Here is a 57,671-nt window from a genome sequence, read left to right as displayed (position 1 = left end):
TCCATTGTTGGACAGATGCGAGACTTACATCAAACATATGGGCAATTCGTTGTTGGCTTTCTTTTCCATCCAGATATAGATTTACAGCATATATCTTATTCTCAACAGATACTTTTCTTTTAGACATAAAATATGCTCCCTCCTAAGTGACAAGTTTTTATTATTTCACTTGTCTACCTAGAAGGGAGCGGTTCAATCATTAATGCGACAGCCCCTTTTTATAATGATTTATTTTCTATCTAAAATTTTATTAAACCGACTAAAGACTCCATAGTTTGTGTGTTTGACTTACTGTTTATATCTATCTTCTCCTAAATATTTTTCTAGTCATTGCAATATAAAATTGCTTATACAGTCTCTCCCTTAAGAGTCCTGGTATTCTGGATAATATACAGAGCGACCGATATGGCCATCATTATAGCGCACAAACCAATCAACAGATCTGATACCATCGGTGTAATGTGGAACCATATAATATGCACCGCTGCAGTTCCATATAATAAAAAAGTTACTATCTTTCCATGCCAGTCTGCACCATGTACTTTTCCTGTCTTTCGTATCACAAGACATCCACTGACTACCATATACAGCTCCTTACCTGCCATTATTACGATTAAAAGAAGCACATGCGGAAAACGAGTAAACAGACAGATTAACGTCGCTGCCTGTGTCAGCTTATCAGCCACCGGATCAAGTATTTTTCCTAAATTACTAATCCTATGGAATCTTCTTGCGATATATCCATCAGCAAGATCCGTAAGACCAGACAGCAATAAGATTTCACCAGCTAACAGAGGATTTTTCTTTACACAATAACTCCATATAATTACCGGAATCAGACAAAGCCGAAAAAAAGAAAGAAGATTAGGAACCGTAATAATTCTATTCAAATTTTCTTCCTGATTCACTTCACTCTGCATGTACGGTCACCTCACTTTCCTTTTTTTTAGACATAAACCAATAAAATATAACACAAAATGCTAAAGCAAACACAACACCAAAAACATTTTGAATCACTCTAAGACTAACCGCTCCTTGTAGTCCATAAGTCTCTGCAGCAATGGCTAAAGCACCAAATGTGTTAAATACTGCCTGCCAGCCATATTGTGCTGAAAATCCTACACCGATTCCACCAAGAATTCCTATATATGCATAGATTGACGAAGGAAGCAGAAAATATAATACTGTAAAACATATAACACCTGCAATATTTCCGACAATCCTTTTACGGACTCTGTAGTGCATATCTTCCATAAACGGCAAAATCGCGGACATGGCCGCAATACCAGCCCACATTGCACGTGGCATATTACAAAGTTCTGCAATGCAAAGGACAATCGGTACGCATAAAATCTGACATATCTGCCATTTTGTTCTGGAAGAAGTGATATCAAATTCTTGTATTAGATCTTTCAGATTTCTTTTATAAGTTCTGTTTTTATGATTTCGATAAAATACGAAACAGGTAAGTGCTGCACCTAAAGCCATTCCGACTAATCGCATCTGATAGCTTTTTCCTGTAACATCATAACCATATAGCAGCAGATACCCAAGAACCAATGTAGATTGATTAAACATGAATGGATTATGGCATCCGAACAGAATCAACACAGCCAGTGCCGCAATATTTAACAGCATTCCCAATACCGGTGAAAACTGATTTGCTAAATGCGGACATACAGTCATAATTACAAAGAACAAAGCCAAAAGCATCATAGATTGTCCGGTGTGGATCCCCAGATCCGCATTTCTAAACACCATGAGACATAATAAGACTACTACACCTACAATGCTGTTCTCATTTCCAAATAGGATGCTGAAAATACTAACAAAGAAAAAACAAAATGCCATTGTAACAGCTACCTTCACCAGATATACCCATATATGATATAATTTTTCTTTTAGTGTTTCACTCTTTTTCAACAGGTTTTTAGAACCTGCCTGATTTAACTGCAACTCCTGATAAAATGTCATATAAATCCTCCCATCTTCTAATTTATCTTAAAACTATATAATCTCATCTTTCTGCTTTGGCAGCTCTATAACAAATCTGCATCCACCATATTCACGGTTTTCTGCTTTGATTGTTCCTCCGGCACTATCTACAATCCGTTTTACAAGTGCAAGACCTAGGCCATTTCCTTCTGCTTTATGAGATCCATCTACCTGATAGAACTTGTCAAATATTCTGGATTTTACATCATCCTCTATTCCTGGTCCTTCATCTTCCAGAATGAACTTAACAGAATCCTGTTCTTGTTTCAGAAACATCGTAATTGTCCCCTTTGAAGGGCTGAACTTAATCGCATTATCCAAAAGATTTATCCAGATATGCATAAAAAGTCCTTCATTCCCAGTATATTTAACTTCCTCCAATTCTACCTGAAAACCAATTTCTTTTTCTGTCCATTTTGTTTCCAATGAAAGAAATGCCTGGCGGATCTGTTCATCCAGACGATATTCTGTTTTTTTCATTGGTATATTCTGATTCTCTAACTTGGATAACAGCAAAATATTACCAACCAATCCGGAAAGTCTTTGGGTGTTAAATAAGATTTTTTCTACATATTCCTCTTGATCCGGAGACAGTTCTTCTCCCTGAAGCAGCATTGTATATCCTTCAATGGCATTAATCGGGGTCTTAAACTCATGAGAAACATTAGATACAAAATCCATCTGCAGCACCTCTGTTGCACGAAGTTCTTTTGTCATAACGTTAAAACTTTGATAAGATTCTCCAACTTCTGCTATACGGCTGTTCGTTTCCAAATGCTGTTCAAAATCTCCCTGAGAAACTTCCTTCATTGCTTTACTAAGTCTGGTAATTGGTTCCAGTAACTTTGCATTGATAAAGGAAGTGATCAGCCCTGCAATCAATGTATTGAAAATCAAAAGCCAGCCAAGCACAGGTATGCTGCCCGGCAGATTAAAAAAATGATTCAAAAAAGCAAATAATAAAGCAGATATGACTGTTGAAAATACAAGTGCCAGCCAGATTGCACCAGTCAGACAGGATCGGATCCGCAATCCTTTTTCTTTCTTTTGTTCCATTATTTTTTCACCACCTTGTATCCAATTCCACGCATTGTTACGATTTCAAAATCAGGGTTATCTTTAAAACGCTCTCTGATTCTTCCTATATGTACCTCTATCGTATGTGGGTCTGCCTCCGTCTCGTATCCCCATACTTCATCCATCAACTGTTGTTTTGTAAATGTTCTGCCTGGCGAAGCTGCAAGCTTATATAAAAGCAGGAATTCTTTTTTAGGCAAAACAAGACTTTCCTTATCAGTTGTAACCGTCATTGCATCATAATCAAACTCTGTTGAACCGATCACAATTTTGTGTTCATTCAGTATCTGTGCACGGCGAAGCAGTGCTCCGACTCTTAAAACCATTTCATTCACATTTACCGGTTTTACCATATAATCGTCACTTCCCGAAAGAAATCCCTGGCGCATATCATCAAAGGAACCTTTCGCAGTGATCATAAGCACTGGTATCTGATATCCTGCTGAACGAAGTTCTGACACCAGTTCATAGCCATCCATAACCGGCATCATAATATCAGAAATGATCAGATCAATATATTCCTTATCCAATACTTCTAATGCCTGTGCTCCATCCGATGCACTTTTGACTTGATATCCATTCTTCTCAAGCACTTTTTGGAATAGCTGGCTTAATTCTTTATCATCTTCTACAATCAATATTTGAAACACGTTTTCCTTCCTCCTTATTAAAACAGATACCTTGCCCATCCAAGCAGATGCTGTACCAAAAATATTTTTCTCTGACGTTTCTTTGTTAATTCGATTGGCTCTACATGATATGGATCATTATAAGTTCCGCCTTCTAATATCTGGCGGGACACTTTTTCATATTCCATCATGCCCTCTTCCAACTGTTTATTAATATCTTTACTGCGTATTACAAGCATCAGTTCCGTATCCAGATATGCACTTCTCATGTCCATATTAAAAAAACCGATTACAGACAGATCATCGTCAATCAGAATACTTTTTCCGTGGTATGAATAACCGCCTTCATATTCCCAGATATTAATTCCTGTACTTAAGATTCTATTTCTGTTTTTCGCATAATCGGCAGCCCCAAATGGATTCCCATTATTCGCAACTGAATTTGTCATGATAGAAAAATCTGAAACGTTCTCTGCAATCTCTTCCCATGTATTATACATCATATCATTACAGATAATATATGGCGTGTGGATCTTCACACGATTTTTTGCATTTTTCATCAATTCTCCCAACTGATACCACACTACTGGTTCTTTGGAACCTGTGTGAATAGGATTTGACACTAATGTAATCTTTTCTGTCTCAAAAGTTTCGTCCGTATAATTGGTCTGGCAGATTCTTTCCTTATTCTCTTCAAAATATTTCTGATAGCTGTTCTGCAGCTCTAAAACTGCGTTCTTTACAGATTTTCTATTTGCCAGTTTTTTATTGTTATGAAAATAACCACTGTCTTCCTGATTCCATATGGTTTCAAAATACTCTGACAACTGGTTAACTGAATTTTCTTTCTCAGGTTCATCGCAAACCACTAACACGTCTCTGTCATAGTTCTTATGTCCCGGAAAATCACCCAGGAAATAATTGTATGTATTTCTTCCCCCAAGAATATATCTCTTTCCATCTGCAATCAAATATTTATCATGCATTCTACCCATCATTTTCCACGGTTTCAACGGATTGGCCTTATTATACAGTTTAATTTCAACATTCTCATGGGAAGATAATCCATAGAAATACGGATTTCCTTCCATATCAATCCAGCTCTCCATTCCATCTACTAACAGACGAATATGTACACCTCTGTCTGCCGCATCATGCAGTGCTCCTAAAATCAATTTTCCACTTTCATCGGATTGAAATGCAAAAGTAGAAAGAATAATTTCCTTTTTTGCATTCTTGATCAAACGCACTCTTTGTAAAAGCGCTTCTGGATTCTTTTCTATGATTACTGCCCGTTCTGTATTTTCACTGCATTCGTTCCATGACCCATTTTTTGTTTCTTTTTTGGTTGTATTGGACACTTCCGGCTGCTTTTTATATGCAACGCAGATTCCGAGCAATTCATAAAAAGCCACACATAAAAAAATTGCCAGTATAACAAGAAGGATTTTACATATTTTATGCTTTTTCATTGTACATCACCTGATTCCTTTTTATTTCATACTTATACAATACAAAGTCAATCTCAATTTAACCTCAACAAAATTTATTTTTCATAAAAAAATATGACCGGCTTCTTTTTAAAGAAACAGTCATATTTTTATTCTAATATATGAAGGAGCTTTTCTTACTCCGTTGTATTAATCACTATTTTATTTCTTCCATAAGCTGTCGGATTTTTCTCAATGTACATCGTGTAACTGCCAGGTCCTCTTCTTGTATATTCGATATGATTTTTTCATAAGCTTCTATCATTTTTTCTTTCTGACAATTACTTAATTCAATTGCCTTGTTCGTCAAAACAAGGTATGTTCTTTCTTTTTTTTCATCTAATTTCCAGATAATATATCCTTTATTTTCAAGACTTTTTACCATCTTAGATGTTTCTGGAATCGATAATTTCATGTATTCTGCCACTTCTGAAAGATATACTCCTTCATGACAGTCTGATTTTTCAACACATTCCTTTATACTATAAAGGAACAAATAATCTGTTCTTTCAACAAATTCAAATATACTTTCAACATTGATGCTCTTTAAAAAAACTCCTCTGCACTGGTTCCTGCTCCCATATTATCGTTCCTCTCTTTCTATATATTCTTTTTTGCTGACTAGACTCTTATATGCCGGGCGAATGATCTTATCTGTAGTTATCAATTCTTCCAGGCGATGTGCACTCCAACCAGCAATTCTTGCTATCGCAAATAATGGCGTGTACAATTCTCTTGGAATATTCAACATGTCATACACAAAACCACTATAGAAATCTATATTAGGACTTACTCCTTTGAATATCTGACGCTGCTTTGCAATCAACTTAGGTGCAATCTTCTCAATATTGTTATAAAGGGTCATATCTTTCTCACGTCCTTTATCCCTTGCGAGTTGTTCTACAAAGCCTTTGAACACCCTTTCTCTCGGATCTGAAATAGAATATACAGCATGTCCCATTCCATAAATAAGTCCTTTCTGATCAAACGCCTCTTTCTTCATAATCTTACTCAGATATGATGCAATTTCCTCTTCGTCTTCATAATCTTTCACATGACTTTTAATATCATCCATCATATTCATTACCATCAGATTTGCACCGCCATGTTTTTTTCCTTTTAAGGATGACATTGCTGCTGAAATAACAGAATAAGTATCTGAACCTGAAGATGTTACTACCCGTGTAGTGAATGTAGAATTGTTACCACCACCATGTTCCATATGTAACAATAATGCTATATCCAGTACTCTTGCTTCCAGTTCTGTGAATTTTGTATCTGGTCTTAATAGGCGCAGGAAATTTTCAGCAATAGATAAATCTTTTTCAGGTCTATGAATATACATACTTTCGTTTTTTTCATAATGACAATAAGCATGGTATGCATATACTGCTAACATAGGAAATGCTGCGATCAACTGCATACTCTGCCTTAGCACATTCGGAATTTCAAGACTTTCTTTCTCCTTATCGTAAGAGCCCAATGTAAGAATACTTCGAGTCATAGAACCCATAATATCTGATGTAGGTGCTTTCATAATGACATCTCTGGTAAAGTTAGTCGGTAGTTCCATACAATCAGATAGTCTTCCCTGAAATTCCATTAACTGTGTATCAGTTGGCAATTCTCCGAATAAAAGAAGATATGCTCCTTCTTCAAAGACAAACCTTTTTCCTTTACTTCCTGTTACTAAATCTTTTATATTATAACCACGATAAGATAACTCGCCATCACATGGACTCTTTACTCCATCACGATATTCAAAAGCTTTTATATCAGAAATATTTGTAAGCCCCGTCAACACACCTTGGCCTTTTTCATCTCGTAAGCCTCTTTTTACACCATACTCTGAATACAGATTCTTACTAATGCTATCATTTTGTTCACAAAAAATTGCTTGCTGTTTCATATAATTTTCCAAATTGCTCATTTGAATCGCTCCTTTCATTCTGTTACGAACTTACATACTATACTCAGATATTCTTGTTTCCAGAGCATTCAGCATTGTCTGTTCTTTTTCTTATTCTTATTCATTAGCAATACAATACAATGGAAAACTCAATTTAACCTCAACAAGGTTTGTTTTTTCATCCATGCAAAATCTTCTTTGTACAACAGACTGTTAGATATAACAAAAACGGCCTTTCAAAAACAGTTAACTTCTAAAATCAACTGTTTTTGAAAGGTCGTTTCATCAGATTCTTATAGCAATCCAGCAAATAATCTCATAAATAATTGTCCCAGTCGCAAATATGCACTTCGTCCGGTTTGATATTGGTCTGTCACATCACGACATTCTCCCATCGTTCTTATCAGATCATTTTTTATTTCCACAACTGCCTGACAATCTGCCATAAAACAGCCGTTTTCAAAATGGTGATATAAACTTCGATAATCCAGATTAATTGTTCCACAGGTTGCCATACAGTCATCTGCCACACTCATTTTTGCATGACAGAAACCAGGAGTCCACTCATAAACACGAACACCATGTTTAACTAATCCATGATAAAAAGAACGAGTTATATTATAAATGAACTTCTTATCAGGGATACCCGGTGTGATAATTCTTACATCTACCCCTCGCTTAGCAGCCAGGCATAACGCATGTGTCATTTCATCTGTTATGATTAGATATGGAGTCATAAACCAACAGTATTTTTCAGCTTTATTTATCATACTGATATAAACTTCTTCTCCTACCTGCTCATTATCCATAGGACTGTCTGCATAAGGTTGAACAAACCCAGTTTGCTGTGCCGCATAATCATAATGGAAAAGGTATTTACTAAAATCAGAATCATTAGCATCCTTATCACTTACTGCATTCCACATCTCCAAAAATGTCACCGTAAGCGACTGAACAGCATCTCCTTCTAAACGAATACCTGTATCTTTCCACTGTCCGTACGGGTGTGTGTAATTAAAATATTCATTTGCGAGATTATATCCACCTGTAAATCCGACTTTTCCATCAATAACTGTTATTTTTCTATGATCACGGTTGTTCAAAAACAGATTTAAACCTGGCATAAACGGATTGAATACACGGCAATGAATTCCTATTCGCTCCATTTTTTTCACAAAATCTGTATTAATAAAGCCTATAGAACCCATATCATCATAGAATACTCTAACTTCCACACCTGCTTTTACTCGCTCTTCCAGAACATCTTGAATCTTATGCCATGCTTCAGCGTCTTCTATCGCATGATATTCCATGAAGATAAATTTCTGTGCTTTCTTCAAATCCTTAAGCTGTGCCTCTAATCCTGTCACTGCTTCATCAAAATACACAATATCTGTATTCTGATAGATTGGATACTGCGAATTTCTTTGTATGTAACTTGCGATATTTCCTGCTTTCGGAATCGTTTCTTTTATTCTACTCAAACACTCCTGATTGTCAGGAAGCATTGGTAATAATTTACTATCAATTTCTGTATATCGTTCACGCATTTTATGTGTGCCACCATTCAAACCAATCAACAAATACAGGCCTACACCCATAATTGGGAAGATTAGAATTAAGATGACCCAAGGCATTTTCATAGAAGAGGTCTTATCTGATGCGTACAATCCCAAAACCAAGATTCCACTCAAAATCCTTGTAAATAAATTTATAATTTCTGCATATTCATTCAAGCGTGTTACGATAGTAATAATAAAAATTACTTCCAGAAGAATGCAGACTATGGAAAAACACAGCCGTTTTACCCCATTTTTTGTTTTTGCTTTGCCCTCTAAAGTATCTTGCTTCATATATATTCCACCTTCCTACTTGCTCAGTTTTCTGCCTAAATTTCATGAAACATACCAATTTTGTCTTTTATTCTCTGCATTTCATTATCCGCTTCAATGATAGCTCTTGCAGAATGAAGTAATTCTTCACTTATCTCATCATAACCAGGCATTTCTTCAATTCCTTTTTTATAGCGAAGTTGATGTTCCAATGTTGCCCAGAAATCCATACCATTGGTTCGGATCTGTAATTCTACACGCATAGGTGTTTTACCCTTAGCAAAAAATACTGGTATTTCAACAATCATATGATAGCTTCGATAACCATTTGGTTTTGGATTTTTTATATAATCTTTTATTTCAATAACTTTAATATCATCCTGTTGGGTAATCAAATCTGATATCATATAAATATCGTCAATAAACGCACAAACTATTCGAACGCCTGCTACATCATTTAAATATGTCTGTATATTTTCTGTTGTAAAATCATGTCCCATTTTCTGCAATTTATTGTAAATACTATTGGGCTTCTTAATCCTTGTTTTTATAAAAGAAATAGGATTTCGATTGTTCTCAACTGAAAATTCATCATCCAAAACCTCAAGTTTAGTTTGTATCTCCCGAATAGCACAACGATACATCATCATTAAATTATAAAATTTTGTAGCATTATTTAAAAACTGTAGTGATTCCGGACTGTCCATCCAGAGTTTTTTTACTTCATCCTTTGTCATGGTACTTTCCTTTCTACTTCATCCCTGATTTCAAAACATTATTTATTTTGATAGTTGATTCGTTCTCCTTGAATTACTGGATAACAAATCATTTTATCACTATCCAGATTTTCTACATGCATATCTACTGCACTGATCTGATAGTTTTCATAAGTATTGTAATAATAAATACCTTTTGTAACATTACAACACGACGTATACAATGTGATTTCATATTTTCCATCCGCTACTTCGCAACATCCTCGTTGCTGATCCACAGATCCGAGAATGTGGAAGAATTGGCTAACGCTTTCTTCCTCTGATTCACCTGAAATTGCATTTACCTTTGTAAAAGCTACACGTACAAAGCGTGAGGAAGATGAGAGATCTCCCGGAAGACCTAATCCTCCCATACCTCTACTATATGCATCAAGAGCCAAATTTTCGCAGAAAGTATTTCTGGGCTGTTTAGGAGATAAATACATATAATTATTTAGTTGAAACATCTGCTGTGGAAATGGCGGATTATTCGTAAGCACTCCTACTGGATTGTCATAAATATGCAAACCATCTGACATAGATTCTACCGTAATTGACTCATTCTCATCAGAAATGATCCAGTGTAATTGTGCTAATGGTAATTGCTCGCTGAAAGGAGTATTAACAATATTAATTCGTTCAAGAAGCTCGCGAACTTCAACTAAAGAAGAACACTGACTTAAAATCCACGGAATAAATTCAAACTGTGCAATATTTTCCACATCTGGCTTAATCGCGGCATAAACAGCATTTCCGACAAAATTCAGTCCTGCCATTGCCACTCCTTTTTCATTCATAGCATCATAATACAAAGGATAATCCTCTGCAACATGAGCCATTCCAATAATTGCATAATGATTTTTCATATCGCCAACATGGCGAAAATTAAACGCATAATTACGTGGTGTAATTACTATCTGATCACCATAAGAGAATTCATAATCGAGGGTTCGTCCAAAGTAAAAATCTTTTGTTTTATAAGTTGCTGCTGTACACATGATCGTTTATCCTCCTAAATAGATTGAAATATGTCAATGAGTTTTTTTCTTGAACAATAGTATAGCACAATCTTTTATTCTGTTCCAACTTCATACATGATCATAACATGTAAACTTTAAACTATTTTCCTAGATTATTTCTCCATCAGTTTTTCAAACCAGGTATCCATAGCTAGGATGAATTGACCTACGTCTGGCAATTCTTGCAGCATTTCGTTTAGGGTTTTGTGCTTCACATATTTCTGCACATACACCCAACAGGCAACGCTACTGGCTTCTGATACAATGTCAGCTATGGTTTTGCACATAAGCTCTTCAAATTCAGCAATTTCTTCTTTTGGGACAACATCATACAGTGTTGGTGCCTGATGACTTAATTTTACTCTATTTTCATTTGCATCTTTAAGCAGATTCTTAACTTTTTCTCTTGAATCCTCCGGTACTTTCAGGTACTCCCACATAAATGCTACCACATCGGATGGTGTGTCTTTTTTTAGTGGTGGTAACTGAATATAATCATTGTTTTCGCTCATTTTCATATCCTCCTCACGATATAATAAAATCAATAATACGTTCTCTTGTCATGTCCAGTACAGTATCTACGAACACTCCTGCAAACAGGATCAGATACAGAATTACACTCAGCGAAAACAGAAATGCAACCTGTACCCAGTCATGGTAACAGTATGCAGTCGCTATAATCAACAAAGTGAATATAAATCCAAGGATTCCTCTGACAACTGCATAAGTCTGTACTGTCATCTTTACTGCCAGGCCGATCACAAAAAGGATCAGCCATACCGGCAGTAATAATATCTTCCCAGCAAGTTTTAAAATAAACATGTGCACCTCCTATCTTACCAGTCCTGGCATATCATGGTTCACCTCTGCCTGATAATACCCGTTCATCGTTGACGGTGCATTAAACAGGGCTGCTAATAAATATTTCTTGATGTTCTTCACCTTTGTGGTGTTACCACTCATACAGTGTAAGACATACTCGATATGTGAATAGGTCAGCATCAGAAATTTTTTCTTCACCAGTGATGCCGGATACCAATCGCTGGCAATCAATATCTTGTCATTTTTACACATCACAGTTTCTACGATCAGGTTCACAATTTCATCTACCTGTCGCATATCGTCATGATGGGTTACTTCCAGTGATTCATAATCAATGGTCTCTTTGACAAGGTTTTCATAAGCCTGATAATCCTCAGAGCGATTATCGCTATCAAATCTTTTCTCATCCACAGATATGATAGGATTAGATTTATTATCATTCATTTCAGTATCACTAAGATTAGTATTATTAGGGTTTGAAATGTAAACTTCTTGAAGTTTGTTTTCGGGACTTCTAGAAGTTTGATTTTGGGACTTCATGAAGTTTGAATTGTAAACTTCTGTAGGTTCCTCATTTTCCACAGAAGTTTGTTTTTTAAACTTCTTTAATTCCTCTTCAAATTTTTTCTCATCTGTTTTCTCAGGCATAAAGGTTTTCACGTAGATAACGTTCACCTTTCCAAATCCCTGTCTGCGTTTCTCAATCAGGCCAATCCCTGTTTCGTCATCCAGTTCTCTCATGGATTTGATGGCTTTATTTCTGCCACAGTTCAGTAATTCCATGATATCTTCGATGGAAAAGTAGATATATGCTCTGTTTTTGTCATCAAACCACTGATTCTTGATGGAAAGAGACATTCGATCCAACATCAGTCCATATAAAATTTTAGCATCGCTCGATAAATCTTTAAAATAGCTGTCTGTAAATAATGCTTTTGGTATACGGTAGAAGCTGAACAGATCAGCTTCGGTACCGTAAAAATAATTAAATGTCATTTTTTTCTCCATAATTTCCTCCTTTCATTTTCTGCTAAGAAGTCCTCTTTTTAAACTTCTTTGACTTTGTTTTCTTAGCTTTTTCTATCTTTAACAGGACTGTTCCTGCGTCCATTTTTCTAATAATGATTCAATCACCTGTTCCATATCTTTGGCTGTGTAATCATCCGGAAAGTACTTTGTCAGTTTCTTTTCCGAGAATGTGAGAGACCGGGATACTTTCTTTGCCATCACACAGTTATTGAAAATTGATAACATCTGAATCTGATTGATTGGCCCATCATTCAGTTGATTTCTGAGTGTTGCAATCTGTTTTGGCTTGATAAATCCAGTGTCGCTAATATATTCGTAAATCCATTCCTGTACTTCCTTATCGATATAGGAGATATTAACAGCAACCGTGAACTGAAGCTTTTTGTTATCTACCAGATCAAGAAGTTCCGGAATTAACTCTGTCAGTCGAATGTAACGCTGAATCTGTTTATAACTTTCACCTGTCCCATCCGCAATTGCTTCCGTTGTTCTTTTGAACTTTGGGACATTTTGTCCCAAAGTCAAGTCTGTCCGAGAACCTTGGTGTTTCATGGCCTCTTGTTTCATTTTGTAAGCAAAAGCTTTTTCACCCGGCAACAATTCCTCTCGCTGAATGTTAGCGTCCACCATAGCTACAATGGCATCATCATCTGATAATTCTCTTACGATAGCCGGAATAGTCGTCAGTCCTGCAAGCTGTGCTGCATGCATTCTTCTGTGACCGGACACCATTTCATATTCTTCATTTTCATCCATGCGAAGCAGTACTGGTGTCAGCACTCCATTGATCTTTACACTTTCTACCAGATCCTGCATCTTTTCATCATCCAGCACCTTGAACGGATGATTCTTAAACGGATGGATCTTACTGATCTCTATCTCCATTGCAGATTCTTCATTTACTACTCCGAGCAGTTCGTCAATACTTGCCAGCTTAATCTTTTCGCCACTTCTATTTTTCATTCTTCAAAACCTCCTGTGTTAAGTTCATATATGCTTCGGCAACCTTTCCTTTCGGACAGTGCATGTAGATACTTTTTCCCTCTGCACTGGTCTCAGCAGCTTTTACAGACATCGGGATCACATTTTCAAATACCTCGATCTGACTTCCGTAGGTTGTATGTACTCTCGATGCAATATCCCTTGCGTAATTGGTTCTGAAATCTACCATGGTCAGGAGAATGCCCTCAATCGCCAGTTTCCGATTCAGTCTTTTCTTTACTGTAAGAATGGTCTTGATCAGCTGCTGAAGTCCTTTCACCGGCAGATATGCGGCTTGCACAGGTATCAGCACAGAATCGGAAGAAACCAGTGCATTGATTGTCATCATACCAAGGCTCGGCATACAGTCGATCAGGATATAATCGTATCGGCATCGTATCGCATCGATATATTCTTTCATGATCATTTCTCTGCTCATAACATTTCCCATCGTTACTTCCAGTGCGGAAAGCTCAATATTTGCCGGGAGAAGATCTACATTTTCCTGGTGATGTAAAATCCCATCTTCCAGAGAGATTTCTTCTTCGTTGATGACATCCATCATGATCGTTGCCAATGTGATGCGAAGATCATCCGGTTCCTCATATCCAAGACTTGCGGTTAAACTTCCCTGTGGATCCGCGTCGATCAGCAACACTTTCTTACCTTCTCTTGCCAGTCCAATGCCTACATTTACGGTTGTGGTGGTCTTTCCAACGCCACCTTTCTGGTTTACTACGGATATAACTTTACACATGATTTCTTCCTCCTTTAACTTTCCCATGATTCTTTTTTCCATAATTTCAACAGTGCCAGTATTTCCCGTTTCATCATTGCCGGTGTATAAGAATTTGGAAAATACTTGTGCAACTGCTCGTTTGTGAATGCCACTCTTGCGATCTCACCCTTTTTCACTTCACACATGATCTCTTCCATCTTTTCCAGTGACAACTGTTTTTCTTTACTCAGTTGCCAGATCCTCTGGGCCTGTGAGAGTGATGGGATTGCCTGTGCATACTCCATTGCTACAAGCAGTTCTCTTTGTTCTTTTTCACTTAATGCAGCTATCTCTACAGCCGGACAAAAAGAAATAATCTCATCATCCAGTTTCTGCAACATTTCCGGTATCAGTTTTGTCAGTGAGATATAACGCTGCACTTGTTTTGGGCTATCACCACAATCTTCACTGATGATTTCTATTGCCCGCTTTCTTGGTGTTTTGTGGTCAACTTGGCTCTTTTTTCGACCACTTTTTCTTTTCAATACATCATTCTTCAGTTTGTAAGCAAAAGCTTTTTCACTGTAACTGATCCGTTCTCTGTGAAGATTGGAATCTACCATACTTAAAATGGAATCATCTTCACTTAATACCCGGATGATTACCGGTACTTTACGGTATCCAAGTTTCTCCGCAGCATGTTTTCTTCTGTGGCCGGATATGATCTCATAGTAGCCATCCGGTACAGGTCTGACGATCAGCAGATTTAATATTCCATACTTCTCAATGCTTTCCTGCAGAAGAAACATTTCCTTATCATCTTTCACCTGAAACGGATGCTCTTTGAATGGACGAAGACGCTCAATCTCAATTTCTATGATTCTTTCTTCGTTTTCTCCTGATTGTCTGTTTGGCTCAGTCATCTTGACTCCTTTCCTCCAGGATTCAGAAAATAAAAAATGCCTGCCTGGAACTTTTATAGATAGTAAAGTTCCAAACAGACATTGCTGTTTGACCATTAGCTGTAGCTAATAGAATTGAATACTGTTTCAGCTAATTCATGTTTGCAGGTTTGGGAGAGATTGTTTCTTTTCCCGCCTTTTCTCTGATTTACATCCCCAAATAAGGGGTGACAACGGAGCGGAACCCAAATGTTAGCTGGACTTCTTAAAACCCATGTTTGCAAACCGGTAATTTTGATTAGCTGTCAGCTAACAAAAATCGGATTGCGTTAGCTGGAAATTGATCATTTTGAATGGAATTTTGTGTCACGAACGTGATTTGAAAATAACAAAAGCGTTCGTTGTCAGCTAATCCAGCTAACATTTTCGAACGCTTTGAAGTCCGTCGCCAAGAGGATTTGAACCTCCGACCCCTCGCTTAGGAGGCGAGTGCTCTATCCAGCTGAGCTATGACGACACATGCCGCAAACCCTTGATTTTACTGGGTTTCTGGGATTTTCCCTTCGGCCATATATAAGATTATCAACTCTTTTTTGAGTTGTCAATCTACAGATTTTTTCGATTTGGTAACATTAGAACGTTCCCCAATTTTTGGAATGCTTTGTTGTCACCTTTGGCATTTTTCAGAATAGATTCGAACTGAAAGTTGTTTTTCATTTTTTCCCTTTGGGGAATGCCTCGGCTTTCTCTTAGGAGCTCGAGATACCACTGTAAATACATACAATGATTAGTCAACCTAAGTCAAGGAAATCCTTGGTTTTCCTAACTATTCTGTTACTCCCTGTCAAAATAAGAAAACCTGTTTTCATCTCTGTAAAGCACCTTTCGGTGCTCGTCCGGTGCTCGGAGCACCCGGAGGATATAACCATTCCGTTCCATCGAGTTCACTCAGTTGGCCACCATTACGATTCAGCTTCGTAACAATGATCACTTGGTTTTCTTATTAGATTAACTATATTATAACGTGCTGTAGGTCGGATGTCGATGATTTTTTGACCATATTTTACTCGGATTTACTTACTGCTACTTCTAGATAAAAAGATGGAAGCAGTTGCTCCGTACTTCCCCATTTTACTGATTAAGCCATACATCATTTTTGCTCATACTATTTTCTCCATATTATTTTTCAAACTCTGGTTTCCAGTTTGCAAACTGTACAAGCTGTTCATCCGTGCGGTGATAATATCTTTCATTCTTGTCCAGCTTTGCAATCTGTTCCATTTCTTCATCTGTTAATGCAAAATCAAAGATATCCATATTGTCCTTAATGTGTTCTGCATTTTTACTTCCAGGAATTACAACAAATCCCATCTGAGTATGCCAACGGAGAATAACCTGTGCAGGTGTTTTTCCATATTTTTTGCCAAGTCCTGCAAATACCAACTCATTCATTAATGCTGTATCTCCATGTCCCAGCGGATACCAGCTCATAAGCTTAATTCCATATTTGTCTAAAGTTACACGAAGTTCTTTCTGTGTGAAATATGGATGTGCTTCCACCTGAATAAACTGAGGTACAATTTCCCACTTTGTTTCCAACTCTTCCATATATTTTCTTTCAAAATTCGAGATACCAATGGATTTTGCTTTGCCCTCTCTATACGCTTTTTCAAGCATTCTGTATCCGGCAAGCCAGTTGCCTGCAGGCTGGTGTATATAAAGTAAATCCACATAATCAACACCAAGTCTTTCTAGAGTTTCTTCTACAGTATTCTCATTTTCATATTCACTAGCCCATATTTTTGTTGATAGAAATATATTTTTTCTGTCAATTCCACTATCCTTGATTGCTCTTCCAACTGCACGCTCATTTACATAAGCATTTGCTGTATCAATTAGGGAATATCCCATTTTTAATGCCTCTAATGTACTTGTGTAGGCATCCTCTGGTGATAACATAAAAGTTCCTAGTCCAAGCATTGGACATTCCAAATTGTTATTCAACTTCATATTTTCCATCTTTTTAGTCCTCCTGAAATTTTTCTTTATCAAGCATTTTTATTACTTTTGCCGGATTTCCAACTGCTACTGCATAATCCGGTACATCCTTTGTCACTACAGATCCAGCTCCCACAATTGCGTGTCTTCCGATACATACTCCCGGAAGTATCGTAGCTCCAGCTCCTACCCAGGCATATTCTCTTATCAGAACAGGCTTACAAGTCAGAGTACACAAATCATATGGATCATGATTATTGGAAATAAGCTGTACATTTGCAGCAATCATAGCATTGTCTTCAATCGTTATTCCACCTCTTGCCATTGCAAGAAGATTAGAATTGATAAATACATTCCTGCCAATCTTTACGCTTCCAACACATGCTCCATTAAGCGGTGGTGATATCATACTCCCATCTCCTAGGTTATTTTCAAACAATTCCTTTAATAAATCATTATATTCATCAGTAAAAGGCATTGTATGATTAATCTGAAATAATATTTTTGTCTGACGTTGCCCTTCTGTACTTTCTTTTATTGACGCAGTTCTTACATCAACACGTATTTCCTTGCATTCCATTTTTCTAACCTCTATTTCTGTATCCATCTTTCAAGTACATCTTTCGCTTGATCTACGCCGCTTCCATGTATCGCAATGCCTTTCTCAATCACTGCACCTTTTGCACTTTTTTTAATATCACTCTCCGTATTTGACAATCCGCTTCCTTCATGCGTACAGAATGGATGAATTTTCTTTCCTGTAAAATCATAACTTTCCAGAAAAGTATATACAGCCATTGGCATGGTTCCCCAGTAATTCTGGTATCCAAGATAAATCTCGTCATATTGATCTATGTCCTGTGGCAGATTTAGTATCTCTGGTCGTTTTCCTGTCTGTTTATCCTCTTTTGCCTGTGCAATGCAGGTATTATAATCAGCGGCATAGGGAATCTTTTGCTCGATTTTGAAAAGGTCTGCTCCTGTCATATCAGCTATCATTTTTGCAGCTTTCTCAGTATTGCCAATCTGAATATATTTCATGGAACCGCCAAAATAATTTTCATCTGCTCTTGAATAAAATGCTACCAGCTTTGCCATTTGTACTATTCCTCCTTTGTCCATACCAGTTTTCCTGTTTTCACTGCTTCTTCATACCGTGATATCTTATAAGAAAGCCTGTCCATAGTTTCCTCTATCTGCTCTTTTTGCTTCTGAAGAATATCCATCTGCTCATTCAACAACTCAAGTCTCGCAGGTATTGTAGAATCTCCCGCCCTAAATAGCCTTTGATATTCAATCAGACTTTCTATGGGAAGTCCTGCATTTCTCATACATACTGCAAGCTCAACCCATCTAAGATCTTCTTCCTGGTAATCCCGAATTCCTCCGGATGTTCTTGTAACTTTAGGAATCACATTAACCCTCTCATAATAACGAAGGGTATCCTGTGAAATACCATATTTTTCTGACACTTCTTTTATTGTCATATTCTTCCTCCACAATTTAAAGAAGATTTTTCACACTCTGTATCCATTCATTAATTTGTTCCTGAGGTGTCTCCATATTACTTCCACCTGTAGAATCAAACTGTATCTGCATATCGCAAACCACATTTGCGCCTTTGCAGGCTACTTTCATATCCTTTATTACATGCCCTGGCCAGCCACCATTTGTCATAAAAGGTACTACTGTCTTTCCGGTAAAATCCTGTTGGTGCAGAAATGTTTTTACAGCCGGAGCCATTGTGTACCACCATGTAGGTGTCCCAACTGCGATGACATCATAATCTGCAATATTGATATCCAGCGGTTTAATTTCAGGTTCGTATCCGCGCTGCACTTCATTCTGTCCCTGATTTACCACATCATCATAACTGCCAGAATATGGAACTACGGTATCTATTTTTAGAATATCGCTATCAGTCTCACTCTGCAGCATTTTTGCAATTCTTTCCGTGTTTCCATTTGACCATGAATAATATATAATCAGTAATTTCTTCATCTTTTTACCTCCTGTTTCGATTAGTATACTACTTGAAGTTAACTCCAAGTCAAGAGCCTTTGATTTTTTCTTCATAAACGCTGGTATGACGCAGACTATGGAAGACCCAAGACTCGCTACTGGCGGTTGGTTAGACCTTACCAGACAGGCATTCCACCTGCTAGACTACTCGCCCTTATCTGGGCGCACAATTTTAAACGGATGGATCTTACTAATTTCTATCTCCATTGCAGATTCTTCATTTACCACACCAAGCAGTTCATCAATGCTTGCCAGTTTAATCTTTTCGCCACTTCTATTTTTCATTCTTCAAAACCTCCTGTGTTAAGTTCATATAGGCCTCTGCAACCTTTCCTTTCGGACAATGCATGTAGATGCTTTTTCCCTCTGCACTGGTCTCAGCAGCTTTTACAGACATCGGGATCACATTTTCAAATACTTCAATCATGGATAAAATCTAAAGTAAGTATTACACCATTAAAAAAGACTATTTATATTAACCAGACTTGTAAAATTAATTTACAGAACAATAAAACTAAAGTAAAATGGACAGTATCTAATAATAAAATAAGAATAGTGAACAAAAATAACAAATATGCAACTATCAAAGGGCTGAAAGTTGGATCAGCTTATATAAAAGCTAAGATCGGTAAAAAGACTTATCGGAGCAAAATGACTATCAAAAAGAAAGTTGTTAAAACCCCTTCAGCTCCTACTGTTAAAAATTATACATATAATAGAATTATTTTGGATAACGATAAACTTCAGATAAAGTTGGCATATACAACTTCTTCTGAAATTGCGTTTTCAGTATATAATAAAACAGATTCCTTATTTAAGTTTGACTGTGAATATTTTAAATTGAACGATACGGATTACGAACCAGATGAAATGACCACTTCTCCGTATATTGCTTCAAAAGACACTAGAAATTTTATTTTAAAAGCTAAAATTAAAAATCCTGAATGTACTTCTTTCGCAGGTGTTTTTAGTATCTGGGCATCAGATGGTTACATTATTGATTATCTAAATGTTTCAAAAACTACTGTGAAATAATTATCTAAATGACTTAATGGGATATAATCTCGAATTGTCGTTTTTATTATTAAAATAAAGAAGGAGAAATGCGTATGAAAAAAAAGTTTTTATGCGTTGCATTGTCTGCAATGATGCTATTACCTGCTGTACCGATACACGCAAAACAGAATACAACAATAAATAAAACATTCATAACTTTACCAAAGAAAAATAGCTATACGCTAAAAATTAAAGGAACGAAAAAGAAAGTTAAATGGAGTTCTAGTAAAAAGAAAGTTGTAGCAGTTACAAAGTCTGGAAAGGTTATTGCTAAAAAATCTGGAACTGCTTATATTACTGCAAAAGTTAATGGTCAAACATTAAAATGTGAAGTATCTGTTCGTAGTCATAAATCAATAACTAATAAATTATGGGATGCTTATGACTGGCAGTGTGAAGATATTTGGAACAATGGATACTGTGATATATATCACTATATAGAAGATGGAACCGACTCTTGCGGAAACAAATTAAATATTGATAAAACCATTTCCGACTTAAATAAAAATTATAAAAAAAGAAATTCTTGGAATAAATTTGTTTATTCTGTACAAGGTAAACATTATTCTAAATTCAAAAAGACTTGGGAAAAGCTTGACGCTGAAACTGTTCGACTGAAGAATATCCTTGACAAAAACGGAACTCCTACTCCAAAAAGTAATTATTATTTTCCGTATCAAAAATATTCTAACTATATCTGGAAATTATTTGATAATGTAAGTAATTTACAATAAAAGAAAACCGCCCAGCTACCAACTGGACGGAATTTCAGAAATTATCAATCATGGGTGATTGATGTAATCTCTGCCTGAACACCAGAATTATATCATACATCCTGCAAAATTACAAATTGATAAGGGTGTATTTTTTGTACCCTTTTTTAGAAAGGAATGATGATATATGGCACTGATCAAATGTCCAGAATGTCAATTGCAGGTAAGTGATAAGGCAATAACTTGTCCTCACTGCGGTTATCCTCTAGATACAAAAGTTATTAAACAACAACAAAGAAAAACTAATAAACGAAAACGTCTTCCAAATGGATTTGGCACTATATCCGAATTAAAAAATCAAAATCTTAGAAAGCCTTTTCGTGCATTAGTCTGTGTTGGAAAAAATTTTTATGGAAAACCTATTTATAAATCATTGAAACCAGAAACATATTTCAAAACCTATAATGATGCTTACGCTGCATTACTTGAATATCATAAAAATCCGTATGATCTTGACTCTGATCTGACAGTCGAGCAATTATACGAAAAGTGGACTGATAAATATTTTGAATCCCTGTCAAGTCCTTCAAGTGAACGTACAATTAAATCTGCCTGGAACTACTGCTCTGCTGTTTATGATATGCGTGCAAAAGATTTACGTGCCCGACATATTAAAGGTTGTATGGAAGATGGAACGTATGTAGTCGATGGTAAAGAAAAACACGCATCTCCTACTACAAAGACAAAGATAAAATCTCTATTCAACTTAATGTTGGATTATGCGCTAGAGTATGAATTAGTAGACAAGAATTATGCAAGGACCTTTAATTTGTCTGATGATGTTATTAAAGATGTTAAAGAAGCGAAGAAGGACCATATTGATTTTACGGATGAAGAAATAAAAAAATTATGGGATCATTTGTATGATACTGATTATGTGGATGTGATTCTGATCCAATGCTACTCTGGATGGCGACCACAAGAATTGGGTCTAATTGAATTAAAAATGTAGATCTGGAAAATTGGTTTTTTATCGGCGGTATGAAGACTGACGCAGGTAAAGATCGCTTGGTTCCAATCCATCCACGGATTCGTGATCTAGTCAAGCATCGATACCAGGAAGCAATAAATCTTGGAAGTGATTATTTAATCAACTGCACTGATACAAAAACACACCGAAGTAGCTTAAAAATGACGTATGATAAATATAGACATCGATTCGAAAAGATTGTTAAGAAATTAGAGCTCAATCCAGATCACAGAGCTCATGATCCAAGGATTCAGTTTTCCACGATGGCAAAAAGAGATAAAGTAGATGAATATGCATTAAAATATATGATGGGTCACAAGATCAACGATATCACAGAAGCTACTTACACAAAACGAAAACCAGAGTGGCTAATGGCCGAGATCATGAAAATAAAATAAAATAAAAAAGTGTCTTCGACACTTCAACTCCCCTGCCCCTCATTCTTGAGGGGTGGGTTTCTTTTTTTGTCTTTTTCCTTCATAATAGAATCATGAATATCCTACAAGAGATCTTTACAGATCATTATGAAGAAATCAAATATACTCTTCATCCCAGACCTGCTGAGATGGAAAATATCGATAAGATGATCAACTGTGGTGATCCTTCTTATGGTGGTGCCATGTATGGCTGTATCCACTGCGGAAATCTCAAGTTTGTTCCTTTCCGTTGTCACAGCCGTTTCTGCCCTACCTGCGGTAATAAATATTCCATGGATCGCACTACCTCTATGTCCTTTAAGCTCGTTAATGTCAGACACCGTCATTGCGTTTTTACCATTGATGCGTCCCTCCGTGATTTTTTCCTGCAGGATCGCTCTCTCCTTAACTGTCTCTTTCATTCCGTCTCCAGTGTTGTCCTTCGCTTATTCTCTAAAATGAACAAACACAAAAACTTTACCCCTGGTTTTATCATGGTCCTGCATACTTTCGGCAGGGATCTTAAATGGAATCCTCATATCCATTGTCTCATCTCTGAAGGCGGTTACAGTGATGATGCTTTCTGGCGTAATGTCTCTCATTTCAACTATACTTTCCTTCGCAATGCTTTCCGTACTGCTCTCCTCAAGGAAATGTTGCTCCGCATCGGTCCTTCTTTTAAAAAAGTTTCTGCCCGTTGTTATCTGGAACATGAACACGGCTTCTATGTTTATGCCAAACCCAACCGTTGTGACCCTAAGACTGTTACCAAATATATTGGTCGGTATCTTGGTCGCCCTGTCATTGCCACTTCCAGGGTCGATTCTTATACCGGTGATCTTGTCTCTTTCCATTACAATCGTCACGAAGATGATCAATACGTTCAAGAAACCATTCCTGTCATGGATTTTATCAAACGCCTTATCCGGCACATCCCTGAAAAACATTTCAAGATGATCCGTTATGGCGGCCTTTATGCCAGACATCGTTCCATTGATAAAAAACTCCATCTCGCTATTTCGAAAGAAAAACGGCATACTTTCCGTTGTTTTAACCGGTGGCGTACTGCGATCCTTTCTTCTTTTGGCTATGATCCTCTGATCTGTCCTCATTGTAAACAACAGATGGTGATCCTGGAAATATATCATAACCATCGCCGCGTACCTCTTGAAGAATTATACGAGAAAGCAATGTCCCGCTCCCGTGGAAAGCGTTCTTCTGCATGACCACTTCTTTTTATGCTATAATCCTCATATAAAGGAGGAACCCTACCATGAAAAAGAATATCAAAGAGCTACGCGAAAAATATATTTCAAATCCCCCAGAAGGTATGACATCCGAGGACATTCGCCATATGAGCGAGGATGACCTGCTGGATATGGATTATTTTCTAAATGAAGATGTGTTTGGTGATGATTTTGGTGAAGAAGGTTTTTATATTTTCTAAAACCATGATCATCTGTTTGCTCTGCCCACTTTTATGTGGGCTATTTTTCTTTTGGAAAGGAGCCAAAGGCGAACTTTCCTATAAAGGAAGAAAAAAAGAGAGTCAAAATTAATTGGCTCTCTCTTCTTATTCACATTTTTGAGTGTAGAGATGTGGTATAGAGATAGTGTAGAGATAATATAGAGATTGTCTACATTTCACTACTTTTTACCACTTCTAACACCCTCAAAAAACCGCTTAAATACGTGGTTTCCTAGAATTTACCTGCTTTAGCAGCTTCTTCAATGTAAGCTTAAAAGCACGGGGTTATGCGGTTTATTGGGTGTGTTTATAGTAATAATGTAGAAATAGTTTAATTCCTACGTCATTTATTTCGGACTTTCAAGTTTGATTGAACTCATTCTAAAGATATTTTGACAACATCAAATTGTTCACTTATACTATCATCAATTTTTGACATAGTTTTTAATGTATTCTCTATTGCATCAAAAACATTACCACCATTTTCTGTATAAAATTTTTGATAATATTCTGCATATAAAGAACGGTATTTCATTTGTGATAAAACTATTGTTCCATCTTTATCAATTACAAGCTCTGTCGCTCTAGCACTCTCATCTGCTGGATATCCATAAGAAGTTGTATAAAATTTACCATCTTTGATTCCACATACTATTGCTCCAAACATTTTTTCAATTTCTAAATGTTTTGTGTCATCTTTTAAATATTCCTCTAAACACTCGAATTGATAATTTAACCAATCAGCTACAAAATCTTTGTAGTCTTTTATTTCATTTGCAACATCAGCATCTACCTTCTGATCATGAATCACATATTGAAATAAATTATTATATCCCAAACTGGATCCTACCATCCCAACAATAATATCATCCTTAATTCTATATACCTTTTGAGCATCATAAGAAACCGATTCTACCTCATAACTTTCATTTTCTTTATCAAAATTATTTATATGTGTTGTTTTTTTATCCCCGAACAAAAATAATTCTTTTCCTGATTTAACCATAATTACTACACTCATACCGCACCTCCAATGTTTAATGTTTTCTTTTATGCTAACATATTATTGTTGGATTATCTATAAAAATAATTATGTAATTTCTGGAAATAAAAAAAGACCAGAGGATTTCTCCCCTGGTTAATATTAAAATTTAAGGTATCTTGTAGCTGAATACCCTGTTACGCTCTTGTACTTAACTTTAGTCCAAGTGCTGCCTTTTTTAATTACTTCTGCTTTTGATCCTTTCGGAATCTTACCAATGATCTTAGATGATACGTTTGCACTCTGTCTGATCATAAGTGGATCAGATTTTGTAGCTACCTTAGCATATGTTGTTGCTTTGGTAACTTTCTTCACGACTGTTTTTACAGCTTCCTTAGCCTTGGTAGCTGTTCCCAGCTTTTTATTACAGATTCCCTCTGCGATCAGCTTAGCAATCTTATTTACGTCTTTACCGATCTTATAATCGGACTTGGAATCACAGAAAAAGCTCTCTGTCATGATCGTTGTTGCCTTTGTGCTATTCAACATATACAGGTTCGTTCTCTTCTGAACATCACGATCAGTAAATCCAGCGGATACGAGTTTCTTCTGTACTCTCTGTGCGTACTTCTTACCATTTTCAGAAACGTATAATACTTCTGTTCCGTGTGCTTTTCCGTTATAGCAATTCAAGTGACCTTCTACGACGAGATCATAGTTCTTTGCATTTAAGCGTGTCAGTTTCCATGATTTTTCCTGAGATGCAGCCGTAAATACTTTCTCTGGACAAATATACAGATCAACACTGTGTCCGTCGCTTTCAAGATATTCTTTTACCTTTTTCATCAGCTTTTTATTGTACTTATACTCGTTTACTCCACCGCAATCTTCTCCACTTGCTGATGTATATGATCCATTTTTAAGCAAACTGTGTCCTACTGTCAATGCGATTCTCATATGTCTACACCTCCTGTTCTGCTGCTGCCTGATTATCTTCTGTCTGTTCCTGTTCCTCTGGATCTTCTAAGTCAGTTTCAGGTAACGGAGTCTCTGCGTAATTTGTCCATGTTCCGTCATCTAACTCTGTCGTATGATTGATCTTATCTTCTCTGCTGACTTCCTCAACATCTTCTAAGTCGTATACTGAATTATTTAATTTACCATCATCGAGTAGATCTTTAATACCGTCAAACCACAGTTGCACAGCTTCTTTTAACATGCTCTCGCTTACAAATAATTGAATAGGTTTGGGCAAAAGTCCTCTGGCCATATGTATTACATAATCAAATTTCTGCTGTCCTTGCTTGGATGCACGGAAGGTTTTCTCTGCTTCTACAAACAGCTTGTATACATCCAGTCTGATCCCTTCCAGACCTTTTTTTGTGATATAGTCGATCAGTTTCTTAACTAAAAAAACAATGATCAACGCTGTGATCACTGCCAAGAATAACACTTTATTCTGTTCAAATAATTCTTTCATCTTATCTCTCCTTCTTATAGTCCAGCTTGTTTGAGTACGAATCCGATTACTGCCCCGACAACTGCTGTTAGGACATACATAGAAATGCTTCTCCATTTTTCGCCGTCTCGGTTTTCCAACTCTTCCAGTCGCTTATTCTGTTCTGTTTGGTTAACAAGCATATGTTCCATGTTGATCGCAAGTTTTTGAACTGACAATGTAAGGTCATTGATCTGTCTTACTGTCACTTCTAACGCTTCAATTCTTTTGTTTTGTCGGGTTTGCTCATGATCAACATCACTCGCAAATGCATTATGTTCATTTCTACTTATGTATTCATCATCCAAATATGTCTCCTTCCTCAGCTACACCGTTGCTGTCGTTGTTACTTGACTTGTTTCTAATTCGGAAGAAAATATGCAATAGAAGCAATTAACATCACTTTCGTTTGCTTCAAGTCCTACGCTGATCTTAACTTTTCCACCGGTCTGTACGGGGTTAGGAGACAGGCTTACAGACTTAATTTCAATGATTTCTGCTGCCATCATACCACCTTCACTTCTATATGCTCTATTAAGATTTCGTCTAATACTGCATATCTGATGTCAAGTGTATAGGTACCACGCTTTTGAGGAGAAATCAGTGCTTCTATATCATGTTCTTTAATATTACAAACTCCAGTGCTTTCTTCAGCTTTGTCTTTCATGTATATTAGCGAATACTCCGCACTTTCAATTGTAAATTTCTCATTTTTAATAGAATGTATAGTAATTACTGCTGTTCTGGATTCTCCCGGGTGCATTATGATCACTTTCTTTTTTTGCATGTTCTCCTCCTCTTTTTTTCTTCTTATTTCTCGTTGTGCAAGGTTGCATACAAATCAAAAGGCTTCAGTGAAACTCTTAATGCTTTCAGATCTACTGTAAGTATGTATGTAGAATAGCTACTTACATTCCCTGCCTCATCATATGCAGTTAATCCGATTACATACCTGCCGTTTAATGTGGCTGGTATAACGGACTTCCATAAATCTAAAGAGTCAGCGGATCTAGTTAAGATCACTGACTCTCCGTTTACATTCCCCTCTAGTCGAACTACCATAACAACTAACCTAGTCCGTTACTTCAACGGATATGATAAATGTTTTGCCAGCATCGACTGGGTTCGGTGTCAATGTAACACTCTTGATCACAGGTGCGGTTGTGTCTAACGTAACGGTACGTGTTATTGTCGTTGTCTTACCAGCACCATCGGTTACAACAACGGTAATTGTGTTTGTACCTACTGCAAGAGTAAGGGCCTTGCTGAAACTTCCATCGCTTCCAACTGTGACTGCTTCTGCTGCTAAAGAATTAAGTTTAACTGTTACCGTGACAGGACTGCTTGTTGCATCGTTGGTTTTACCTTTTACTGTGCAAGCAGTTTGATTTGTAATAAGTTTATCCGTTGGGCTGGACAATGTTAATACAGGTGGAACTGTATCTACCTTAAACGATGTTGAGCTTGTAGCTGCTGCGTTTCCGTCATAATCTCTTGCATCCAATTTGATTGTATGGCTTCCATCGGACAACGCTGTCGTTGGTGTATATGTACACTGGTATCCGCCTGTGATCGCAGTCTTAGTTATTGCATCGCCTGTTACCTTAGTACCACTGTCTAGCGTGATACCGATTGTTGATGGATTAACACCAGAATCGGTATCGGTTACCTTCCAAGTAATTACAGGCTTGTTGTTTGCCGAATATGATCCGGACGTTGGAGACACGATTGCAATAACTGGAGCGACCTTCTCTTTTACCTTTAATTGCAGTGATGATCCTAACGTACTGTCGGTTGCATCTTTTGTGATTGTGTTTCCTGCCTCATCGGTTGCCTTAACCGTTACTCCGTAATAATGTCCACTCTGATTGTATGAACTCTTCGACGGAGCTGTTACCGTAGCTTCATATTTGCCGGTTGAACTATTAAAAGTCAGTGTATATGTTTGACCGTTAATAGTCGCTTGTACTGTTTTTACTGACACTTTTTTCTCCTTTCTTGTTCTCAACAACACAACTAAATTCTGACTTAAAAGATGCACTTGTAACTCAATATGCCGAATTGAATGGTACTGGAAACAACTATTTTTATGTTGATCGTAAACAAGGTTATCGCTTGAGTTCTGCGATATTGCATGTATATGATACTGGTTATATACGTGTTGAAGCAATATCTCAGGAAGTTAACAATGAGAATTGTTATGTGTTATGGACAAATAATAGTTATCCACAAAACAAAAAAATTGGCTGTGATCTTGTATGGATCAAAGAAAACTTCCTATGGAATTAAAATATTTTAATTTGACTTATAGCATATAACTTCACAAGGACATCCTTGATATGCAGAAGGGATTTCTATCAAATATAATTCTTTTCCATACAATGCCATGCCTAATACGTTATAACGCCATTGATCATACTTTTTCACTCTTATAGCTACTGGCACCATGTTATCGGGCCAATTGGCATGAATGATACCTTCTGAGTTATTAGGTGTGGTCATATTGCCTAAAAACTGTATTATGCTTTTTGTATCAGAATTTAGCTGTGTTGTTGAGTTCTATTTATTGTTACCATAGCTGTTTAGCATGGCGATCTGTTTTTTATAATATTTTTTCGCATAAAAATAAAATCTCCTTCCCTTTTAAGCAGATTTAATAGTTTATATATTAGATTTGTTATTATTCTTTAAGCTGCATAACGAATATATTCATACTCTATCATTTGGTCTGATGCATCATAATAAGTTCCAGCTGTCATATTAATGTCGGCATGCCCCATTAATATCGCAACATTCTGCAATGGCATCCCTCTCATTATGAGGTTTGTGCATAATGTTCGTCTAAATTTGTGCGGATGTGCATACACATTGCACATTCTTCCAAGGTCTCTTACTACTCGTTCAATTCCATCCTTTTGCAATCGATCATAAGGGAATCTCTTAGATGTAAACAGAGCAACATTATTATCTTGCCTTGTTTCTAAGTATCTGTTGAGATAAATCATAGCGGTATCTGAAATGAATACCGTCCTCTCTTTATCTCCTTTCCCTACAATTCGTACTTTCTTTCTCAAAAAATCTACGTCGTTCAAACTTATATTACTTAGCTCCGACACACGACATCCTGTACATGCTAACATCTCTATCAACGCCCGATCACGAATATCCGTACATGCTATACGCATACGTTCCATTTCATCAGCTGTAAACGCATTCTTCTTTTTCTTTGTTACTTTGATTTTCTTAATTTTTCGAGTTGGATCTTTGTCAATGTACTCCTCATCAGCCAGCCAACTAAAAAACGAGGATATTGCTGATCGCTTATTGTTTAATGATAAATTCGATATGCATCTGCTTTGCTTATACGCATATAGAAATCCCCTAATATCGGTTGCATCTATGTCTTTTGCTTCTTTTGCAGTGAAATAATCTACAAACTGTGTTAGATGTAAATTATACTGTTCAATCGTTCTGTTGGATTTATTTTCTACAATCAGCGTCGCAAGGAACGTATCTTTTAGCTTCCTTAAACTGTCATTGTATTCCGTCAATTCCGTCGATTCTTTCTTAATCTGCACATCTCGGAACTCTTCTACCAGCACATTTTCAAGATAATCTAGCTCTTTTTTCTTGATTCTATTGCCCATTTTAATCAAAACATTGCTTATAATTCTGTCACGCATAATACATTCTCCTTTGTGTGTTATGTGTGCATTATACTCTTTTCCGCTGCGGAGGATTCGTAGACTTCCGCAGCTAAATTCTGAAAGAGCATTTTTATCAAAAGTATTTTCTGGAACAAGCAACAAAATGATTTACTGGCAAAGATGTCAGTCTGAAATTGCAAAAGCATTAGGCATGCAAATATCAGACATAAATAACGAAAAGTTATATATAGCAGCTTGCAACGGTGATTGGAATGCGTATCAAGGTCTGGTAACAGGTGCTGCTTTACAATGGGATAATACAAATTTAAATATAAACATAGGATTATCCAGTGATACAAACGGTGTTGTTAGGATTAATTTTATGATTTATCGTAAATTAAATTAATCTATATCATATACTATGGAGGTATATACACATGTTGAGTACACTGTAGGAAAATATATTGTTATATCACCATTTGTGTCAATTTTAACAGCACCAATATTATTAAAATTAACATCATCATCGGTATAGCAAGCCGATCCGCATTTTATTTTAGGTCTAAAACCTTCTGGAACAAAAAAACAAGTTGTAATCCCAACACTAGGAGAATTGCAATGGAAATATCCATTTATATATACTTTTCCATTATGTTTATAACTGTTTCCGGTGAATGCATATTTTGAATCTATGCTAGTAATTGTAAATTCTATTCTGTTATTTAAGTCAGAATTTAGCTGCGTAATAGCATCCTGTGCATTCGTCATGTCAGTCTGATTTGCTGGCGTAAATCCAAGGGCTGTCGTTACATTAGCATCTGTAATCTCGCTTCTGATCGTTGCACTTGATTTATTCTCCACATTTCCAAGACCAATCTGTGATTTCGTCACTCCGTGCGGATTTGTTTTATTTCCTGTATGGCGTGTTAAATTTGTATTTAAGACTTTCCCTTGTGCAGCACTAAGCGATTGATCTGTTGCATCCGACGTTAAATTATTCTGGATTCCTCTCCAAGTGTTTGTATCCTGTGTAGGCGGTGTATAACCAAGGGCTGTCGTTACATTACCTTTGGTTAATTCTCCACGGATTGTAGCACTGCTTTTATTCTCCACATTGCCTAATCCAACTTGGCTTTTAGTAACTCCGTGAGGATTACTTTTATTCGCAAGATGATTAATCAGAGTTGTAATTGCAAGTTTAATCTTTGCAAATGCAATAGATATTTTCTCGCCACTTGATAAAGTCACAAGAGTTGTTGTATCTGAATATGTCGGTGTCTGATCATTTGTCGCTACGTTCGGAACGTTCCCTAAGCCTACTTGCGACTTAGTAACACTATGAGGGTTGCTCTTGTTTCCTGTATGCGTATTTAACGCTGTCTGCATAGTTTCAAATGTAACGTACCCTTCTGGATCAACCGTTGCTGTCATTTTTACATCATTATTAAGCTTGATGTAAAAATTATGTACTAACGACCATGACGGCATAGCCGATTCTGCCGGAACTTCTTTCCCTGTTGTACTTTGAGAAATCGCAAACAACACTTCACTTCCGGTTGATCCTTTTGCATAAACTCCAAGCTGTGTCATGCTGTATCCGGCAGATAAACCAGCGTTTGAAAACAATACTCCTATCTTGATTGTTTCGTTTGTTTTTGTCACGCCCTGTACTGTTCCAGACTGCTTAATTGATGATACCGCCGTCTGACTTTTCAAAGCACTAACGTCAACTTTACCAGCACCAGACTTGATCGCTGTTACTGTTATTGTTCCTCCGCTTAAGGCATTCTTTAATAATTCAATACCTGCATTTGTAATTACTGTATTTTCCCACATGATTTTATACCTCACTAACGATCGAAGAAGAATATTCACAAGAGCCTGAAACAATCGCATAATTCAATGCCGTCTCTGATTCTATAACGTCTGAAACACGAATATCGCACAATAAATGTGCTGGTTTCAATTCGTCAATTCTTCTTACTACTTCATCATAATTATTTACTTCGCCATAAAGATTGACTTGAAATGTATTTTTTGCTGTATTTTCTATGAGCTTTGTTTCTACACCGCTCAAAGCTTCTATGATCTTTTCAAACCTTTTAGGATTCAAAGGCCTTTTTATCCTCATTTGCAAAATCTGTGTTCTTCTCTGCTCAATCGTCTGATCTGGAAGCGGCGTTATTCCGTATTCTTTTTCCCAAATAGGGAGCCCCCATGTAGCACGATCAACAAATATCTGATCAAATATATCTTTACATATTGTTTTTACGTCATCTATCTCAAGTCCGATCACTTGGAACAGCCAAAGTCCGATTCTTGATTTCCCATAAATCGGCGATACATAGTCAATCATTTGTTTTGCACTTTCACTCGTCAGGATTTGCTCCATAAGGTCTGTTTTATACCACATAGTATTATCCCTCCGTTATTGTTACTGTTCCTAAAACCGGCATTTGTCCAGATTCAAGGTCTACATTTTTTGACACTCCATTGATTTGTACACTGTCATAATCATAGATACCTGATACAGCTCCAAGGATACTGTTGATCGCTGATATTCTAACCGCACTATCATTCGATGAAACATTTAACAAATATGACTGAAGTGAAGCTTTCAAATCATTCTGCACATCGCCAATTTCTGCTTCTCTCAAATAAACCACAGCTGATATGTTAACTACTACTGTTTCAGGAGCCGTTATCTCTAATACAGCATTGGGCGGTGCTAAGCGATCTGATTCACTATCTGGACGCATAATATAATCATACACAGCATCTTGAATCTGCTTCGATGCTGGTACTCCGTTCTGATCCATTAAGATGATCTTGATTATTCCAGAGTCATCTTTTGCTGGTATCACAGTAACTGCACCAACACCGGGAACTGACAATGCCCATCGTTTATAGTCTGCCACATTCCCAACATAGGAAATGTCATGGCTTCGATCATACTCAACAATTCGTTCTCTTAAAGTATCATCGTCCTCTTCATCCAAACCGCCTGTAACAGCTTCCTCATTTGTAACAGAGATTATTTCATCGAGCAGTTCTCCTGTCTCATCTCCAGTATGTAATACGATCGTATTTACTCCAACATTGCTTGCAGATCCTCCTTCTGCTGCTTCAATTGTAATCTTTGCATTTCCAAGAGAATCGACCGTAACTTCCTCAGTCGTTACAAAATCTATCGTATTCCCTTCGTCATCTGCTTCTGTAGAAAAACCATATCCTAAAGGAATAACAAGACCAGCTTTTGCCGTAACAGTAACATATCCTGAAGCATTTACCGATTCCCTTCGTACAAGACCTCTTCCATCAGCATGGTAATCCAATATATAAGACTCTTCACAAGTCGCCGGCGAAAGACTTTTCAATACTTCCACAAGCACGTATTCTTTTAGCTCTGCTATTTCAATCGCTGTTGGACGTGTAAAATCCCAAGGAAAACCGCCCTCTGATTTATCAATATCTTCTGGAAGGTTACCAAGCATTTTTTCATGAATTTCTTCTTCACTCGAATTGTTCAAGAAATCTGGCAATTCTAGTTCTTCTGCTTCCAATGCCATATTAGACCACCCCACTTTCAAATTGTGTCTGTATTTCTATATCTCCATCAATGCCCTGCACCTGTACTGTTACAAGACAATCATCTGCTGCCCATTCAAAAGTAATATTTCCAACATACAGAGTCCTCTCTGACGGATCAGCCATTAACGCTTCTTCTATCTCCCTCTGCAAGATGCTTTCTGCTTCTTCTCTACTGTCAGCTTTTAATGCACTTTCATAGTCAATCCCTATATCCGTAGAATATCCCTCATGTGCATATCGTTGTGTCATTAATGTTTTCTGACACCACTGCATCCAAGCTTCAAATCCCGAGGCTTCTTTTAATTTTCCATCGTGATTTACGACAAAGTCTCCAGTATCAAAATCAAAAAAGATGCTGGGTTTATAACCTGCATCTTCCTCTTCTTCTGTATTTTCTTCCTCAGTTCCTTCGTTCTCTTCATCTTCAAAATATTCTTCTTCGTTTTCATATTCCTCTGGGAAAAGATTATCCGGCATCTTCTTCATCTCCTTCCACTTTACCGATTACAACGATTTCCTCTGCATCTGTCCAGATCAGTAATACTCGATCGCCATCACTTACTTTTGCATCAGATAACATCAAAAAATCGTCATCTGGTTCTGCACCTTCTGGATAAGAGTCAGGAAGAATCCCTCCGTCTTTCATAGTTCCAAGTTCTGCAACAACATCCGCTGCACTTTGGTTTCCTTTTGAAATCTGTTCGATCGCCCGGATAAAATTTTTTCTTCCATTTCTCTGCATAGAACTCTCCTTTAGTAAAAAACAACGTCCATCGTACCAGCCACACAGTCATGTGTAATACTTTTTACTGTTTTATTTCCTTTAAGTCCAGCGGTACCACATCCAACGTAAACGGTGTCTCCACGTTTTATCTTCGGATTACTGATCGCCGTTACTATATATTCATACTTGACCTTTGCACTGCTCTTCAATTTCTTTTGTGCTTGTTTCTTTATTTTTGAAAGTTTCTCCTTCTTGTCTTTATCCATGACTTCTTGGATCGTACCAAACTTCGATGTATTCTTAAATACTGATGCAAGTTTAGGGATTGACTTTTTCTTAGCTTCTCCGTAGATCTTTATCTTTGTAACGATATCATCCATTGTCTCTTTTATCTCTATGGAGATTACATTCTTTCCTTCCTCAATCTTATAAATCGTTGTATTAGTATTTGCATACTTGACAATCACTGTAGTTCCTTCAATCGTAAAAATATATCGGCTGGAAAGTTTACTTTTCGCTTTGTTCAGCACATATACGATCATATCTCCAATGTTCTTTTGCACTGGTTTGATCCTTTTGTTTTTGATTGATCCGTAACTGTATTTCAGTTTCAACTTCCATGCCGTACAGATTCTTTTTACAATTTCCTTTGTGCTGAGACCTTTTTTATAATAAAAATAGTCTTGGGATTTCATCATATAAATCAAGTAATCATAGGCTGTAAATGTTACCTTTTTTTCTGTATCGGTAACCCTGTCTCGATCCCAGATCACGCCTCGAAATACTTCAAAATCTCCATGTCCAACATTCGCATATATGTATAATCGATCTGATGGCTGAATCAATGTCGCAAGTGTTACACCATTTTTCGCATGATATTATTAAAGATGTCGAGGAAGAAAAGAAAGATCATATTGACTTCACAGATGAAGAAATGCAAAAATTGTGGAATAACTTATATGATGTAGACTATGTAGATGTGCTACTAATCCAGTGTTATAGCGGATGGCGCCCACAGGAATTAGGCTTGTTAAAGATGGAGAATGTTGATTTAGAAAATTGGTTTATTACTGGCGGTATGAAAACTGATGCTGGAAAAGATCGTGTGGTTCCAGTCCATCCAAAGATTCGCAGCTTAATAAAACATCGTTACCAGGAAGCTTTATCTCTTGGAAGCGAATACTTGATTAATTGTACTGATACTAAAACCCATCGAAGTAGCTTAAAACTCACATATGATAAATATCGACATAGAGTTGAAAAGATTGTTAACAAGCTGGAATTAAATCCAGAACATCGTGCTCACGATGGACGTATCCAATTTGCTACAATGGCAAAAGATGCAAAAGTAAATGAATATGCTCTAAAACGTATCATAGGACATAAAATCGACGACCTCACAGAAAAGACCTATACAAAGAGAAAAAAAGAATGGCTTATGGAAGAGATTCTAAAGATAAAATAGAATATTACATAACAAAAAACAGAGTCAAGACTTACCATCTCGGCTCTGTTTTTTGTTATTCTGATGTAGGAGTCGTGTGTACGAATAATGTATGAATAATGTACGAATCGTCCACTTTTCACTACTTCTTACCGCTTTTAACTCCGTTCAAAAACCACGTATTTAAGCGGTTTCTTAGAATTTACCTGCCTTAGCAGCTTCCTCAATAGATACAGCTACTGCTACTGTAGCTCCTACCATTGGGTTGTTACCCATACCGATTAATCCCATCATTTCTACATGGGCTGGTACTGAAGAAGATCCTGCGAACTGAGCATCACTATGCATACGTCCCATAGTATCTGTCATTCCGTAAGAAGCTGGTCCTGCAGCCATGTTATCTGGATGTAATGTACGTCCTGTACCACCACCAGAAGCTACAGAGAAGTATTTTTTACCCTGTTCGATACATTCTTTTTTGTATGTACCTGCAACTGGATGCTGGAAACGAGTTGGGTTTGTAGAGTTACCTGTGATAGATACGTCTACACCTTCTTTGTGCATGATTGCAACACCTTCTGTTACATCGTTAGCACCGTAGCAGTTAACCTTAGCTCTTAATCCTTCAGAGTAAGATTTTCTGAATACTTCTTTAACTTCACCTGTGTAATAATCCATTTCAGTTTCAACATATGTAAATCCGTTAATTCTGGAAATGATCTGTGCAGCATCTTTTCCTAATCCGTTTAAGATAACTCTTAAAGGTTTCTGACGAACTTTGTTTGCTTTTTCAGCGATTCCGATAGCTCCTTCAGCAGCTGCGAAAGATTCGTGACCTGCTAAGAATGCGAAACATTCTGTTTCTTCTTCAAGAAGCATCTTTCCTAAGTTACCATGTCCAAGACCTACTTTACGCTGATCAGCTACAGATCCAGGAATACAGAATGCCTGAAGACCTTCTCCGATAGCAGCAGCAGCGTCTGCAGCTCTCTTGCAACCTTTTTTGATTGCGATAGCAGCACCTACTGTGTAAGCCCATTTTGCATTTTCGAAACAGATTGGCTGAATTCCTTCAACCTGAGCATAAACATCTAATCCAGCAGCTTTTGTGATTTCACCAGCTTCTTCGATAGAATTGATTCCATACTCTTTTAAAACAGCAAGAATCTGTTTTTCTCTTCTTTCATATGATTCAAATAAAGCCATTATTCGCTACCTCCTATTCCTTTCTTGGGTCAATAATCTTAACAGCGTCATCAACGCGTCCGTACTGACCTTTGGCCTTGTCAAGTGCTGTCTGAGCATCGTCTCCAGCTTTGATGAAGTCCATCATTCTACCAAAGTTAACAAACTGGTATCCAATGATTTCATCATCAGCATCAAGAGCGATACCTGTAACGTATCCTTCAGCCATTTCAAGGTAACGAGGACCTTTTTTAAGTGTTCCGTACATTGTACCAACCTGAGATCTTAATCCTTTACCTAAGTCTTCAAGACCAGCACCGATTGGAAGTCCTTCTTCAGAGAATGCACTCTGAGTTCTTCCGTATACGATCTGTAAGAATAATTCTCTCATTGCTGTATTGATAGCATCACAAACTAAGTCTGTATTCAATGCTTCTAAAATTGTTCTTCCTGGTAAGATTTCAGATGCCATAGCAGCTGAATGTGTCATTCCTGAACATCCGATTGTTTCTACTAATGCTTCCTGGATGATACCTTCTTTAACGTTAAGAGTTAATTTACATCCTCCCTGCTGAGGTGCACACCAACCAATACCATGTGTTAATCCTGAGATGTCTGTTACATCTTTCGCTTTTACCCATTTTGCTTCTTCAGGAATTGGGGCAGCTCCATGGTTTACACCCTGAGCTACTGTACACATTTGTTCTACTTCATGTGAATAAATCATGTTGAAACTCCTTTCAGTATTAAAAATAACATCTTTATTTTAGCACATCGTTAAAAATAAAACAACAAATTATCTTAAGAACTTCGTTAAGTTTTTCAATGTTTTTGTTGGTTTGTGTGATAAAAATAATTTTTTTGTCAAGTTGTTTTTCTTTTATATAAAAAATCTCGAATTTTCTTTTTTTTTAGTCAATTCAATAAATTATCTGAATTCTATTCCCCTTGTTTTCTTTAGGAATTACGGGTATAATTTAATACATATTTTTTATAACAGAAAGGAATTATGATTATGAGTCATTATGATTTAGAAACAAAATGTCTTCATTCTGGTTACACTCCTAAGAAAGGAGAACCATGTGCACTTCCTATTTATCAGAGTACTACTTTCAAATATGATACAACCGATGAAATGGGACAGTTATTTGATCTGAAAGCAGAAGGATATTTCTATACGCGTCTTCAGAATCCTACGAACGATGCTGTAGCTGCCAAAATTGCTGATCTTGAAGGAGGTGTTGCAGGGCTTCTTACTTCTTCTGGACAGGCTGCAAACTTCTATGCGATCTTTAATATCTGTGAAGCTGGAGATCATGTTGTTGCAGCTTCTACGATCTATGGTGGAACATTTAACCTTCTGGGTGTTACATTAAAGAAACTTGGAATTGACTGTACATTCGTTGATACTGATGCAAGTGCTGAAGAAATTGCTGCTGCATTCAAACCGAATACCAAAGTTTTATTTGCAGAGACAATTGCAAACCCTGCACTTGTCATTCTTGATATTGAGAAATTTGCAAAGGTTGCCCATGAACATGAAGTTCCATTGATCGTTGATAATACTTTTGCAACACCGATCAACTGTCGTCCTTTTGAATGGGGTGCTGACATCGTCACACATTCAACAACAAAATATATGGATGGACACGCCGTTCAAGTTGGCGGTGCAATCATTGACAGCGGACACTTTGACTGGGACGCTTATGGACACAAATATCATGGTCTTACTGAACCTGATGAATCTTACCATGGTGTCGTTTATACAAAACAATTTGGAAAGAAAGCCTATATCACAAAAGCTACAACACAGCTGATGCGTGACCTTGGTTCCATTCCATCCCCTGAAAACTGTTTCTTATTAAATCTTGGATTAGAAACACTACCTTTGCGTGTAGAACGTCATTGTGAAAATGCTCAGAAAGTCGCTGAATTCTTAGATGCTCATGAAAAAGTATCTCATGTTATTTATGCCGGACTTCCTGATGATAAATATCATGAACTAGCACAAAAATATATGGATGAGGGAAGAACCTGTGGTGTTATTTCCTTTGAACTGACTGGTGGACGTGATGCTGCAGTACGTTTTATGGATAGCTTAAAATTAGCGAACATCGCAACTCATGTTGCTGCATCAAAAACAATGGTTCTTCACCCAGCAAGTCATACACATCGCCAGATGAATGATGAACAGTTAAGAGAAGCTGGTGTTTCTCCTGGAATGATCCGTTTATCCGTTGGAATTGAAAGTGCAAAAGATATTATCAATGATCTGAAAGAAGCACTTGAGAATGCATAGTTTTATAGGTGTTCGAAGATTACTTAGTAACAGTAATAATTCATATTATAAATTTCAAATATCATAGCAAAAAAGAACCTTAACTCCCAGCATTTATTATATATGCATTGAGTTAAGGTTCTTATTATTTTATATTCTATAAAATCTATAACAGATTATTCATCCCAGTTTGTATAAACTTCTTGCACATCGTCATCCTCATCAAGAAGATCTAATGTTTTCTGAATACTCTTAATATCTTCTTCACTTGTAAGTTCGACCATAGTACCAGGGATCATTGTTACACTGGCATCTGCCATAGGGATTTCTTCCTTCTCTAAAGCTTCTCTGACTGCACTGAAGTCTTCTGGTGTTGTCAATACTTCAAAGCTGTCGTCTTCTTCGTTGAAGTCTTCTGCTCCGGCATCTAATGCCATCATCATAAGATCGTCTGCATCCATTTCACATTCTTCTTTAGAAATGATGATCTGTCCTTTCTTCTCGAACATATAAGATACACATCCTGGTGTTCCTACGTTACCATTTCCTTTTGTGAAAGCATTTCTTACATTAGATGCTGTACGGTTTTTGTTATCTGTTAATGTATCTACGATGATCGCAACTCCGCTTGGTCCATATCCTTCATATGTAATCTGCTCATAATTAACAGAATCTGCATCTCCGGCAGCTTTTTTGATACCACGTTCGATCGTGTCATTTGGCATATTGTTTGCTTTTGCTTTTGCAATGACATCACGTAATCTGCTATTGTTGTCTGGATCTGGTCCACCCTCTTTAACGGCTACTGCAATTTCTCTTCCAATGACTGTGAAAATCTTTCCTTTTTTCGCATCATTTTTTTCTTTTTTGTGTTTGATGTTCGCAAATTTACTGTGTCCTGACATCTTCTTCTTCCTTCCTTTTCCTTTTTTCTACCTTTACCTGTCTAATCATGTTGTCATGAATATCAACAGATTTAAAGGAATATCCTTGGTAGATAATTTCTATTTCTTCATTGTCTTCTGGTAAATGTCCCAGCTGATCAATTAAAAATCCATTGAGTGTCTCAATATCTTCAACGTCAAATTCGATTCCTAATGTATCCTCAAGTTCTTCCAGTCTCGTACTTCCACGTACAAGATAGATATCTGCCCATCCGATCTTGGTGATATTACGGTCTTCGACATCATATTCGTCTAAAATATTCCCTACTATGACCTCTAACATATCTTCCATAGATACAATACCTTCTGTCTGGCTATATTCATCAATAACGATCGCCATATGAATCTTCTTGGTCTGCATCTCCTGAAAAAGCACCGATAAATTCATCGTCTGATGAACAAAAAACGGCTCTCTTGCAATATCAGAAAGTGTTGCTTCTTTCTGATTAAGATATGCATCGATCACATCTTTTAAATAAAGCACTCCTACAATGTTATCAATGTCATCTTCATATAATGGGTATCTTGAATATGGCTCATCTAACATATAATTTAATGCTTTCTCTACGGACATGTTTACATCAATCGCATCAATCTTCTTTCTTGATGTCATAACATCTGTAACATCTTTATCTCCAAATTCGAAAATATTCGTGATCATGCGGGCTTCCCCTTCCATGATCGCACCTTGCTCATGTCCTTCGTTAACAATGTTCATGATTTCTTCTTCATATTCATTGTCTTCATCCTCTTCATGTTCTTGTTCTGATGTGTGCAGTTTTTTCTTTGCTTCTTTGATCTTCTCTCTTTGTTTCATGAAAAAACACCCAACTGCAAATCCGATGATAACTGCTAAAATGATCATCATAAGCACCGAGGGAGTAAATCCTTCCATTTCTTTTTCTTTCTCCTTTTATCTTCTAGAAATTAAGACTATACAAACTTAAATATATCATTTCTAAGAAAAAAGGTCAATATATCCAAGATTCCTGTTATGTATCAAGACTTAAACTGATCTTTAGTGCATGATCCACTTGTTTTAGGAATGTACAATTTAAATGGCATACCTTTTCTCTTAAACGACTTTTATCGATTGTCCGGATCTGTTCTAACAAGATCACAGAATCTTTTTCTAATTCACATCTGTGGCAGTCGATCGGTACATGAGTCGGCAACTTTGCCTTGTTCATCTTACTTGTGATCGCTGCACAGATGATCGTTGGACTATATTTATTTCCCGCATCATTTTGCAATACGATCACAGGACGGATACCGCCTTGTTCTGAACCAACAACCGGTCTTAAATCTGCATAAAATATATCGCCTCGCTTAATTACCATAAGCATAAACACTCTCCATTTCTTTTTAAATATTGTATGAAGAGTATTTACGATTCTTTCAAAAGTATTCCTTATTTTTCAAAATATTCTGTTTCTTTCATCTCTCCGTTTCGAATGTATACTCGTGGAACACGTTTCCCAATCCCACAGACAAATTCATAATTAAAAGATCCTGCTTCATTTGCAACTTCTTCTACGGTCAACATTTTATTGCCATCGTGTCCGACTAAAGTTACTTCATCCATCACAGATACACCTTCAATATCTGTCACGTCAACCATAAACTGATCCATACAGATTCTTCCAATGATCGGTGCATACTGCCCACGGATCAATACTTTTCCTTTGGAAGAGAGTGATCTTGGGTATCCGTCTGCATATCCTACTGGGATAGTTGCGATCTTTGTCTTCTTATCAGTTACATATGTGTGATTGTAACTGATTCCTTCTCCTGCTTCCACTTCTTTGATATATACAATGTGTGTCTTTAATTCCATTGCTGGTCTTAAATCCAATACATCTTTTGAAACTTCTTCTGATGGATATAATCCATAAGTAATGATTCCTGAACGTACCATATCTTTTCTAAATCCATCCAGATCAATGATCGATGCACTGTTTGATACGTGTTTGATCGGAATATAGATATCTCTTTCCTCAAGCCACGTAATAAACTGATCATATTTTCGTTCCTGCTCATAAGTTTCTGTTTTATCCGCCTCGTCTGCACATGCAAAATGTGTAAAGATTCCTTGAATCTTGATATTTGGTAATTTGGCGATCTTCTCTATGCTATCTACAGATTCTTTGGTTGGTTTAAATCCGATACGGTTCATTCCTGTATCCAGTTTGATATGAATCTTCGCATCTTTGCCTAGTGCCTGCGCGATCTTTGATAAGGACTCTGCCATCTCATAGCAGAATACAGTTGGCTCGATCTCATACTGAATCAATGAGCTGTACTGATATTCTGATGTGTATCCTAAAATCAAGATTGGCTGTCTGATTCCATTGTTTCGAAGTGTGATCCCTTCTTCTAGGATTGCAACGGCAAATGCATCAACTCCGATCTTATTTAATTCTTTTGCAATTGGAACTGCTCCGTGTCCGTATCCGTCAGCTTTGATCACTGGCATTACTTTCACACCTTCTCCAACTACACGTTTTACTTCTCTTATATTATGACAGATTGCATCCAGATCAATAACTGCATGCACTCTATAGTACTGGTTCATAATTTCCTCCTGTAACGTCCTTTATATGAGCAATAATATCTGATGCGATCATGCTGTAAGCGCCCAGATCATGCTTTGCATGATCTCCTGCAAGACCGTGAAGATAAACTCCGTGAACTGCTGCCTCATGAACAGATAATCCTTCCCCCAAAAGGCCTGTGATCATTCCCGCAAGAACATCTCCACTTCCTCCAGTCGCCATTCCATCATTTCCGCTTTGATTAATATACACCAAATCATCTTCTCGTGCAACGATAGTTGTTGCATCTTTTAAAACAGCTGTACAATGATATTTCTCTGCAAGATCTTGTGCACTCTGACATAGATCTTCTTTGATCTGTGTGATATCACATGACATCAATCTTGCTGCCTCCATCAAATGTGGAGTCATGATCGTCCCATATGGATAATCAATTTTCATGTTAAATCTACTGATTATATTTAATCCGTCTGCATCAATGACCAATGGTTTTTTTCCTTTTTTCAAAACCATCTCTAACATTTCTTTCATTTCTTCACTGACACCAACTCCTGGGCCAAACAAGATACAATCACACCATTCTAAAGATTCTTCTAAATCTTTTCGTTCTCCAAATAAAATTTCTGGAAGTCTTGTCTGTAAAATCTGACGATTTCCAGCATCAGAAAGCACTTTCACAAGTCCTGCACCCATCCGAAGTGCTGCCTCTGCTGCAAAACATGCAGCTCCTGACATTGTTTCATTTCCAGCAATGATCAAAATCTTCCCATAGCTTCCTTTATTGGAATATGCTTTTCTTTCTGGCATTAAATGATCACTTTCCTCTAATATATATCCTGTCGCATACTTTTTGATCGTCTGGTCATGAAATCCTATGGATACCAGTTTAATATCTCCACAATATTCTCGTCCTGGATATAATAAATGACCTCTTTTATATCCACCAAATGTAACTGTTGATGACGCATGCACTGCACATCCAAGAATCTTTCCACTATCTCCACTGATTCCAGATGGAATATCAATTGCGATCACAGGCTTACCACATGCATTGATCCGTTCAATGACTTCTTTATAAACACCACCAACTTCTCTAGAAAGTCCAACTCCAAAAATCCCTTCGATCAAAAGATCATATTCATGAAAATTTACATCTTCACAATCTATCGGAAAATAGCCTAGATTCTTAAGTATCTGAAGCTGTAATTTCAGATCTGCTGAAGCTTTTTCTATATTACCAACGATCATATAATCCACTAAATAATCCTGCTCCAACAAAATTCTCGTACAAGCAAGTGCATCTCCTCCATTATTGCCAATTCCTGAAATGATCAATATCCTCTGTGAATGATCTGCTATCTGTGCAGCCTTATCTGCAACTGCTTTAGATGCTCTTTCCATCAATACAAGTCCCGGAATTCCTATTCCATGAATCGTCTCATGATCGACCGTTTGCATCTCCTGATTCTTTAATACATATCTCATACGCATTCTCCTATCGCAAAAGCTTGTGCAAATTCTCTTGTATTCGTGATCGATACATGAATTCTTGAAACTTGTTTATCTTTTGCTATCTCTTTCGCATTTCCATATAATTTGACATATGGCGCACCTGATTCATTTCTCAACACTTCAATCTCATATGGTTCCACACCGAAAAAGCCGGTTCCAAATACTTTGGAAACGGCTTCTTTTACAGCAAAATTGCCAGCTAAAGTCGTAGCATTGTCTTTTGCATATGCTAATTCAGTTGTCGTAAAAATTCTTGAAAGATGTCTTCCTCGAAGAATCATCTCTTCTATCCGGTATATCTCTACGAGATCTGTTCCTATTCCAGCAATCATCTTCTTACCTGCTATTCGTTCTCACTCTCTTCACGGTTGTGGACATTGTATGTTAATGTCATCAGACTTTCTGCTAAATGTACATTCTCTACTGTAACATTATCTGGTAAATGAAGATCGATTGGTGCAAAATTCCAGAATCCTTTAATTCCCCATTCTGCCATCTTCTTTGCGATCGCAGGTGCCTGATCCTTCGGAATTGTCAGTGCAGCGATCTTAATTCCATGTGTTTTGATAAAGTTCTCTAGTTCATCTGTATCAAGAACTTTCACTCCACGGACAGAAATTCCGATCAGCTTTGGATTCACATCAAAAAGTGCCATGACTTTGTATCCATAATCTTCATTAAAAGACTGATAATTCGCAAGAGCCTGTCCAAGATTTCCGGCTCCAACAATGATCATGTCATTTCTCTTATCCAGACCTAAGATCTTACCAATCTCTGTATACAGATTATCTACATTATATCCGTATCCCTGCTGCCCAAATCCACCAAAATTGTTAAGGTCCTGACGAATCTGCGATGCTGTTACCATCATCTGTTCACTTAATTCTTTTGAAGAGATTCTTGTAATATTCTTCGCTTTTAACGCTCCTAAATATCTGAAATACCTAGGAAGTCGTTTGATAACTGCTGAGGAAATATTCTTATCTGAGTTTGCCATTTTATTCCTCCAAAATCTTTATTTCGCTTATAATTATATAAGATTGTCTAATAACTGTCAATCTTTCCGTCATGAAAATATTTCATTTTTTCAAAAAATATGGTATTCTGAGAAATAATGTCTATAATAAAAAATTTGAAAGGGGTATCTTAATGATATTATCATGCCAGAATATCTGCAAAACATTTGTCGAAAAACCAGTCTTGCAGAATATCTCATTTCACTTAAATGAAAACGACCGGCTGGCGATCATCGGATATAACGGTGCCGGAAAATCGACACTTTTAAAAATATTGATTGGTGAAATCTCTTATGATGAAGGTGAAATTTCTTTAAAGAAAGACGCAAGCATTGGCTATCTTGCCCAACATCAGGATCATACATTCCACCATACAATTTTTGATGAACTTCTTTCCGTCAAAAAAGAAGTCATTGAATTAAATGAACAGATGCGTACCTATGAACAGGAAATGAAACATCTGACCGGTGATGCACTAGAACAAAAAATGAACCAGTATACAAATGCTACTCATAGATTTGAGCAATTAAATGGTTTTGCATACAAAAGTGAGATCACAGGAATCTTAAAAGGACTTGGCTTTTCTGAAGAAGATTTCACAAAAGAGATCAACACTTTATCTGGAGGTCAAAGAACTCGTGTTGCTCTTGGTAAGTTACTGCTTAAAAATCCTGATATTCTGCTTCTTGACGAACCAACAAACCACTTGGATGTTGATTCCATAAGGTGGCTTGAAAATTACCTGTCTCATTACAAAGGAGCTGTGATCATCGTATCTCATGACCGCTATTTTCTTGATAAGATTGTCAATAAGGTCATGGAGATCGACCAAGGACACTCCATGCTGTTTGATGGAAATTATACAACATTTATCGAAAAACGTGATCAGATCAAAGCAATCCGTTTAAAAGAATACAAAAATCAGCAACAAGAGATCAAACATCAACAAGAAGTTATCAAAAAATTAAAACAGTTCAATCGTGAAAAATCAATCAAACGTGCAGAAAGCCGTGAAAAAGCTTTAAATAAGATTGATGTATTGGAGAAACCTACGGAATATAATGCTGATATGCGTCTTAGCATTGAACCAGAGATCATCAGTGGGAATGATGTTCTGACTTTAAAAGATGTATCCAAATCTTTTGGAAACAAATCATTATTCCATGGATTAAGTGCTGATATTTTTCGTGAAGAACGCGTTGCCCTGATCGGACCAAACGGAACTGGTAAAACAACACTGTTAAAGATCATTTGCAAAAAAATCAGTAATAATGGTGGTACGATCAGCCTTGGAGCTGGAGTTTCCATTGGATACTATGACCAGGCACAAGATAACTTAGATGATTCCAAAACGATTTTTGATGAAATTTCAGATGCTTATCCAGATCTTAATAACACAAAGATCCGCAATACTTTGGCTGCATTTTTATTTTATGGAGAAGACGTTTTCCGCCCGATCTCCTCTTTAAGCGGTGGAGAAAAAGGGCGTGTTTCTCTTGCAAAATTAATGCTGTCTCATGCGAATTTTCTGATTCTTGATGAGCCTACAAACCATTTAGATATTCAGTCTAAGGAGATTCTGGAATCTGCAATGAATGCTTATACTGGAACAATCCTTTATGTTTCACATGATCGTTATTTTATCAACAAAACTGCAACACGAATCTTAGAAATCTCTGATCATGGATTAACTTCTTATCCTGGAAATTATCAGGATTATATTGCTCAGAAGGAAAAAGAAAAGGCATCTCTTACTTCTTCTACTGCTTCCTCTGTTTCTGTTGATACAGAATCCAAACTCGATTGGAAACAGCAAAAAGAAGAACAAGCAAAACAGAGAAAAAGAGAAAATCGTCTCAAAAAAGTCGAAGAGCAGATCACTGAGTTGGAAACGAAACAAAAAGAACTTTCAGAAGCTATGTCTTTACCTGAAAATGCTTCTGATCCTGCGAAATTAATGGAACTTAGCAATGAGCAGGCTTCCATCGCTTCTTCTTTGGAAGAACTTTATGAAGAATGGGAAACTCTTTGCTAATTTGCGAAAAAACATATATAATAGTAACGTTAACCGTATTGAAAAACAGGAGGTTTTTATGAAACTAATATCCTTTGTTGTACCTTGCTACAACTCTCAGGAATATATGAGACACTGTATTGATACCTTATTACCAGGTGGAGATCAGGTGGAGATCCTGATCGTTAACGATGGATCTTCTGACAACACTGCTGCAATCGCAGATGAATATGAAAAAAAATATCCTGGCATCTGCCGTGCACTTCATCAGGAAAATAAAGGTCATGGTGGTGCTGTAAATACAGGAATCAAAAATGCCACGGGTATTTACTTAAAAGTTGTGGATAGTGATGATTGGGTAAATGAATATGCTTATGGAGAAATTCTTGATACTCTTGCGAATTTCTACAAACAGGGAACTGTCCTTGATATGCTGCTTTCCAACTATGTATATGAAAAACAGGGAGTCAAGAAAAAAACTGTTATTCATTATCGTCATGCAATCCCCAAAGATCAGATTTTTTGTTGGGATGATGTTGGACGTTTTCCTGTCAGCCAGTATATTTTAATGCACTCTGTCATTTATCGTACTGCACTGCTTCGTGAATGCGATCTAGAGCTTCCAGAGCATACATTCTATGTGGATAATATTTATGTATTCAAACCACTTCCATATGTAAAAACAATGTATTATCTGGATGTTAACTTCTATCGTTATTTCATTGGACGTGATGATCAGTCTGTCAATGAGACAAATATGATCAAACGTATCGACCAGCAGTTTAAAGTTACTTATATCATGATTGATTATATGACTCAGTTTAATCTTGTAAGTAAGCCATTAGAACGTTATATGAGACATTATCTTTCCATTATCATGTGTATTTCTTCCGTGATTTCTGTAAAATCTGGACAGAAAGAGCATTTAAAGATGCGAAAAGAATTATGGAAATATTTATATGACAGTGACAAACGTCTGTATCGTAAGATCCGTCATAATATTACAAGCTGTGCAGTAAATCTGCCTGGATATGTTGGAAGAAAAAGCTACGATTGCTATGTATAAAGCAGCTCGTAGATTTATCGGATTTAACTAAATATTTTTACATTAAAAGGTCCTGCAGAGGGCCTTTTTCTTGTTCCCCTCATCTTTTATTCTGCGTATTCTAATAATATAAAGTATGAAAGGCAACTTTCCATGCAGATTTCTGTTTCAAAACAAATCCATGCTGATCTTGCCCATCAGCATGGTTTTCTTGGAGAAGGTATCGGCATTGCCTATCTTGATACTGGCCTTTTCCCACATAAAGATTTCTCTCCGCATTCCACACGGATCGCCAAATTTGTAGATTTTGTTCATTCCAAATCTTTCAGCTATGACGATAATGGACATGGAACTCATATTACCGGCATCGCTGCTTCCTCTGCAACATTTGGTTCCGATTATTTGGGAATTGCTCCAAAATCCCATATCGTTTCTTTAAAAGTACTGGATGCCTCAGGAAACGGTGTTCAAAGCGCCTTCTTACAGGGTCTTGACTGGATTCATGAGTATCATCGCTCCTATCAGATCCGTATCGTTAACATCTCAATAGGAAGTCCTGGTTCCGAGGATAGTTCAGCCTCCAAAGAACTATTAAAACATGTCAACGCCCTATGGGATGATGGTCTTGTTGTTTGTATTGCCGGCGGAAACCATGGTCCAAAACCATACAGTATTTCAATTCCTGGAAATAGTCCAAAAATCATCACTGTTGGTTCCAGCGACGATAATTTTCAAATGATCGGAAGAAAACACTTCTCTTCAGGATATTCCGGACGCGGTCCCACAACATCCTGCGTTATGAAGCCGGATGTTGTTGCCCCTGGAACAAATATTTTTTCGTGTTCCTTAAATAACCGCTATGCTATCAAAAGTGGTACTTCCATGGCAACCCCTGTCGTCTCTGGTTCTTTTGCTCTCCTGCTCGAAAAATATCCTTTTTACACCAATAAGGATATAAAAATGAAACTGCGAAAAAACTGCGACAAATTAAAAACCCCCAGACACCATCAGGGCTGGGGGCAGATTAATCTAAAAAAATTAATGGATCTTTGATAAACTTGTATCCTTAAACTTCCTCGTCAAATAAAAATTCACATAAGACCTGATTACTGACTAAGATACCATCTTGCGTCAGAAAAACTCGGTCTCCTTCTTCTTTCATCATGCCTTGTTTCATGGATTCTATCAATTGCTTTCCATAGACAGAATCCATGGAGCAACCAAAACGTTCTATAAACTCTTTCTTCGAAATGCCTTTCGTCTTTCGAAGTCCAAGAAACATAAATTCTTCCATCTGTTCATAAACTGATAACGAACAGGCTCCTTCATATGCATCTCCGAACGATTGAATCTCTAAATAGTCTTTCATATCGGATGGATTCTCAAAACGTTTCTCATCCAGATACGAAGAGGCATTAAGCCCCACTCCCAAATACGGAATATGGGACCAATACCCAAGATTATGTCTGCTTTTAAAACCTGGCTTTGCATAATTTGAAATCTCATATTTGTCGTAACCATATTCGTTTAAAATCTTTTCTGTCATTCGATACATTAAAACTTCATCTTCTTCTGATGGAAGAAGTTCCTCTAACTTGTTATCTTCGTAAAAAGGTGTTCCCTCTTCAATGATCAGACTATACGCAGAAATATGTTCTGGAGAAAGTTTAGCTATTTTTCTTAAATTCTCTTCATAAGAAGTTAATGTTTGTTTCGGCACCGCACTCATCAAGTCAACATTGATGTTCAAAAATCCAGCTTGTCTTGCCCAGTCGAAACTTTGTAAAAATTCTTCATAGGTATGAATTCTTCCCAGATACTCCAACTCTTCTTTCACTGTTGACTGCAAGCCAAAACTAATCCTGTTGATCCCATTTTCCCTATATGTACATAGTTTTTTTAAATCTACTGTTCCTGGATTCGCTTCAATCGTAATCTCAGCATCCTCACAAATATGAAAATGTTCAAATATAGTTTCACAAATCATTTGAATATCTTCTCTTCTAAGATATGATGGCGTTCCGCCTCCAATAAAGACGGTTACAACGTCTCGTGCTGCTAATTTCTTTCCCCAGAAAATCAGTTCTTCTTTTAGTTTCCCCAGGTATGCATGGATCGTTTCCTCCTCTGCCCGAAAGGAACAGAAATCACAATATCTGCACTTACTTTTACAAAATGGAATATGAATATAAAGCTCGATCGTATTAGTCTTCATCTAACTTCAGAACACTCATGAATGCTTCCTGTGGAATTTCAACATTTCCTACCTGACGCATTCGTTTCTTTCCTTTCTTCTGTTTCTCTAACAGCTTTCTCTTACGGGAGATATCTCCACCGTAACATTTGGCAAGAACGTCTTTTCTCATTGCTTTGACAGTTTCTCTTGCAATGACTTTACTTCCAATCGCTGCCTGAATCGGTACTTCAAACATATGTCTTGGAATTTCTTCTTTTAATTTTGTACACATCTTACGTCCACGCTCATACGCGGTATCTTCATGTACAATAAAAGAAAGCGCATCAACTTCTTCTTTGTTGATCAAAATGTCTAATTTTACAAGTCTTGATGTCTGATATCCTTTCATTTCGTAATCTAAGGATGCATAACCTCTGGAACGTGATTTTAATGCATCAAAGAAATCATAAATGATTTCATTTAATGGAAGTTCATAACGAAGTAATGCCCTCGTCTCTTCCATATACTCCATTCCAAGATATACGCCTCGTCTTTCCTGGCATAATCCCATGATCGCTCCAACAAACTCAGAAGTTACCATGATCTCCGCTGTTACGATTGGTTCTTCCATATGGTCGATCTCGGATGGATCTGGAAGATTGGATGGATTCGTTAATTCGATCATACTTCCATCCGTCTTATATACGCGATAAATAACGCCTGGTGCTGTTGTTACAAGATCCAAGTTATATTCTCTCTCCAAACGTTCCTGAATGATCTCTAAATGCAATAATCCAAGAAATCCACATCTAAATCCAAATCCTAACGCAACGGATGTCTCTGCTTCAAATTGTAGTGCTGCATCATTTAACTGTAATTTTTCTAATGCATCTCTTAAATCCGGATATTTTGCTCCATCTGTTGGATATAGTCCACAATATACCATAGGATTTACTTTTTTGTATCCTGGAAGTGGTTCAGCACATGGATCATCTGCATCTGTAATCGTATCACCAACTCTGGTTCCCTGTACATTTTTAAGGCTGGCTGTAACATATCCAACCATCCCTGCTGTCAGTTCATCACATGGATTGAATCTTCCTGCCCCAAATGTACCAACTTCTACAACTTCTGCACTCTCTCCAGTTGCCATCATCTTCATCTTTGTTCCGACTTTGATCGTTCCTTCTTTGATCCTTGTAAAGATGATAACTCCTTTATATGCATCATACATACTGTCAAAGATCAATCCTTGTAATGGTGCATTCTTATCGCCCTCTGGTGATGGAATCTTCTCTACGATCTGCTTTAATACCTGTTCTACATTTAGTCCGCTTTTTGCAGAAATCTGAGGTGCATCTTCTGCATCGATTCCGATCACATCTTCAATTTCTGCTTTAACACGCTCTGGATCTGCACTCGGAAGATCGATCTTGTTGATAACCGGCATAACTTCTAAGTCGTGATCAATCGCAAGATAAACATTTGCCAATGTCTGTGCCTCTATTCCCTGTGCAGCATCGACAACAAGGATTGCTCCCTCACATGCTGCAAGACTTCGTGATACTTCATAATTAAAGTCCACGTGTCCCGGTGTATCAATCAAGTTAAAAATATATTCTTCCCCATCGTCAGCTTTATAAACAATTCGTACTGCCTGCGATTTGATCGTAATCCCACGTTCTCTTTCAAGATCCATGTTATCAAGAACCTGCTCCTGCATCTCTCGATCCGTTAATGTTCCTGTCATCTGAATGATTCGATCTGCTAATGTTGATTTTCCGTGATCTATATGTGCGATAATACAAAAATTTCGTATTTTACTCTGATCTATTGCCATAAGTTCCTCCTAATTATATTTCAAGTACATATGTCTTTTCAGACACTCCATTTTAGTATAACACATTATTTAATAATTCAGCAAGTAAACTCATAGACGCTTTTGCTTCTGATAACGTATTATTCTGCGCACCAACTTCCACTAACAAGCTTCTTCCTCTGTAGTGCAGATTATAACGATATCCTTTTACGTAAATTTTTCGTGTAAATCCAGGGTATTTCAAAGCAGCCTGTGCTTGCAATTGCAGGCTGAACGCAAGATTTGTCTGCTTATTTGGATTCTTTAAATATTTGATATTTCCATTTGTTGCTGTACGGCTCATTCCATTAAAAAACATGATCTGCGCCATTCTCTTTCCATTTTGTCTCGTCACAAGCTTTGTCGATTCATTGACTCCATCCCTGTGCAGATCGATCACAACCTGAATGGATGGATATTTTTTTAGATTCTTTTCAATTGCAGTTGCTGCATAATTATAAGCCTTAGATCGCTCCTCTTTTCCGTTTTTTACATCGTAAATGTTACGATCATGTACAACCTTGATATTTTTTTGCTCCAATCTCTTCGTTAAAACATCTCCAACACCGATCACAGTATCTGATTTTCTTCCTTTCCTGCTGCCACGGTATGCCTCACTCCCATGTGTATGATAAATTAAAATCTGCGGTTCATCAGATTTCCTTAATTTTAAGTTCGTGTTTAATAAAACTTTTCCATTTAACTCATTCTCTGTCGCCATTGTCGTACTGTCGATCTGATAAATATATTTTCTTAAATATTTTGAATTTTCCCATTTTTTTGCATGAAACAACTTTTCTTCTTTTTTTACCTCCTCTACCACCTCATCCGTTGTTTCATCATCCTGAAAATAATAATCTTGCTGTACCAGATCTTCTTCTTTTTTATCCTTATAATCTGTGCGATATTGTAAGATCGGTACTGTTTCCTGATAATACATACGGACCATGTCCGATAGAATATTTCCCGAAAATGTCACTTCCTTCTTAGATACTGCCGGAAAAAATCCTGTCATGATCCCATGATAATAATGATCCATGAATTCTAAAACCATTCCCTGCACATTGATCTTCTGACTGAAAAAAATGATCAGAAAACAACCGATCATAATACTCAATATCCATCTCTTTCTTTTCTCCATACTTTCATTGTATTCATTCATATTTTAATTATGCAGTAAATGATTGATTCCTTCAGATATCGTATAACTGATCCGTTTCATAGATTCATCAATATTTTTTGGTGTAACATGCATGGAAATAAATTCTTCATCAATATTTTCAGAAACATTTTCCAGAGATTTTTCTCCAAAAACATCATGAATGATCGCTGGAACAGAAATTACCGTTGGAACACCAATTGCAAGAACTGGAACACCGATCGTATGCTGTGTAATCTCATTTCTATGGTTTCCAACACCTGAACCCGGTGCAATTCCCGTATCGCTGATCTGGATCGTTTTATTTAACCTGCTATAACTTCTGGCCGCCAGAGCATCGATCACGATAACAACATCTGGTTTTATCCGGTCTGCTAATGATTCTAAAATCTCACTTGTCTCAATTCCCGTCTGTGCCATAACCCCCGGTGCGATCGCACTTAGTTCAAATTGATAGCTTGCGATCCCCTCTTTTTGCAAATGTCTTGTAATATATAGATTGTTCACAACTTTAGGTCCTAACGAATCCGCTGTCACATTAGCATTTCCAAGTCCTGCGATCAGTATTTTTTTCTTTTTGTTTAACATTTCCTTTAAATTTAAAAACAATGCTTCACTCATTTCTTTATGAAAACTACCATCGTTTGTCGACAGATCTTTCGCCTCGATCGTAATATAGGTTCCCTTTGGTTTTCCTAAAGAGTCCTCCCCTTTTTTGTTTTTGATGATGATCTTTGTTTCTTTTATATGATTCGTTGTATCAATTCTTGTCTTTACGATAATTCCTGACTGTGCAGAGCCAATATTCTTCTCTTCTTTTAATTCCAGTGCCAGATCTGTACGATTTTGCATTGATTTTGCCTCCTTTTTTCTCTAGTATGTGATTGTTTTTAAAAAAATATTACATTTTTTCCCCAAAGATATTGACAAATTCAATCATTTTCTATAAGATATAACAGTATGTTTTGTGTATAGCTAACCGTGTCTCGCTATAGACAAGATTCAAGAAAAGAAAGAAATTTAAGTTATCATATTGGAGGTGCCCACTTTGGCAAATATTAAATCAGCAAAAAAAAGAATCAAAGTTATCAACACAAAAACAGAAAGAAATAAAGCAATCAAAACTAAAGTTAAAACATATATCAAAAAAGTAGAAGCAGCGATCGCAGCTAACGATAAAGCAGCAGCTTCTGAAGCTTTAACAGCTTGCATTTCTGAAATCAGCAAAGCTACTTCTAAAGGAATCTTCCACAAGAATACAGCTTCTAGAAAGATTGCTCGTTTATCTAAAGCCGTTAACGCTATTGCTTAATCAGATATCAAGAAACGAATTTTAATAAAATTAACCCGAAAAAAAGAAGCCACCGTCAGGCTTCTTTTTTTTCATCATTTTTATTATACTAGACTTCTTCTATCTTAAATTGATTGATTTATTTCTGACTGAACTGGATCAACAATAGTTCTACCCCAACTCTGTCACTGATCTTTCCTGTTTTAATTGATTCATCAGTTTTTGCACATGCTTCGATCATATCTCTGAGTGTATCCATTGAAAACATTTTCGCTTGATCTTTTAACTTTCCTGCAACAAATGCTGGAACTTTCATCTGCTTTGCGATCATCCCATTGCTCTTTCCAAGACAATCTAAATCTTTCACCTGAAGCAGCTGATTACACTGTCTGACTAACAATGCCAGAATTCCAAATGGTGATTCCTTTAACTCGATCAGATCATAATATAGTGTCAATACTTTTTCTCTTTGCTTTCTCGCAATTGCCTCAAGCATCACAAAGATCTGATTTGTCGTCTGAGAAGATGTCAACTCTTCCAGATCACGGATCGTAATTTCTTCTCTCTCTCCAACATAGGAGATCAATTTCTCTAATTCATTTTTTAAAGTATACATATCAGATCCACAGCGATATAAAAAACTTCGCATCGTTGCAGATGACATCTGTTTTCCTTCTTTCTTAAGCAATGAGGCCAGCCATCTGGATAATTCTTTATCTCCAGCAGATTCAAAACATACCGCATGTCCTTCCTTCGAAAGAAATTTATAAATCTTTGAACGCTTATCTACACTATCTTCTATAAAAAGCACAACACTTGTATCCGAGGCTTCCTTTAATCCTTCAATAAACGTATCATCACTTTTCTTTCCAAGTCCTGTTTCATCCAAGATCAAAAACCTATGATCACTAAAAAACGGCAGTGTTTTAGCAAGTTCAATAATCTCTATCGCATCAGCCCTTTTTCCTTCAAAATAAGAATAGTTCATCGTATCATCTTCTGAAACTAATGCTTTTTTTAACTGGTTTTTCATCTGGGAGATCATATATTTTTCTTCCCCGTAGAATAGATAAAAACGTTCGTATGTATTTGTCTTGATATCTTCTAATATTTTCTTCATATTCTTTGCATCTCTTTCTATAGCTTTTGATAGTATACCTTTTTTTTGAAAGATTTTCAACCATCTCTTCTTTTGAAAAAAATAATCGCACCACTTCGATCTGTTCTATAAATCTTTGTGCGATATGTCTGTAGTCTGTGGATAGTTTCTAGATGTGGGTGTCCATATCTATTTTGTTTTCCACAAGAGATGACCGTCTGTTTCGGCTGAACCTTTTGTAAAAATTCATTACTCGTGGAATTTTTTGATCCATGATGTGCTGCTTTTAATATATCTGCTCTTTCCAATTCTTCTGATAATAGTTCTTCTTCACCTTCTTTTTCCACATCTCCCGTTAACAGCACCCGATATCCAAGTATTTTTCCCTGCATTACCAACGATGCCGCATTCTTTTCCATCTGACTGTTCTTTTGAGGATGCAACACTTTCAAACTTCCATCTTTTGTAGTGATCTGCCTTCCTCTTGAAAGATAAAAAATAGTTGTTCCTCGTTTCTTCGCTATACCTATGATCTTTTTCATTGTCTCATCTTTTGGAATCTCTGGAAGCCCAAGATACTTAATTTTCCCCATCTCAAGTAATTCCTTGATCCCAGAATAATGATCGATATCCATATGACTGATCACCGCAATCTGAATCTTCTGATACCCCAGATATTTCATATACGGAAGAATCCGATATCTTCCAACCTGATCTTCACTGCTGCTTCCACCATCAAATATGATCGCCCCAGACTTCGTATCTGCTACAAAACAATCTCCCTGCCCAATATCAAGAAATGCCAGACTCTTTCTTCTTGCCATTGGAATCCATATCAAAATGATCATGATAACATAAGCCAGACTGATCCTGATATGTCGATTTTGTCCATTTTTCTTCCATATCCACAATCCTGTCATAAAATAAAATAAGAGTACCCATAAAAATGGTACATGTCCGATCGTCAACATCCCATAAGACTGTCTGGAAATCCACAAAACCCCTTGGATCATCCATGAGATTGCTTCATGAAATACGGTATACGGCAAAAAAATCAAAAGAAAAGCTAAAGTAAAAGCACACGTTGCCAGTGGTACTGCTGCTACATTCGCAAGAAAAGAAAAAGCTGGAGCTTCATATTGAAAATATATGATCAATGGCAGCATCCCTATCTGGATAAAAATACAAAACGATAAAGATTCCTTCAACTTATAATATTTACCTTTCATCTTTGGTTTAACAAGTTGATAAATTGCGATCACAAAAACTGCTGTAAATGAATATAAAAAACCCGTATCATAGATTCTGTACGGACACATTATAAGTAAGACAATTCCTGCAAAAGCTCCTGCAGACATCATATCATAGTGTTCTCCTAATATCTCTGACAGGAAGTAAACACCCAACATCATCACTGCACGAAGTGACGATCCCGATCCACCTGTTAAAATACAATAAAACACTGCGCCTGTCATTCCTGTCAGTGAACCAACTACAAAATTTCCACACCACTTGCGAACCAATTTATATACCCTTCTTCCTGCCAACGATATATGAAGTCCTGATACCGCAAGTAAATGAATTAATCCACTTTCCTTAAAGTCATCTTTAGCCTCATCACTCAGTCCATTTTTATCACCTATTAACATCCCCTTTAAGAAATCACTTACTTCATTTTTGTATTGAATTTCTAACTGATGTTTCATGTACTCTCTACATTGCAAGATCTTTTCCTGAAAATATATATTTTGATGTCCTTCGATCTCAATATTTTTCGAATATACATGATAGT

Annotated in this window: 64 protein-coding genes, 1 tRNA gene and 3 pseudogenes (2 of these 68 cut by a window edge); 13 read left to right on the top strand and 55 right to left on the bottom strand. The window is 36.9% G+C overall.

The window, feature by feature from the left end; all coding sequences use genetic code 11:
- The 25 genes and pseudogenes from QUE18_RS05980 to QUE18_RS05860 all read right to left on the bottom strand — a co-directional run.
- A protein-coding gene (locus QUE18_RS05980; RefSeq protein ID WP_009203870.1) for a helix-turn-helix domain-containing protein crosses the window boundary here: on the bottom strand, positions 1–127 show its 5' end (the start). The gene continues 551 nt to the left of window position 1, outside the view; 127 of the gene's 678 nt are visible here — the first part of the coding sequence; it begins with the start codon at positions 125–127; its stop codon lies off the left edge, out of view.
- 220 nt (positions 128–347) lie between these two features.
- Positions 348–920: a CDP-alcohol phosphatidyltransferase family protein gene (locus tag QUE18_RS05975; protein ID WP_009203869.1), complete on the bottom strand. Its 573-nt coding sequence runs from the start codon at positions 918–920 to the stop codon at positions 348–350.
- Positions 910–1,974 (bottom strand): FUSC family protein, encoded by a 1,065-nt coding sequence (locus QUE18_RS05970; RefSeq protein WP_009203868.1) that lies wholly within the window; start codon positions 1,972–1,974, stop codon positions 910–912. Before QUE18_RS05970 ends, QUE18_RS05975 begins: the two co-directional genes overlap by 11 nt.
- 33 nt (positions 1,975–2,007) lie before the next feature.
- Positions 2,008–3,051, bottom strand: coding sequence for a HAMP domain-containing sensor histidine kinase (locus QUE18_RS05965; RefSeq protein WP_005347239.1), 1,044 nt, complete (start codon positions 3,049–3,051; stop codon positions 2,008–2,010).
- The gene (locus QUE18_RS05960) at positions 3,051–3,761 is read right to left on the bottom strand and encodes a response regulator transcription factor (RefSeq protein ID WP_003693048.1); all 711 of its coding nucleotides are present in this window, start codon (positions 3,759–3,761) and stop codon (positions 3,051–3,053) included. The genes QUE18_RS05965 and QUE18_RS05960 overlap by 1 nt, the downstream gene beginning before the upstream one ends.
- Positions 3,740–5,173 carry a phospholipase D family protein gene (locus QUE18_RS05955; RefSeq protein WP_009203867.1) on the bottom strand — a complete coding sequence of 478 codons (1,434 nt, stop codon included), beginning with the start codon at positions 5,171–5,173 and terminating at the stop codon, positions 3,740–3,742. Before QUE18_RS05955 ends, QUE18_RS05960 begins: the two co-directional genes overlap by 22 nt.
- Before the next feature lie 175 nt (positions 5,174–5,348).
- A complete protein-coding gene (locus QUE18_RS05950) occupies positions 5,349–5,618 on the bottom strand; it encodes a helix-turn-helix domain-containing protein (protein ID WP_179976049.1) in 270 nt (89 codons plus the stop codon).
- 156 nt (positions 5,619–5,774) lie between these two features.
- Positions 5,775–7,139: a citrate/2-methylcitrate synthase gene (locus QUE18_RS05945; protein ID WP_009203865.1), complete on the bottom strand. Its 1,365-nt coding sequence runs from the start codon at positions 7,137–7,139 to the stop codon at positions 5,775–5,777.
- 254 nt (positions 7,140–7,393) lie between these two features.
- The gene (gene cls / locus QUE18_RS05940) at positions 7,394–8,953 is read right to left on the bottom strand and encodes a cardiolipin synthase (protein WP_009203864.1); all 1,560 of its coding nucleotides are present in this window, start codon (positions 8,951–8,953) and stop codon (positions 7,394–7,396) included.
- Between the two features lie 35 nt (positions 8,954–8,988).
- Positions 8,989–9,669 (bottom strand): GTP pyrophosphokinase, encoded by a 681-nt coding sequence (locus QUE18_RS05935; RefSeq protein ID WP_009203863.1) that lies wholly within the window; start codon positions 9,667–9,669, stop codon positions 8,989–8,991.
- Positions 9,670–9,707: 38 nt separating this feature from the next.
- Positions 9,708–10,685 (bottom strand): choloylglycine hydrolase, encoded by a 978-nt coding sequence (bsh, locus tag QUE18_RS05930; RefSeq protein ID WP_009203862.1) that lies wholly within the window; start codon positions 10,683–10,685, stop codon positions 9,708–9,710.
- A gap of 134 nt (positions 10,686–10,819) precedes the next feature.
- Positions 10,820–11,224, bottom strand: a complete 405-nt coding sequence (locus QUE18_RS05925) for a hypothetical protein (RefSeq protein WP_040344354.1) — start codon at positions 11,222–11,224, stop codon at positions 10,820–10,822.
- Between the two features lie 7 nt (positions 11,225–11,231).
- Complete coding sequence (locus QUE18_RS05920; protein WP_005334864.1) at positions 11,232–11,528, bottom strand: hypothetical protein; 297 nt, start codon at positions 11,526–11,528, stop codon at positions 11,232–11,234.
- Between the two features lie 9 nt (positions 11,529–11,537).
- On the bottom strand, positions 11,538–12,536 hold the full coding sequence (locus QUE18_RS05915; protein WP_009203860.1) for a DUF6017 domain-containing protein: 999 nt from the start codon (positions 12,534–12,536) through the stop codon (positions 11,538–11,540).
- A 78-nt stretch (positions 12,537–12,614) separates the two neighbouring features.
- Entirely contained in the window at positions 12,615–13,520 is a 906-nt protein-coding gene (locus QUE18_RS05910) for a ParB/RepB/Spo0J family partition protein (protein ID WP_009203859.1), read from the bottom strand.
- Entirely contained in the window at positions 13,510–14,295 is a 786-nt protein-coding gene (locus QUE18_RS05905; protein WP_040344366.1) for a ParA family protein, read from the bottom strand. Before QUE18_RS05905 ends, QUE18_RS05910 begins: the two co-directional genes overlap by 11 nt.
- A 14-nt stretch (positions 14,296–14,309) precedes the next feature.
- The gene (locus QUE18_RS05900) at positions 14,310–15,275 is read right to left on the bottom strand and encodes a ParB/RepB/Spo0J family partition protein (protein ID WP_009203857.1); all 966 of its coding nucleotides are present in this window, start codon (positions 15,273–15,275) and stop codon (positions 14,310–14,312) included.
- 326 nt (positions 15,276–15,601) lie between these two features.
- Positions 15,602–15,675 (bottom strand) — tRNA-Arg (locus QUE18_RS05895).
- Between the two features lie 662 nt (positions 15,676–16,337).
- Positions 16,338–17,177, bottom strand: a complete 840-nt coding sequence (locus QUE18_RS05890) for an aldo/keto reductase (RefSeq protein ID WP_009203855.1) — start codon at positions 17,175–17,177, stop codon at positions 16,338–16,340.
- A gap of 4 nt (positions 17,178–17,181) precedes the next feature.
- Positions 17,182–17,763, bottom strand: coding sequence for an acyltransferase (locus QUE18_RS05885; RefSeq protein ID WP_009203854.1), 582 nt, complete (start codon positions 17,761–17,763; stop codon positions 17,182–17,184).
- Positions 17,748–18,278, bottom strand: a complete 531-nt coding sequence (locus QUE18_RS05880) for a flavodoxin (protein WP_009203853.1) — start codon at positions 18,276–18,278, stop codon at positions 17,748–17,750. Before QUE18_RS05880 ends, QUE18_RS05885 begins: the two co-directional genes overlap by 16 nt.
- The gene (locus QUE18_RS05875) at positions 18,260–18,643 is read right to left on the bottom strand and encodes a MerR family transcriptional regulator (protein WP_009203852.1); all 384 of its coding nucleotides are present in this window, start codon (positions 18,641–18,643) and stop codon (positions 18,260–18,262) included. The genes QUE18_RS05880 and QUE18_RS05875 overlap by 19 nt, the downstream gene beginning before the upstream one ends.
- 16 nt (positions 18,644–18,659) lie before the next feature.
- Positions 18,660–19,232 (bottom strand): flavodoxin, encoded by a 573-nt coding sequence (locus QUE18_RS05870; protein ID WP_009203851.1) that lies wholly within the window; start codon positions 19,230–19,232, stop codon positions 18,660–18,662.
- A 117-nt stretch (positions 19,233–19,349) separates the two neighbouring features.
- A pseudogene (locus QUE18_RS05865) lies at positions 19,350–19,463 on the bottom strand (ParB/RepB/Spo0J family partition protein); the annotation flags it as partial.
- A pseudogene (locus QUE18_RS05860) lies at positions 19,453–19,608 on the bottom strand (ParA family protein); the annotation flags it as partial. The pseudogenes QUE18_RS05860 and QUE18_RS05865, both read right to left, overlap by 11 nt.
- Positions 19,609–19,733: 125 nt before the next feature.
- Here QUE18_RS05860 and QUE18_RS05855 point away from each other — a divergent pair.
- The 6 genes from QUE18_RS05855 to QUE18_RS05835 all read left to right on the top strand — a co-directional run bounded on the left by QUE18_RS05855 (position 19,734) and on the right by QUE18_RS05835 (position 23,840).
- Positions 19,734–20,213: a hypothetical protein gene (locus tag QUE18_RS05855; RefSeq protein WP_009203848.1), complete on the top strand. Its 480-nt coding sequence runs from the start codon at positions 19,734–19,736 to the stop codon at positions 20,211–20,213.
- A 74-nt stretch (positions 20,214–20,287) separates the two neighbouring features.
- Complete coding sequence (locus tag QUE18_RS05850) at positions 20,288–20,968, top strand: Ig-like domain-containing protein (protein ID WP_009203847.1); 681 nt, start codon at positions 20,288–20,290, stop codon at positions 20,966–20,968.
- A gap of 166 nt (positions 20,969–21,134) precedes the next feature.
- On the top strand, positions 21,135–21,959 hold the full coding sequence (locus QUE18_RS05845; protein WP_009203846.1) for a zinc ribbon domain-containing protein: 825 nt from the start codon (positions 21,135–21,137) through the stop codon (positions 21,957–21,959).
- A 29-nt stretch (positions 21,960–21,988) separates the two neighbouring features.
- Positions 21,989–22,375, top strand: coding sequence for a tyrosine-type recombinase/integrase (locus QUE18_RS13695; RefSeq protein WP_009203845.1), 387 nt, complete (start codon positions 21,989–21,991; stop codon positions 22,373–22,375).
- 92 nt (positions 22,376–22,467) lie between these two features.
- On the top strand, positions 22,468–23,619 hold the full coding sequence (locus QUE18_RS13795; RefSeq protein ID WP_009203844.1) for an IS91 family transposase: 1,152 nt from the start codon (positions 22,468–22,470) through the stop codon (positions 23,617–23,619).
- A 47-nt stretch (positions 23,620–23,666) separates the two neighbouring features.
- Entirely contained in the window at positions 23,667–23,840 is a 174-nt protein-coding gene (locus QUE18_RS05835; protein ID WP_009203843.1) for a hypothetical protein, read from the top strand.
- Positions 23,841–24,237: 397 nt separating this feature from the next.
- Here QUE18_RS05835 and QUE18_RS05830 read toward each other — a convergent pair whose 3' ends face one another.
- From QUE18_RS05830 to QUE18_RS05790, 9 genes are all read right to left on the bottom strand, one after another.
- Positions 24,238–24,882, bottom strand: a complete 645-nt coding sequence (locus QUE18_RS05830; RefSeq protein ID WP_009203842.1) for a hypothetical protein — start codon at positions 24,880–24,882, stop codon at positions 24,238–24,240.
- Positions 24,883–25,005: 123 nt separating this feature from the next.
- A complete protein-coding gene (locus QUE18_RS05825) occupies positions 25,006–25,800 on the bottom strand; it encodes an N-acetylmuramoyl-L-alanine amidase (protein WP_009203841.1) in 795 nt (264 codons plus the stop codon).
- Between the two features lie 4 nt (positions 25,801–25,804).
- Positions 25,805–26,323, bottom strand: coding sequence for a hypothetical protein (locus QUE18_RS05820; RefSeq protein ID WP_009203840.1), 519 nt, complete (start codon positions 26,321–26,323; stop codon positions 25,805–25,807).
- A gap of 14 nt (positions 26,324–26,337) precedes the next feature.
- Positions 26,338–26,649 carry a hypothetical protein gene (locus QUE18_RS05815; RefSeq protein WP_009203839.1) on the bottom strand — a complete coding sequence of 104 codons (312 nt, stop codon included), beginning with the start codon at positions 26,647–26,649 and terminating at the stop codon, positions 26,338–26,340.
- A gap of 18 nt (positions 26,650–26,667) precedes the next feature.
- Positions 26,668–26,850, bottom strand: a complete 183-nt coding sequence (locus QUE18_RS05810) for a hypothetical protein (RefSeq protein WP_009203838.1) — start codon at positions 26,848–26,850, stop codon at positions 26,668–26,670.
- Positions 26,847–27,128, bottom strand: coding sequence for a hypothetical protein (locus tag QUE18_RS05805; protein ID WP_008393613.1), 282 nt, complete (start codon positions 27,126–27,128; stop codon positions 26,847–26,849). Before QUE18_RS05805 ends, QUE18_RS05810 begins: the two co-directional genes overlap by 4 nt.
- Before the next feature lie 23 nt (positions 27,129–27,151).
- Positions 27,152–27,403, bottom strand: coding sequence for a PF13754 domain-containing protein (locus QUE18_RS05800; protein WP_008393611.1), 252 nt, complete (start codon positions 27,401–27,403; stop codon positions 27,152–27,154).
- Between the two features lie 10 nt (positions 27,404–27,413).
- The gene (locus QUE18_RS05795) at positions 27,414–28,325 is read right to left on the bottom strand and encodes an Ig-like domain-containing protein (protein WP_040344362.1); all 912 of its coding nucleotides are present in this window, start codon (positions 28,323–28,325) and stop codon (positions 27,414–27,416) included.
- Between the two features lie 703 nt (positions 28,326–29,028).
- Complete coding sequence (locus tag QUE18_RS05790; protein WP_226796856.1) at positions 29,029–30,024, bottom strand: tyrosine-type recombinase/integrase; 996 nt, start codon at positions 30,022–30,024, stop codon at positions 29,029–29,031.
- A 127-nt stretch (positions 30,025–30,151) separates the two neighbouring features.
- On the opposite strand from QUE18_RS05790, the gene QUE18_RS05785 reads away from it, so the two are divergent.
- On the top strand, positions 30,152–30,394 hold the full coding sequence (locus QUE18_RS05785) for a hypothetical protein (RefSeq protein WP_008393607.1): 243 nt from the start codon (positions 30,152–30,154) through the stop codon (positions 30,392–30,394).
- Here the strand turns inward: QUE18_RS05785 and QUE18_RS05780 are convergent.
- Genes QUE18_RS05780 through QUE18_RS05755 form a run of 6 tightly spaced genes read right to left on the bottom strand, consistent with a single transcriptional unit; the run spans position 30,391 to position 35,148 of the window.
- A complete protein-coding gene (locus tag QUE18_RS05780) occupies positions 30,391–31,824 on the bottom strand; it encodes a hypothetical protein (protein WP_286259578.1) in 1,434 nt (477 codons plus the stop codon). The two genes, QUE18_RS05785 and QUE18_RS05780, sit on opposite strands and share 4 nt — an antisense overlap.
- 4 nt (positions 31,825–31,828) lie before the next feature.
- On the bottom strand, positions 31,829–32,401 hold the full coding sequence (locus tag QUE18_RS05775) for a putative phage tail protein (protein ID WP_009203409.1): 573 nt from the start codon (positions 32,399–32,401) through the stop codon (positions 31,829–31,831).
- A 4-nt stretch (positions 32,402–32,405) separates the two neighbouring features.
- Positions 32,406–33,557 (bottom strand): baseplate J/gp47 family protein, encoded by a 1,152-nt coding sequence (locus QUE18_RS05770; RefSeq protein WP_009203410.1) that lies wholly within the window; start codon positions 33,555–33,557, stop codon positions 32,406–32,408.
- A gap of 1 nt (position 33,558) precedes the next feature.
- Positions 33,559–34,056: a DUF2634 domain-containing protein gene (locus QUE18_RS05765; RefSeq protein ID WP_015530913.1), complete on the bottom strand. Its 498-nt coding sequence runs from the start codon at positions 34,054–34,056 to the stop codon at positions 33,559–33,561.
- Positions 34,046–34,321 carry a hypothetical protein gene (locus QUE18_RS05760; RefSeq protein ID WP_009203412.1) on the bottom strand — a complete coding sequence of 92 codons (276 nt, stop codon included), beginning with the start codon at positions 34,319–34,321 and terminating at the stop codon, positions 34,046–34,048. The genes QUE18_RS05765 and QUE18_RS05760 overlap by 11 nt, the downstream gene beginning before the upstream one ends.
- Before the next feature lie 11 nt (positions 34,322–34,332).
- Positions 34,333–35,148: an XkdQ/YqbQ family protein gene (locus QUE18_RS05755; protein ID WP_286259572.1), complete on the bottom strand. Its 816-nt coding sequence runs from the start codon at positions 35,146–35,148 to the stop codon at positions 34,333–34,335.
- Here QUE18_RS05755 and QUE18_RS05750 point away from each other — a divergent pair.
- Positions 35,148–35,768, top strand: a complete 621-nt coding sequence (locus QUE18_RS05750; RefSeq protein WP_286259570.1) for a tyrosine-type recombinase/integrase — start codon at positions 35,148–35,150, stop codon at positions 35,766–35,768. The two genes, QUE18_RS05755 and QUE18_RS05750, sit on opposite strands and share 1 nt — an antisense overlap.
- Positions 35,769–35,942: 174 nt before the next feature.
- Here QUE18_RS05750 and QUE18_RS05745 read toward each other — a convergent pair whose 3' ends face one another.
- Together QUE18_RS05745 and QUE18_RS05740 are read right to left on the bottom strand one after the other, a co-directional pair.
- On the bottom strand, positions 35,943–36,953 hold the full coding sequence (locus QUE18_RS05745) for a GGGtGRT protein (protein WP_008392875.1): 1,011 nt from the start codon (positions 36,951–36,953) through the stop codon (positions 35,943–35,945).
- A 13-nt stretch (positions 36,954–36,966) separates the two neighbouring features.
- Positions 36,967–37,659 carry an iron-sulfur cluster assembly scaffold protein gene (locus QUE18_RS05740; RefSeq protein ID WP_008392877.1) on the bottom strand — a complete coding sequence of 231 codons (693 nt, stop codon included), beginning with the start codon at positions 37,657–37,659 and terminating at the stop codon, positions 36,967–36,969.
- A gap of 288 nt (positions 37,660–37,947) precedes the next feature.
- On the opposite strand from QUE18_RS05740, the gene QUE18_RS05735 reads away from it, so the two are divergent.
- Positions 37,948–39,231 carry an O-acetylhomoserine aminocarboxypropyltransferase/cysteine synthase family protein gene (locus QUE18_RS05735; RefSeq protein ID WP_040344206.1) on the top strand — a complete coding sequence of 428 codons (1,284 nt, stop codon included), beginning with the start codon at positions 37,948–37,950 and terminating at the stop codon, positions 39,229–39,231.
- A 155-nt stretch (positions 39,232–39,386) separates the two neighbouring features.
- Here QUE18_RS05735 and QUE18_RS05730 read toward each other — a convergent pair whose 3' ends face one another.
- From QUE18_RS05730 to QUE18_RS05700, 7 genes are all read right to left on the bottom strand, one after another.
- Positions 39,387–40,115, bottom strand: a complete 729-nt coding sequence (locus tag QUE18_RS05730) for a YebC/PmpR family DNA-binding transcriptional regulator (RefSeq protein ID WP_008392879.1) — start codon at positions 40,113–40,115, stop codon at positions 39,387–39,389.
- Positions 40,099–41,049, bottom strand: a complete 951-nt coding sequence (locus tag QUE18_RS05725; RefSeq protein WP_008392880.1) for a hemolysin family protein — start codon at positions 41,047–41,049, stop codon at positions 40,099–40,101. Before QUE18_RS05725 ends, QUE18_RS05730 begins: the two co-directional genes overlap by 17 nt.
- Positions 41,050–41,146: 97 nt before the next feature.
- Positions 41,147–41,494 carry a type II toxin-antitoxin system PemK/MazF family toxin gene (locus tag QUE18_RS05720; protein ID WP_009265730.1) on the bottom strand — a complete coding sequence of 116 codons (348 nt, stop codon included), beginning with the start codon at positions 41,492–41,494 and terminating at the stop codon, positions 41,147–41,149.
- Positions 41,495–41,565: 71 nt separating this feature from the next.
- Positions 41,566–42,729 (bottom strand): alanine racemase, encoded by a 1,164-nt coding sequence (gene alr, locus QUE18_RS05715; protein WP_009203472.1) that lies wholly within the window; start codon positions 42,727–42,729, stop codon positions 41,566–41,568.
- Entirely contained in the window at positions 42,713–44,194 is a 1,482-nt protein-coding gene (locus QUE18_RS05710; RefSeq protein ID WP_009203473.1) for a bifunctional ADP-dependent NAD(P)H-hydrate dehydratase/NAD(P)H-hydrate epimerase, read from the bottom strand. The genes alr and QUE18_RS05710 overlap by 17 nt, the downstream gene beginning before the upstream one ends.
- Positions 44,191–44,553, bottom strand: coding sequence for a holo-ACP synthase (gene acpS, locus QUE18_RS05705; RefSeq protein ID WP_009203474.1), 363 nt, complete (start codon positions 44,551–44,553; stop codon positions 44,191–44,193). The genes QUE18_RS05710 and acpS overlap by 4 nt, the downstream gene beginning before the upstream one ends.
- 11 nt (positions 44,554–44,564) lie before the next feature.
- Complete coding sequence (locus QUE18_RS05700) at positions 44,565–45,218, bottom strand: redox-sensing transcriptional repressor Rex (protein ID WP_008392885.1); 654 nt, start codon at positions 45,216–45,218, stop codon at positions 44,565–44,567.
- Between the two features lie 152 nt (positions 45,219–45,370).
- Here QUE18_RS05700 and QUE18_RS05695 point away from each other — a divergent pair, with 152 nt between their 5' ends.
- The 3 genes and pseudogenes from QUE18_RS05695 (at position 45,371) to QUE18_RS05685 (ending at position 49,349) form a co-directional block, all read left to right on the top strand.
- A complete protein-coding gene (locus QUE18_RS05695; RefSeq protein ID WP_207641994.1) occupies positions 45,371–47,272 on the top strand; it encodes an ABC transporter ATP-binding protein in 1,902 nt (633 codons plus the stop codon).
- Between the two features lie 58 nt (positions 47,273–47,330).
- Positions 47,331–48,348, top strand: a pseudogene (locus QUE18_RS05690) (glycosyltransferase family 2 protein).
- 101 nt (positions 48,349–48,449) lie between these two features.
- The gene (locus tag QUE18_RS05685; protein ID WP_009203477.1) at positions 48,450–49,349 is read left to right on the top strand and encodes a S8 family peptidase; all 900 of its coding nucleotides are present in this window, start codon (positions 48,450–48,452) and stop codon (positions 49,347–49,349) included.
- A gap of 13 nt (positions 49,350–49,362) precedes the next feature.
- On the opposite strand, the gene hemW is transcribed toward QUE18_RS05685, so the two are convergent.
- Genes hemW through gpr form a run of 4 tightly spaced genes read right to left on the bottom strand, consistent with a single transcriptional unit; the run spans position 49,363 to position 54,341 of the window.
- On the bottom strand, positions 49,363–50,511 hold the full coding sequence (gene hemW, locus QUE18_RS05680) for a radical SAM family heme chaperone HemW (protein WP_009203478.1): 1,149 nt from the start codon (positions 50,509–50,511) through the stop codon (positions 49,363–49,365).
- Positions 50,501–52,312, bottom strand: a complete 1,812-nt coding sequence (gene lepA, locus QUE18_RS05675) for a translation elongation factor 4 (RefSeq protein WP_008392891.1) — start codon at positions 52,310–52,312, stop codon at positions 50,501–50,503. The genes hemW and lepA overlap by 11 nt, the downstream gene beginning before the upstream one ends.
- 52 nt (positions 52,313–52,364) lie before the next feature.
- Positions 52,365–53,438 carry a stage II sporulation protein P gene (gene spoIIP / locus QUE18_RS05670; protein ID WP_173783011.1) on the bottom strand — a complete coding sequence of 358 codons (1,074 nt, stop codon included), beginning with the start codon at positions 53,436–53,438 and terminating at the stop codon, positions 52,365–52,367.
- Between the two features lie 57 nt (positions 53,439–53,495).
- Positions 53,496–54,341, bottom strand: coding sequence for a GPR endopeptidase (gene gpr, locus QUE18_RS05665; protein ID WP_009203480.1), 846 nt, complete (start codon positions 54,339–54,341; stop codon positions 53,496–53,498).
- A gap of 196 nt (positions 54,342–54,537) precedes the next feature.
- Between gpr and rpsT the strand changes: the two genes are divergently transcribed.
- On the top strand, positions 54,538–54,801 hold the full coding sequence (rpsT, locus tag QUE18_RS05660; protein ID WP_022091686.1) for a 30S ribosomal protein S20: 264 nt from the start codon (positions 54,538–54,540) through the stop codon (positions 54,799–54,801).
- A gap of 118 nt (positions 54,802–54,919) precedes the next feature.
- Here rpsT and holA read toward each other — a convergent pair whose 3' ends face one another.
- Both holA and QUE18_RS05650 read right to left on the bottom strand, forming a co-directional pair.
- Complete coding sequence (gene holA, locus QUE18_RS05655; RefSeq protein WP_022091687.1) at positions 54,920–55,900, bottom strand: DNA polymerase III subunit delta; 981 nt, start codon at positions 55,898–55,900, stop codon at positions 54,920–54,922.
- Positions 55,901–55,956: 56 nt separating this feature from the next.
- A protein-coding gene (locus QUE18_RS05650; protein ID WP_009203482.1) for a DNA internalization-related competence protein ComEC/Rec2 crosses the window boundary here: on the bottom strand, positions 55,957–57,671 show its 3' portion. The gene runs 475 nt beyond the window's last position; only the last 1,715 of its 2,190 coding nucleotides appear in the window; the start codon falls outside the window, past its right edge — the gene reads right to left on this strand; it ends in the stop codon at positions 55,957–55,959.

Origin of the sequence: Anaerostipes hadrus ATCC 29173 = JCM 17467 (genome assembly GCF_030296915.1) — a bacterium.
GTDB classification, from domain to species: Bacteria; Bacillota; Clostridia; order Lachnospirales; family Lachnospiraceae; genus Anaerostipes; species Anaerostipes hadrus.
This window is presented reverse-complemented; position numbering and strand designations above follow the sequence as displayed.

Bases quoted from the DNA above. Each gene is read 5' to 3' on its own strand.
- QUE18_RS05975 (WP_009203869.1), bottom strand. From the start codon at position 920: ATGCAGAGTGAAGTGAATCAGGAAGAAAATTTGAATAGAATTATTACG.
- QUE18_RS05970 (WP_009203868.1), bottom strand. From the start codon at position 1,974: ATGACATTTTATCAGGAGTTGCAGTTAAATCAGGCAGGTTCTAAAAAC.
- QUE18_RS05965 (WP_005347239.1), bottom strand. From the start codon at position 3,051: ATGGAACAAAAGAAAGAAAAAGGATTGCGGATCCGATCCTGTCTGACT.
- QUE18_RS05960 (WP_003693048.1), bottom strand. From the start codon at position 3,761: ATGGGCAAGGTATCTGTTTTAATAAGGAGGAAGGAAAACGTGTTTCAA.
- QUE18_RS05955 (WP_009203867.1), bottom strand. From the start codon at position 5,173: ATGAAAAAGCATAAAATATGTAAAATCCTTCTTGTTATACTGGCAATT.
- QUE18_RS05945 (WP_009203865.1), bottom strand. From the start codon at position 7,139: ATGAAAGGAGCGATTCAAATGAGCAATTTGGAAAATTATATGAAACAG.
- cls (WP_009203864.1), bottom strand. From the start codon at position 8,953: ATGAAGCAAGATACTTTAGAGGGCAAAGCAAAAACAAAAAATGGGGTA.
- QUE18_RS05935 (WP_009203863.1), bottom strand. From the start codon at position 9,669: ATGACAAAGGATGAAGTAAAAAAACTCTGGATGGACAGTCCGGAATCA.
- bsh (WP_009203862.1), bottom strand. From the start codon at position 10,685: ATGTGTACAGCAGCAACTTATAAAACAAAAGATTTTTACTTTGGACGA.
- QUE18_RS05925 (WP_040344354.1), bottom strand. From the start codon at position 11,224: ATGAAAATGAGCGAAAACAATGATTATATTCAGTTACCACCACTAAAA.
- QUE18_RS05920 (WP_005334864.1), bottom strand. From the start codon at position 11,528: ATGTTTATTTTAAAACTTGCTGGGAAGATATTATTACTGCCGGTATGG.
- QUE18_RS05915 (WP_009203860.1), bottom strand. From the start codon at position 12,536: ATGGAGAAAAAAATGACATTTAATTATTTTTACGGTACCGAAGCTGAT.
- QUE18_RS05910 (WP_009203859.1), bottom strand. From the start codon at position 13,520: ATGAAAAATAGAAGTGGCGAAAAGATTAAGCTGGCAAGTATTGACGAA.
- QUE18_RS05905 (WP_040344366.1), bottom strand. From the start codon at position 14,295: ATGTGTAAAGTTATATCCGTAGTAAACCAGAAAGGTGGCGTTGGAAAG.
- QUE18_RS05900 (WP_009203857.1), bottom strand. From the start codon at position 15,275: ATGGTCAAACAGCAATGTCTGTTTGGAACTTTACTATCTATAAAAGTT.
- QUE18_RS05890 (WP_009203855.1), bottom strand. From the start codon at position 17,177: ATGGAAAATATGAAGTTGAATAACAATTTGGAATGTCCAATGCTTGGA.
- QUE18_RS05885 (WP_009203854.1), bottom strand. From the start codon at position 17,763: ATGGATACAGAAATAGAGGTTAGAAAAATGGAATGCAAGGAAATACGT.
- QUE18_RS05880 (WP_009203853.1), bottom strand. From the start codon at position 18,278: ATGGACAAAGGAGGAATAGTACAAATGGCAAAGCTGGTAGCATTTTAT.
- QUE18_RS05875 (WP_009203852.1), bottom strand. From the start codon at position 18,643: ATGACAATAAAAGAAGTGTCAGAAAAATATGGTATTTCACAGGATACC.
- QUE18_RS05870 (WP_009203851.1), bottom strand. From the start codon at position 19,232: ATGAAGAAAAAATCAAAGGCTCTTGACTTGGAGTTAACTTCAAGTAGT.
- QUE18_RS05850 (WP_009203847.1), top strand. From the start codon at position 20,288: ATGAAAAAAAAGTTTTTATGCGTTGCATTGTCTGCAATGATGCTATTA.
- QUE18_RS05845 (WP_009203846.1), top strand. From the start codon at position 21,135: ATGGCACTGATCAAATGTCCAGAATGTCAATTGCAGGTAAGTGATAAG.
- QUE18_RS13695 (WP_009203845.1), top strand. From the start codon at position 21,989: ATGAAGACTGACGCAGGTAAAGATCGCTTGGTTCCAATCCATCCACGG.
- QUE18_RS13795 (WP_009203844.1), top strand. From the start codon at position 22,468: ATGAATATCCTACAAGAGATCTTTACAGATCATTATGAAGAAATCAAA.
- QUE18_RS05835 (WP_009203843.1), top strand. From the start codon at position 23,667: ATGAAAAAGAATATCAAAGAGCTACGCGAAAAATATATTTCAAATCCC.
- QUE18_RS05830 (WP_009203842.1), bottom strand. From the start codon at position 24,882: ATGAGTGTAGTAATTATGGTTAAATCAGGAAAAGAATTATTTTTGTTC.
- QUE18_RS05825 (WP_009203841.1), bottom strand. From the start codon at position 25,800: ATGAGAATCGCATTGACAGTAGGACACAGTTTGCTTAAAAATGGATCA.
- QUE18_RS05820 (WP_009203840.1), bottom strand. From the start codon at position 26,323: ATGAAAGAATTATTTGAACAGAATAAAGTGTTATTCTTGGCAGTGATC.
- QUE18_RS05810 (WP_009203838.1), bottom strand. From the start codon at position 26,850: ATGATGGCAGCAGAAATCATTGAAATTAAGTCTGTAAGCCTGTCTCCT.
- QUE18_RS05805 (WP_008393613.1), bottom strand. From the start codon at position 27,128: ATGCAAAAAAAGAAAGTGATCATAATGCACCCGGGAGAATCCAGAACA.
- QUE18_RS05800 (WP_008393611.1), bottom strand. From the start codon at position 27,403: ATGGTAGTTCGACTAGAGGGGAATGTAAACGGAGAGTCAGTGATCTTA.
- QUE18_RS05790 (WP_226796856.1), bottom strand. From the start codon at position 30,024: ATGCGTGACAGAATTATAAGCAATGTTTTGATTAAAATGGGCAATAGA.
- QUE18_RS05785 (WP_008393607.1), top strand. From the start codon at position 30,152: ATGATTTACTGGCAAAGATGTCAGTCTGAAATTGCAAAAGCATTAGGC.
- QUE18_RS05780 (WP_286259578.1), bottom strand. From the start codon at position 31,824: ATGTGGGAAAATACAGTAATTACAAATGCAGGTATTGAATTATTAAAG.
- QUE18_RS05775 (WP_009203409.1), bottom strand. From the start codon at position 32,401: ATGTGGTATAAAACAGACCTTATGGAGCAAATCCTGACGAGTGAAAGT.
- QUE18_RS05770 (WP_009203410.1), bottom strand. From the start codon at position 33,557: ATGGCATTGGAAGCAGAAGAACTAGAATTGCCAGATTTCTTGAACAAT.
- QUE18_RS05765 (WP_015530913.1), bottom strand. From the start codon at position 34,056: ATGCCGGATAATCTTTTCCCAGAGGAATATGAAAACGAAGAAGAATAT.
- QUE18_RS05760 (WP_009203412.1), bottom strand. From the start codon at position 34,321: ATGCAGAGAAATGGAAGAAAAAATTTTATCCGGGCGATCGAACAGATT.
- QUE18_RS05750 (WP_286259570.1), top strand. From the start codon at position 35,148: ATGTCGCAAGTGTTACACCATTTTTCGCATGATATTATTAAAGATGTC.
- QUE18_RS05745 (WP_008392875.1), bottom strand. From the start codon at position 36,953: ATGGCTTTATTTGAATCATATGAAAGAAGAGAAAAACAGATTCTTGCT.
- QUE18_RS05740 (WP_008392877.1), bottom strand. From the start codon at position 37,659: ATGATTTATTCACATGAAGTAGAACAAATGTGTACAGTAGCTCAGGGT.
- QUE18_RS05735 (WP_040344206.1), top strand. From the start codon at position 37,948: ATGAGTCATTATGATTTAGAAACAAAATGTCTTCATTCTGGTTACACT.
- QUE18_RS05730 (WP_008392879.1), bottom strand. From the start codon at position 40,115: ATGTCAGGACACAGTAAATTTGCGAACATCAAACACAAAAAAGAAAAA.
- QUE18_RS05725 (WP_008392880.1), bottom strand. From the start codon at position 41,049: ATGGAAGGATTTACTCCCTCGGTGCTTATGATGATCATTTTAGCAGTT.
- QUE18_RS05720 (WP_009265730.1), bottom strand. From the start codon at position 41,494: ATGGTAATTAAGCGAGGCGATATATTTTATGCAGATTTAAGACCGGTT.
- alr (WP_009203472.1), bottom strand. From the start codon at position 42,729: ATGAACCAGTACTATAGAGTGCATGCAGTTATTGATCTGGATGCAATC.
- QUE18_RS05710 (WP_009203473.1), bottom strand. From the start codon at position 44,194: ATGAGATATGTATTAAAGAATCAGGAGATGCAAACGGTCGATCATGAG.
- acpS (WP_009203474.1), bottom strand. From the start codon at position 44,553: ATGATTGCTGGAATAGGAACAGATCTCGTAGAGATATACCGGATAGAA.
- QUE18_RS05700 (WP_008392885.1), bottom strand. From the start codon at position 45,218: ATGGCAAACTCAGATAAGAATATTTCCTCAGCAGTTATCAAACGACTT.
- QUE18_RS05695 (WP_207641994.1), top strand. From the start codon at position 45,371: ATGATATTATCATGCCAGAATATCTGCAAAACATTTGTCGAAAAACCA.
- QUE18_RS05685 (WP_009203477.1), top strand. From the start codon at position 48,450: ATGCAGATTTCTGTTTCAAAACAAATCCATGCTGATCTTGCCCATCAG.
- hemW (WP_009203478.1), bottom strand. From the start codon at position 50,511: ATGAAGACTAATACGATCGAGCTTTATATTCATATTCCATTTTGTAAA.
- lepA (WP_008392891.1), bottom strand. From the start codon at position 52,312: ATGGCAATAGATCAGAGTAAAATACGAAATTTTTGTATTATCGCACAT.
- spoIIP (WP_173783011.1), bottom strand. From the start codon at position 53,438: ATGATCGGTTGTTTTCTGATCATTTTTTTCAGTCAGAAGATCAATGTG.
- gpr (WP_009203480.1), bottom strand. From the start codon at position 54,341: ATGCAAAATCGTACAGATCTGGCACTGGAATTAAAAGAAGAGAAGAAT.
- holA (WP_022091687.1), bottom strand. From the start codon at position 55,900: ATGAAGAAAATATTAGAAGATATCAAGACAAATACATACGAACGTTTT.